The organism is Aeromicrobium duanguangcaii, from assembly GCF_024508295.1.
Lineage (GTDB): Bacteria > Actinomycetota > Actinomycetes > Propionibacteriales > Nocardioidaceae > Aeromicrobium > Aeromicrobium duanguangcaii.
Genome location: NZ_CP101990.1, coordinates 396136 through 453301, shown reverse-complemented (window position 1 = coordinate 453301; position 57166 = coordinate 396136). Strand labels below are relative to the sequence as shown.

Here is a 57166-nt window from a genome sequence, read left to right as displayed (position 1 = left end):
AGGACGCGCCCGAGCTGGTCCTCGACGGCTACACGCCGCCGACCAGTGCGACCGTCCTGCTCTCCGGGCAGCGTCCGGCATTCGCGACGATGACGACCCCGCGGGCCTCCATCGCGACCGAGATCGCGACCGCGTTCACCCAGGACCGCGTGCCGGAGGCGGCGCTGAAGCGTGACGTCGTGGCCGACCTCAACGAGGTCATCATCACGACGTGGGGCACCGGGGCCGACGGCCGCCGGATCCGCACGGTGCACACGCTCTCGGCGCGCGGCAACTACCTCGCGCTGTTCGTCGACCCGACGATCTGAGCGAGCCCTTCCCCCGGATTCTCCCGGCTGTCATGGGGCGGCTGAGCAACTAGAGTCGTCGGGGATGAGCCGACTCGACCCCCTGCCGATCAGCACCAGCACGCCCAAGGAGCGCGTCGCCTACCTGGACAACGCCCGCTACTGGGTGATGCTCCTGGTGGTCGTCGGCCACTCGCTGACCGAGCTGGTCGTGATGGACTCCGCCCGCGGCGTCTACACGTGGATCTACGCCTTCCACATGCCGTTCTTCGTCCTGATCTCGGGCTACACCGCGCGCCACTACGTCGGCGACTTCCGCCAGATCCGGCGCATCGTCTCGACGCTGATCGTTCCCTATCTGATCGTCGAGACCGGCCTGCAGCTCATCACACGGCACTACGACGGCGAGCCCGAGCACTGGATGATCCTGTCGCCGCAGTGGCTCGGCTGGTTCCTGGCCGCCCTGTTCATCTGGCGGCTGACCACGCCGATCTGGCGGGCGCTGAAGTATCCGATCACCACCGCCGTGCTGATCTCGCTGCTGTCGGGCCTCATCGAGATCCCGAACGTACTCGCGCTGCCGAAGGTCCTGGGCCTGCTGCCGTTCTACGTCATCGGCCTGCACTTCGACCGCGCGCTGTTCCTGCGCCTGGGCCGCGCCCGGATCCGGATGGCCGCCGCCGTCCTGCTGGTCGGGATGTTCGTCCTGTGCCAGCTGTACGCCCAGTCCTGGGCCGACCGCTGGCCGACGACCTGGCTGTTGTGGAAGGCCCGCTACGACGAGCTCGACGCCGGGCCGATCGAGGGCATCGCGACGCGCGCGGCCCTGCTGGTCATCGCGCTCGTGCTCACCCTGGCGGCGCTCTCGCTGGTGCCTCGGGCGCGGTCCTGGACCACGACGCTGGGCGGTCGCACCTTCTACTGCTACCTGCTGCACGGGTTCGTCATCCTCTGGCTCGACCGGCACTTCGGCCTCTGGGAGCGGATCGAGCCGTACGGCGCCACCGCCGTCCTGGGCTGCATCGTCGTGGCGATCATCGTGGCCAACGTCCTGATGACCAAGCCCGTCGCCACGGTGTTCCGCCCGGTCTTCGAGCCGCGGCTCACCTGGATGTTCCGTGATCCGCAGGAGGACTCCTACCACCGCGGCGAGCACCCGGACGTGTGGGACCGCGGCGTCAACGAGGCCCTCCCGCCGCGGATGGACGTGCCTCTCAGTCCTCGGCTGCGCTGACGGCCGCCAGCCCGTCGCCGGGCATGACGAAGGGGCCCTGCCGGATCGGCAGGGCCCCTTCGCGGTGACTCAGTGACTCAGTTGTCGAAGCTGAAGTCGTAGTCGTCCAACGCCACCGGCGCCGCGTCCGATGCTCCGAACTGGTAGTCGAAGCTGTCGTAGCCGGTGACCGCGTAGGCGTTCTGACGCGCCTCCTCGGTCGGCTCGACCCGGATGTTGCGGTACCGCTCCAGGCCGGTGCCGGCCGGGATCAGCTTGCCGATGATGATGTTCTCCTTCAGACCGCGCAGCGAGTCCGACTTGCCCTGGATCGCGGCCTCGGTGAGGACGCGGGTCGTCTCCTGGAAGGAGGCGGCCGACAGCCAGGACTCGACGGCCAGCGAGGCCTTCGTGATGCCCATCAGGACCGGACGACCGGAGGCAGGGGTGCCGCCCTCGGCCACCACGCGGCGGTTCTCCTCCTCGAAGACCGCGCGGTCCGCGAGGTCGCCGGGGATCAGTCGCGCGTCGCCCTGCTCGATGACCGTCACGCGACGGAGCATCTGGCGAACGATGATCTCGATGTGCTTGTCGTGGATCGCCACGCCCTGGCTGCGGTAGACCTCCTGGACCTCGTCGACCAGGTGCTCCTGAGCCCGGCGGACACCCAGGATGCGCAGAACCTCCTGCGGATCCGGAGTACCGTGCGTCAGCTGCTGACCGACCTCGACCGTGTCGTTGTCCTGGATCAGCAGGCGCGCACGCTTGGTGACCGGGTACTCGACCGGCTCGCCACCGTTGTCCGGCGTGACGACCAGCTTGCGGCCCTTGTCCGAGTCGTCGATCGTGACACGACCGGCGGCCTCGGTGATCGGCGCCTTGCCCTTGGGCTGACGGGCCTCGAAGAGCTCGACGACGCGCGGCAGACCGTGGGTGATGTCGTCACCGGCCACACCACCGGTGTGGAAGGTACGCATCGTCAGCTGGGTGCCGGGCTCACCGATCGACTGGGCCGCGATGGTACCGACGGCCTCGCCGATGTCGACGAGCTTGCCGGTGGCCAGCGAACGGCCGTAGCACTTGGCGCACGTGCCGGTCTTGGCATCGCAGGTCAGGACCGTGCGCACCTTGATCGACTCGACGCCCGAGGCGATGAGGTGGTGGATCTCGACGTCGCCGAGGTCCTCACCTGCACCGACCAGCACCTCGCCGGTCTCCGGGTGGACGATGTCGACCGCCGCGTTGCGGGCGTAGGCCGACGTCTCGACGTTCTCGGCGGCGACGAGCGTGCCGTCGTCGAGTCGCGTCGCGATCGTCTTGGGCAGACCACGCTCGGTGCCGCAGTCCTCCTCGCGGATGATGACGTCCTGGCTGACGTCGACCAGACGACGGGTCAGGTAACCCGAGTCGGCCGTACGCAGCGCGGTGTCGGCCAGGCCCTTACGAGCACCGTGGGTCGCGATGAAGTACTCGACGACCGACAGGCCCTCGCGGTAGTTCGCCTTGATCGGGCGCGGGATGATCTCGCCCTTCGGGTTCGCCACCAGGCCTCGCATGGCGGCGATCTGACGCAGCTGCATCATGTTGCCGCGAGCACCGGAGTTGACCATCATCCAGATCGGGTTGTCCCCGCTGGCCTTGAACAGCTCCTCCATCGTCGAGGCGACCTCGGCCGTGGCCTGGGTCCAGATCTCGATGAGCTCCTGACGACGCTCGTCCTCGGTGATGAGACCGCGGTCGAACTGCTGCTGGACCTTGGCGGCCTGACCCTCGTACTTCTCGAGGATCTCGACCTTGTCCTGCGGGCTGACGACGTCATCCATCGAGATGGTGACACCCGAGCGGGTCGCCCAGTGGAAGCCGGCGTCCTTCAGGTTGTCCAGCGCCACCGCCACGTCGACCTTGCTGTAGCGCTCGGCGAGGTCGTTGACGATGACGCCGAGCTCCTTCTTGCCGACCTGGAAGTTCACGAACGGGTAGTCCGCGGGCAGCGTCTCGTTGAAGATCGCCCGGCCGAGCGTGGTCTCGCGGATCTCGCCGTCGATGCGGATCTTGACCTTGCTCTGCAGCGTGATCTCGCCACGCTCGAACGCCATCGTCGCCTCGGAGGTCGAGCTGAAGGCACGACCCTCGCCCACGTGACCGTCACGGTCGAGCGTGAGGAAGTACAGACCGATGATCATGTCCTGGGTGGGCATGGTGACCGGTCGGCCGTCCGACGGCTTCAGGATGTTGTTCGTCGAGAGCATCAGGACGCGGGCCTCGGCCTGAGCCTCGGCCGACAGCGGCAGGTGCACGGCCATCTGGTCACCATCGAAGTCGGCGTTGAAGGCCGAGCAGACGAGCGGGTGGATCTGGATGGCCTTGCCCTCGATCAGCTGGGGCTCGAACGCCTGGATGCCCAGACGGTGCAGCGTGGGCGCGCGGTTGAGCAGCACGGGGTGCTCGGTGATGACCTCTTCGAGGACATCCCACACGACCGGACGAGCACGCTCGACCATGCGCTTGGCGCTCTTGATGTTCTGCGCGTGGTTCAGGTCGACCAGGCGCTTCATCACGAACGGCTTGAACAGCTCGAGCGCCATCTGCTTGGGCAGACCGCACTGGTGCAGCTTGAGCTGCGGGCCGACGACGATGACCGAACGGCCCGAGTAGTCGACGCGCTTGCCGAGCAGGTTCTGACGGAACCGGCCCTGCTTGCCCTTGAGCATGTCCGAGATCGACTTCAGGGGACGGTTGCCCGGACCCGTGACGGGACGACCACGGCGGCCGTTGTCGAACAGCGAGTCGACGGCCTCCTGCAGCATCCGCTTCTCGTTGTTGACGATGATCTCGGGCGCGCCGAGGTCGAGCAGTCGCTTGAGGCGGTTGTTGCGGTTGATGACGCGGCGGTACAGGTCGTTCAGGTCGGAGGTGGCGAAACGGCCACCGTCGAGCTGGACCATCGGGCGCAGCTCCGGCGGGATGACCGGGACGGCGTCCAGGACCATGCCGGCCGGGTTGTTCTCGCTGCCCATGAACGCCGAGACGACCTTGAGCCGCTTCAGGGCACGCGTCTTGCGCTGGCCCTTGCCGGTCGCGATGATCTCGCGCAGCGACTCGGCCTCGGCCACGAGGTCGAAGTCCTGCAGGCGCTTCTGGATCGCCGCAGCGCCCATGTAGCCGTCGAAGTACTTGCCGAAGCGGTACTGCATCTCGCGGAACAGCAGCTCGTCACCCTCGAGGTCCTGGACCTTGAGGTTCTTGAACCGGTCCCAGACCTCCTGGATGCGGGCGATCTCACGGTCGTGACGATCGCGCAGCTGACCCATCTCACGCTCGGCCGCATCGCGGACCTTGCGCAGCTCGGCCGCCTTGGCGTCCTCGGCCTCGAGCGCCGCGGTGTCCTCCTCGAGCTTGACGGCTCGGGAGTTGATCGCGTCGTTCTTGCGGTTCTCGATCTGGTCGATCTCCTGGCGGATCTTGGCCTCGAGGCTGTCGAGGTCACGATGACGCGCGTCCTCGTCGACCGAGGTGATCATGTAGGCCGCGAAGTAGATGACCTTCTCGAGGTCCTTCGGAGCCAGATCCAGCAGGTAGCCCAGACGGCTGGGCACACCCTTGAAGTACCAGATGTGCGTGACCGGGGCGGCGAGCTCGATGTGGCCCATCCGCTCACGGCGGACCTTCGAGCGCGTCACCTCGACGCCGCAGCGCTCACAGATGATGCCCTTGAAGCGCACGCGCTTGTACTTGCCGCAGTAGCACTCCCAGTCCCGGGTGGGACCGAAGATCTTCTCGCAGAAGAGGCCGTCACGCTCGGGCTTGAGCGTGCGGTAGTTGATCGTCTCCGGCTTCTTGACCTCACCGAACGACCAATTGCGAATGTCGTCGGCGGTCGCGAGACCGATCTTGATCTGATCGAAGAAGTTCACGTCGAGCACGGTGTCTTCTTTCCCTTTCGAAGTTCTGAGTGGGTGTCCGGTGCTCAGAGCTCGTCGACGGACGACGGCTCGCGGCGGGACAGGTCGATACCGAGCTCTTCAGCGGCGCGGAAGAACTCCTCCTCGGAGTCCTTCATCTCGACGGCACTGCCGTCGGCCGAGAGCACTTCGACGTTGAGACACAGCGACTGCATCTCCTTGACGAGAACCTTGAACGACTCGGGGATTCCCGGCTCGGGGACGTTCTCGCCCTTCACGATGGCTTCGTACACCTTGACGCGGCCGACGATGTCGTCGGACTTGATCGTCAGCAGCTCCTGCAGCGCGTAGGCGGCACCGTAGGCCTCGAGGGCCCAGACCTCCATCTCACCGAAGCGCTGGCCACCGAACTGGGCCTTACCGCCGAGCGGCTGCTGGGTGATCATCGAGTACGGGCCGGTCGAGCGCGCGTGGATCTTGTCGTCGACCAGGTGGTGCAGCTTCAGCATGTACATGTAGCCGACGCTGATCGGGCCGGGGAACTTCTCGCCGCTACGACCGTCGAAGAGCACCGCCTTGCCATCGGGCTGAACCATGCGGTTGCCGTCACGGTTCGGACGCGTGTTGGACAGCAGACCGGAGATCTCGTCCTCGCGCGCACCGTCGAACACCGGGGTGGCGATATTCGTGTTCGGCGGAGCCGAGTCGGCACCGATCTTGCGCAGGCGCTCGGCCCACTCGTCCTTGACGTCGGCCGGGACTTCCCAGCCCGCCTTGGCGATCCAGCCCAGGTGGTTCTCCAGGACCTGGCCGACGTTCATACGACCGGGCACACCGAGCGGGTTCAGGACGATGTCGACCGCCGTGCCGTCCTCGAGGAACGGCATGTCCTCGATGGGCAGGATCTTGGCGATGACGCCCTTGTTGCCGTGACGGCCGGCGAGCTTGTCGCCGTGGCTGATCTTGCGCTTCTGGGCCACGTAGACGCGGACCAGCTGGTTCACGCCGGGGCTGAGCTCGTCACCCTCGGACGCGTCGAAGACGCGCACGCCGATGACGGTGCCGGACTCGCCGTGCGGGACCTTGAGCGAGGTGTCGCGCACCTCGCGCGCCTTCTCGCCGAAGATCGCGCGCAGCAGGCGCTCCTCGGGGGTCAGCTCGGTCTCGCCCTTGGGCGTGACCTTGCCGACGAGGATGTCGCCGTTGCCGACCTCGGCGCCGATGCGGATGATGCCGCGCTCGTCGAGGTTGGCGAGGGTCTCCTCGCTGACGTTCGGGACGTCACGGGTGATCTCCTCCGGGCCCAGCTTGGTGTCGCGGGCGTCGACCTCGTGCTCCTCGATGTGGATCGAGGTCAGCAGGTCGTCCTGGACGACGCGCTGGGACAGGATGATCGCGTCCTCGTAGTTGTGGCCCTGCCACGGCATGAAGGCGACGAGCAGGTTGGTGCCCAGCGCCATCTCACCGTGATCGGTGCAGGGACCGTCGGCCAGCGGCGTGCCGACCTCGACCCGCTGCCCCTCGCGGACCAGCGGACGCTGGTTCGTGCAGGTGCCCTGGTTCGAGCGACGGAACTTCGCCAGGCGGTACGTGGTGTACGTGCCCTCGTCCTCCATGATCTCGACGGAGTCCGCCGAGACCTCCTTGACGACGCCGGCCTTCTTGGCGACGGTGACGTCACCGGCGTCGACGGCGGCGCGGTACTCCATGCCGGTGCCGACGAGCGGGGCGTCGTTGCGGATCAGCGGGACGGCCTGACGCTGCATGTTGGCGCCCATGAGCGCGCGGTTCGCGTCGTCGTGCTCGAGGAACGGGATCAGGGCCGTGGCCACCGACACCATCTGGCGCGGCGACACGTCCATGTAGTCGACCTCGGCGGCCGGGCGGAGCTCGGCCTCGCCGCCACGCTGGCGAACCAGCACGGCGTCCTCGGCGAAGGAGCCGTCCTCGTTGAGCAGGGAGTTGGCCTGCGCGACGATGTAGCGATCCTCGTCCGTGGCGGTCAGGTAGTCGATCTGGTCGCTGACCTTGCCGTCGATGACGCGGCGGTACGGCGTCTCGACGAAGCCGAACGGGTTGATCCGACCGAAGGACGCCAGCGAGCCGATCAGGCCGATGTTCGGGCCTTCCGGGGTCTCGATGGGGCACATGCGGCCGTAGTGCGACGGGTGGACGTCACGGACCTCGTAGCCGGCGCGCTCACGCGACAGACCACCCGGGCCGAGGGCCGACAGACGACGCTTGTGCGTCAGGCCCGCGAGCGGGTTGTTCTGGTCCATGAACTGCGACAGCTGGCTGGTGCCGAAGAACTCCTTCAGCGCCGCGGTGATCGGGCGGATGTTGATCAGGGTCTGCGGCGTGATGGCCTCGACGTCCTGGGTCGTCATCCGCTCGCGCACGACGCGCTCCATGCGGGCCAGGCCCGTACGCAGCTGGTTCTGGATGAGCTCGCCCACGGTGCGCATGCGGCGGTTGCCGAAGTGGTCGATGTCGTCGGCCTCGACCGGAATGGTGCCGGTCGGGGTCTCGAGCTCGGTCGCACCGTCGTGCAGCGCGACGACGTAGCGGATCGTGGCGACGACGTCGTCGAGCGTCAGGGTCTGCTGGTCGAAGGCGGCGTCGGTGCCGAGCTTCTTGTTGATCTTGTGACGACCGACCTTGGCCGTGTCGTAGCGCTTCGGGTTGAAGTAGTAGTTCTCCAACAGGGTCTGCGCGGCCTCGACCGACGGCGGCTCGCCCGGACGCAGCTTGCGGTAGATGTCGATCAGCGAGCGACGGGTGACCTCGGCGTCGACCATCTCGTTGGTGACGGCGGCGTCGCGGGCCTTCTTCTCGAGCTCCTCGCGGACGACGTCACTGCGGACCGAGTCCTTCTCCATCGTCAGACGGACGGACTCGTACTGGCCGAAGTCCTCGAGGATGCGCTCCTCGGTGAAGCCGAGCGCCTTGAGCAGCATCGTGACGGACTGCTTGCGCTTGCGGTCGAGACGGACGCCGACGATGTCGCGCTTGTCGATCTCGAACTCGAGCCAGGCACCACGCGAGGGAATGACGCGCGCCGTGAAGATGTCCTTGTCGGACGTCTTGTCGGCGGTGCGCTCGAAGTAGACGCCCGGCGAGCGGACCAGCTGGGAGACGACGACACGCTCGGTGCCGTTGATGATGAAGGTGCCCTTGTCGGTCATGAGCGGGAACTCGCCCATGAAGACGGTCTGGCTCTTGATCTCGCCGGTCTCGTTGTTCATGAACTCGGCGGTGACGAACAGGGGGGCGGCGTACGTGACGTCGCGGTCCTTGCAGTCCTCGACGGAGTACTTGGCCGGCTCGAACCGGTGATCGCGGAACGACAGGCTCATCGTCTCGGAGAAGTCCTCGATGGGACTGATCTCCTCGAAGATCTCCTCCAGGCCGGACTTGGCCGAGACATCGTTGCGGCCCGCAGCCAGATCGGCTTCGACGCGCTCGCGCCAGGCGTCGCTACCGATCAGCCAGTCGAAGCTGTCGGTCTGCAGGGAGAGGAGTTCGGGAACCTCGAGCGGTTCGGCGATTTTCGCGAAAGAGATACGCGGGTTGCTGCTGTGGTTCGGGTGTGCGGCGGTACGCGAGGCGGCCAAGAGAAGTCCTTCCGAAGGAACTCGCATGCGATGAACGTGGCGGTTCTGTACTCTTCAGTTGTCGACGCGCGGCTCTCGCCGCACGAAGTCACGCGGCTGGTGCCGCGAGCGCGCACGCTTCAGGAGCCCTGTCAAGGCGTGTCCACCACGGACAGCACAGTTCGAGGGCATGGCAAAGTGGGTGCGAACCTTAAGACTAACCCGACGACACACCGATATCAACCCCGGGTCTTGACAAGGCCGACAGGATCGGGGACGATCATTCGTTTCCCCCCTGCCATTGCGGCGATTTCCGCCTATATCAGGTACGCCGAAGGCGCCCGCCCCCGGGGGGACGAGCGCCTTCGAAACTGCGGTCAGCCGAAGATCACTTGAGGGTGATCGTGGCGCCGGCGGCCTCGAGGGCCTCCTTCGCCTTCTCGGCGGCGTCCTTGTTGACGCCCTCGAGGATGGCCTTGGGGGCGCTCTCGACGAGGTCCTTGGCCTCCTTCAGGCCCAGGCTCGTGAGGCCGCGGACCTCCTTGATGACCTGGATCTTCTTGTCGCCAGCGGCCTCGAGGACGACGTCGAACTCGTCCTTCTCCTCGGCGGCAGCGGCGTCGCCGCCACCCGCCGGGGCGCCAGCGGCGGCCACGGCCACCGGAGCGGCGGCGGTGACCTCGAAGGTCTCCTCGAACTGCTTCACGAACTCGGAGAGCTCGATCAGCGTCATTTCCTTGAAGGCATCCAGCAGTTCATCGGTGCTCAGCTTCGCCATAGTGGCGTCCTTTCGACAATGAGACCCCGAGGGGGTCCCGATGGTGATCGGGGCGGTTCAGCCCTCGGTGTTCTCGGTGTCCGACTCGGCCGCGGGGGCCTCGTCGGCAGGTGCCTGCTCGGCGGTCTCGGCGGCGGGAGCTCCCGCAGCCAGGACCGACGGATCGGCTTCGGCCTTCGCCTGCAGCGCCGCCATGGTGCGGACTGCCTGCGAGAGCGGGGCGTTGAAGAGCCCCGCGGCCTTGGCCAGGTTGGCCTTGAGGCCGCCAGCGAGCATCGCGAGGAGAACCTCGCGCGACTCGAGGTCGGCCAACGTGTTGATCTCGTCCGCGGAGAGGGTCTTCCCGTCGAGGAAGCCACCCTTCAGGACGAGAGCGGGGTTAGCCTTCGCGAAGTCACGCAGACCCTTCGCCGCGTCGACCGGATCGCCCGTGATGAAGGCGATCGCGGTGGGACCGGTGAGCAACGACTCGTCGAGCTCGATTCCGGCATCCCGCGCAGCGATCTTGGTCAGCGTGTTCTTGGCGACGGCATAGCTCGCGGCATCGCCAAGCGCGCGCCGCAAATCATGCAGCTGCTTGACGTTGAGGCCGCGGTACTCGGTGAGCACCGCGCCGTTGGACTCGCGGAAGTTGTCCGCGAGCTCGGCGACGGCTGCTGCCTTGTCCGGGCGTGCCATGGGTCTCCTTCACTGTCATGCGAAGACCACCTGGCACGAAAAAGCGTCCCGTGCGTAGGCACAGGACGCTCGATGTGAACGCAGGGACGAACCCTGATCTGAACCTACGCGGGCCGCCCTTGCGGGCGCTTCGGGTGACTCGTGGGAGACACCACCGGCGGTCTTCGGCTCGTCCAGTCTAGGCGGACGCGTGCCGTAACTCCAAATCGGTGCGCTCAGCCGCGTGCGGCGCCCAGGCCGGCCAGTCCCGCGAGGGGGTTGCTGTCGGTGATCTGCGACTTCGCCGGGGCCGTGACCTCGACCGGCTCGCCCCACTTCGTCCAGTCGACGGTGACCGGCTCGTCGCCGAAGTCCATCGTCATCTGACGCATGAGGTCGTCGGAGCCGACCAGGAGCGTGTACTCGACCTGCTTCGGCACGGAGGACTTCGAGCCCGCCGTGCCCCGGTTCTGGTGCTTCATCACCTTGGCGGTGTCGAGGACGAGCCGCAGCCTGGTGGTCTCGACTCCGTCGACGGTGCCGCCGTCGCCCTGGTTCTCGAACTCCACCAGAGCCGATCGGAAGGACTTCAACTGCTTGGCCGGATCGATCTGCCCGGTGAGCGAGCCGTACTCCCGCGTCATCGGGTCGTTCGGATCGGTGAGGTCGACCTTGACGAACTTGCCCTCGCTCAGGGCGCCGAGCTTCAGGTAGGCGACGCCGTCGACCATGCGCAGCTCCATCGCCATCTGGCCCACGTCCAAGGTCAGGCGGGTGCGCGCATCCTCGACGTCCTCGCCCAGCTGCACGTCACCGTCGAGGGCCAGCGTACGCCCGTTCGAGTCCGTCGACATCTGCAGATGCGTGCTGCCGGCCTTCGCCTGGGCCGCGCCGATCCGCTCGACGAAGTTGTCGCGCGTCAGCTCGCCGGCGGCCGGTGCCGCGGCCGGCTTCGCCTCGGCCGACGCCGACGACGTGGCGGCAGCCGCAGTGGTGTCGTCACCGCCGGAGCCCGCACAGGCGGACAGGGCCAGCAGGGCGGCGGCGGGCAGGATCGCGAGCGACTTCCTCATGGGCCGAGACTACCCGCGCCCGCCTCGCCCGCGGCCCGTTCGCGACGACGGGGACAAACGAACGACGCCGCCTCCCCGCAGGGAGACGGCGTCGTCGTGGAGCTGGTGGCTCAGGCCTCGTCGGCGCCCGCGAAGTTGCGCGTGCGCGACGGGTCGACCGGGATGCCGGGGCCGTTCGTCGTGGAGATCGTGGCCTTCTTGATGTAGCGGCCCTTCGAGCTGGCCGGCTTGAGACGCAGGATCTCCTCGATGGCCGTGCCGTAGTTCTCGGCGAGCTGCTCGGCGCTGAACGACGCCTTGCCCACCACGAAGTGCACGTTGGCGTGACGATCGACGCGGAACTCGATCTTGCCGCCCTTGATGTCGCCGACGGCCTTCGCGACGTCCGTCGTGACGGTGCCGGTCTTGGGGTTCGGCATCAGGTTGCGCGGACCGAGGACGCGGCCGAGGCGACCGACCTTGCCCATCATGTCCGGCGTGGCGACGACGGCGTCGAAGTCGAGCCAGCCCTCGTTGATCTTGTCGACGAGCTCGTCGGAGCCGACGAAGTCGGCGCCGGCCTCACGAGCGGCATCGGCGTTGGCGCCGGTGGCGAAGACCAGGACCCGGGCGGTCTTGCCGGTTCCGTGCGGCAGGTTGACGGTGCCGCGCACCATCTGGTCGGCCTTACGGGGATCGACGCCGAGACGCACGACGGCGTCGACGGTCGAGTCGTACTTCTTGGAGCCGGACTCCTTGGCCAGAGTCGTGGCCTGCAGGGGCGTGTAGAGCGCGTCGCGATCGATCTTGTCGGCGACGGCGCGGTACGCCTTGCTGTGCTGTGTCATGACTGGTTTCCTTCTTTTTCAAGACATTGCTGTCTGTTGCTACCAGATGTGGTGCGGGCCCAGCTGGCCCTCCCACGGGGGATCGGCGGTCGGGAGACCACCGGGGTGATCACTTGTCGATGGTGACGCCCATGGAGCGGGCGGTTCCCTCGACGATCTTCATGGCGCCATCGATGTCGTTGGCGTTGATGTCGGGCATCTTGGTCTGGGCGATCTCGCGCACCTGGTCCCGGGTCAGCTTGCCGACCTTGTCGGTGTTCGGCGACGACGAGCCCTTGGCCAGGCCAGCGGCCTTCTTGATCAGCTCAGCGGCCGGCGGGGTCTTCGTGATGAACGTGAACGAGCGATCTTCGTAGATCGTGATCTCGACGGGGATGACGTTGCCGGCCATGGACTCGGTCTGGGCGTTGTACGCCTTGCAGAAGTCCATGATGTTGACGCCGTGCGGGCCGAGCGCGGTACCGACGGGCGGTGCCGGGTTGGCCTTGCCGGCCTGCAGCTGCACCTTGACGACAGCCGCGACCTTCTTCTTGGGAGGCATTTCGGGTCCTTCTTACTGTGTTGTTCGTTCTGTGTCCGACGCCGCTCGTTCATGCGACGCCGGGACCTTCGATCGCGGGGCGATCAAACCTTCTGGATGTAGTCGAACGGCAGCTCGACCGAGGTCTCGCGACCGAAGATCTCGACGAGGCCCTTGACCTTCTGGCCGTCGATGTTGATCTCGGTCACGGTCGCGTGCAGCGTCGCGAACGGGCCGTCGATGACGAGCACCGAGTCGCCGGGGGCGAAATCGCTGAACTCGACGCGCGCCTGCGCGGGCTGCTGCGGCTCGGCCGTGGCGGTCGCCTCGGCAGCGGCCTCGGCCTCGACGGCCGGGGCGAGCATCTTCTCGACCTCGGACAGGCTCAGCGGCACCGGCTGGTGCGTGTTGCCCACGAAGCCGGTGACCGACGGGGTGTGGCGCACGACGCCCCACGAGTCGTCGGTCAGATCCATGCGCACGAGCACGTAGCCCGGGAGCACGGTGCGACGAACCAGCTTGCGCTGGCCGTTCTTGATCTCGGCGACCTCTTCGGTCGGCACGACGATCTCGTGGATGTAGTCCTCGGCGTTGAGCGCGACCTTGCGGTTCTCGAGGTTCTGCTGGACGCGCTTCTCCATGCCGGCGTACGTGTGGATGACGTACCAGTCGCCGGGCTGGCTCCAGAGCCGGTCGCGGAACTCCTGCAGCGGGTCGGTGGCCTGCTCGGCCTCGTCCTCGGCGGGGGTCTCGTCAGTCTCGGCCTGGTCGGTGTCGTCCTGGTCGGTGTCGGAGGCGTCCGCCTCGACGGCAGCCTCGTCCACGCTGTCGGTGTCGGCAGCGGTCTCGTCGGCCGACACCTCATCGGTGGACGTCTCGTCCACGGGGGCGCCGGTCTCGTCGAATGCGGAGGTCACGAAGTGTCAGTCCTTGGGTTAGGCGAAGATCTGGAACATGGCCTTGCCGAACCCGAAGTCCAGCGCGGCGACGAACGCCATCATGATCAACACGAAGACGAGCACGACGAAGAAGTAGTTGACGACCTGCGGGCGGGTCGGCCAGACCACCTTGCGCAGCTCGGCGACCACCTGGCGGTAGAACGTGAGCGGGGACGTGCGCTTGGCGCGCGTCCCGGCCAGTTCGTGATTCTCGCTCACGGTGCTCCTTCGTCGAACGTCGTCGGCCCGGAGGCCGACCTTGCAGGGCACGAGGGACTTGAACCCCCAACCTTCGGTTTTGGAGACCGATGCGCTACCAGTTGCGCCAGTGCCCTTCGCCCGATTCCGGGCATGACGAAACAGGGTATGTTTCGCCGGTTTCGTCAAGCATACGCGGCCCGGTCGAGAAAGTGAAACTCGGTCCCACCGGACGCCGTTCGGCCACGGCGCCGGGGCCGTGACAGCATGGCGGTGTGCGGCCATTGACGACGTTGCCCAAGGCTCATCTGCACCTGCACTTCACGGGCTCGATGCGCCACGGCACGCTCATCGAGCTGGCCGAGCGCGACGGCGTGCATCTGCCCGCCGCCCTTGTGGAGGAATGGCCCCCGCGGCTGTCCGCGGCCGACGAGAAGGGCTGGTTCCGCTTCCAGCGACTCTACGACGTGGCGCGCTCGGTGCTGCGCACGGAGGACGACGTGCGCCGCCTGGTGCGCGAGGCGGCCGAGGACGACGTCGCCGACGGCTCCGTCTGGACCGAGATCCAAGTCGACCCGTCCGGCTTCGCGGCGAAGTTCGGCGGCATCACGGCGTTCACCGACCTGGTCATCGACGCGGTCCGTGACGCCTCGGCGCGCACCGGACTGGGCATGAGCGTGATCGTCGCGGCCAACCGCACCCGCCACCCGCTGGACGCGCGGACGCTGGCCCGCCTCGCCGCCCAGTACGCCGGACGCGGCGTGCACGGGTTCGGGCTCTCCAACGACGAGCGGCGCGGCGACACCGCGTCCTTCGCGCCGGCGTTCGCCATCGCCCGGCGCGCCGGCCTCATCCTGGCGCCCCACGCGGGTGAGCTGCGTGGGCCCGCGCACGTCCGCCAGTGCCTGACCCATCTGGCGCCGAACCGGCTCGGCCACGGTGTCCGCGCCGTCGAGGACCCCCGGCTGCTCGATTCGCTGGCGGCCGCCGGGGTCGCGCTGGAGGTGTGCCCCGCGTCCAACGTCGCGCTCGGCGTCTACGGCACGATCGACGAGGTGCCGGTCCGAGACCTCATGGCCTCGGGCGTTCTGGTCGCCCTGGGCGCGGACGACCCCCTGCTGTTCGGGACCCGACTGGCGGGTCAGTACGCGCTGCTGCGGGCCGCCCAGAACTTCAGCGACGAGGAGCTGGCCGACCTCGCCCGTCGGTCGCTGCGCGCCTCCCAGGCACCGGAGGACCTGCGGGCCCGTGCACTGCAGGGTGTCGAGGCCTGGCTGGCCGACGAACATGGAACGATGACGCCATGAGCGAGAACCCCCCGTCGTACCCGGGCGATCCGTCCGGCGAGCAGCCGCACGACCCGCAGCCGAGTGCCGAGCAGCCCACGTACCCCGGCCAGCAGCAGCCCTACCCGGGCCAGCAGCAGCCCTACCCGGGTCAGCAGCAGCCGTACCCGGGCCAGCAGTACCCGGCGGCCGGGGGCCAGCAGTGGGGCACCCCCGCGCCGAAGCACCCCAAGGCCACCCTGGTCCTGATCCTGGGCATCCTCGGCGTGGTCGTGTGCGGCGTTCTCGCTCCGTTCGCGTGGGTCATCGGCAACCGCACGGTCGCCGAGATCGACGCCAACCCCGGCGTCTACGAGGGCCGCGGCGAGGCGCAGGCCGGCCGCATCCTGGGCATGATCGGCACCGCACTGCTGGTCTTAAGCGTCCTGGTGTTCGCCTTCTTCGTGACGCTCGCCATCATCGGCATCGCCGGCTCGTCGACCTCGACCACGACGGACTACTCCGGCGTCTCGCTGACCTCGCTGTTCTGAGTCGCCGACGGCGGCGTCCTAGACCAGGGCGTCGCCGACGAGCACCGGCTCGTTGACCAGCCGGATCCCGAACTCCCGCTCGACGCCGTCACGCACCTCGCGCGCCAGGTCGAGCAGCTCGGCGGTCGTGCCGCCACCGCGGTTCGTGAGCGCCAGCACGTGCTTGCCGGACAGGCCCACGGCGCCGCGGGTGTACCCCTTGCCGAACCCGGCATGGTCGATCAGCCACGCCGCGCTGGTCTTGACGGTGCCATCAGGCTGCTCGAAGCGCGGCGCCCCCTCCGGCAGCGCCGCCGCCGCGTCGGGCGTCAGGATCGGATTGGTGAAGAACGATCCCGCGCTCCACGTGTCGTGATCCTGCGGATCGAGCACCATCCCCTTGCCGCGCCGCAGCTCCAGGACGGTCTCGCGCACCTGCTGCAGCGGGGCCCGCTCGCCGACCTCGACGCCGAGGCGCCGGGCCAGCTCGCCGTAGCGGATGGGCGCGCTGAGCCCGCCTGCGAAGCGGAACTGGAACGCCACCGTCAGCACGACGAACCGGTCGGGCTCGGCCTTGAAGCGGCTGTGGCGATAGGAGAAGCCCAGGTTCGTGAACATGATCGTGCGCACGCGCTTCTCGTGGCGGTCCCACGTGCGGACGCTGACGATGGTGTCGGCGACCTCCTGGCCGTAGGCGCCGACGTTCTGGATCGGCGTGGCGCCGACCGATCCGGGGATGCCCGAGAGCGCCTCGACGCCCTCCCAGTCGTGCTCGACGACCTGGGCCACGAACTGGTCCCAGTCCTCGCCGGCGGCGACGGTGACCATCGCCCCGCTGCACGCGTCTGCCGAGACGTCGATGCCCCGGGTGCGGACGAGGACGACGGTGCCGTCGAACCCGGCGTCGGAGACGACCAGGTTGCTGCCGCCGCCCACCAGCAGGACGGGCTCGCCGGCCTCGTCGGCGGTGCGGACGGCGTCGATCAGCTCGGCCTCGGTGGTCGCCTCGACGACGGTCTGCGCGGGGCCGCCGAGCCGCAGGGTCGTGACCTCGGACAAGTCCATACGGTCGACGCTAGCAGTCACCGCGGCACCCCTTTCCGAACGCCGAAGACCCCCGCGCCGGCAGGCACGGGGGTCGTCGCAGGAGAAACGTCAGCGCGTCTCGCGGTGCGCCTGGTGGGCGTTGCAGCGCGCGCAGTACTTCTTGACCTCGAGACGATCGGGGTCGTTGCGACGGTTCTTCTTCGTGATGTAGTTGCGTTCCTTGCACTCGGTGCAAGCCAAGGTGATCTTGGGACGAACGTCGGAGCTCTTGCTGGCCACGGTGTGCCTCTTCTGGTCGTGCCCTTGCGAACTGGGCGTCGTTTCTTGCCTTTGTCGGTAGCTGGGGCGGGACTCGAACCCGCGACCCCACGATTATGAGTCGTGTGCTCTAACCACCTGAGCTACCCAGCCGTGGAGCGACGAGTCACCCCGCCTCTCAGAGCCCCTTTACGGAATCGAACCGTAGACCTTTTCCTTACCATGGAAACGCTCTGCCGACTGAGCTAAAGGGGCAAGCCGACAAGTAAAGATACCGGGTCGAGTGCCAGGTTCCCAAATCGGGGTACCCCCCTCTTTGACCGCCCTTGGAATCGCAGCGTTTATCGGGCCACCCGGGCGAGCCGTGACGGCCACGAGGGGCCGCCGTAGATGAACCCGGTGTACCCCTGGACGAGGTCCGCGCCGGCTTCGATCCGGGTCCTCACATCGGCCACGTCGGTGACTCCCCCGACCCCGATCAGGGTCAGGCCGTCGCCGGCGCGCGAGCGGATCGCGCGCAGCACCTCGAGCGCGCGGTCGGCCAGCACCGGGCCGGACAGCCCGCCCGCACCGGCGGCCTCGACGACCGATCGCGGAGTCCGCAGGTCGTCGGGCCGCGCGATCGTGGTGTTCGTCGCACTGATTCCGTCCAGGCCCAGCGCGAGCACCAGGTCCGTCACCCGGTCGACGTCCTCGTCGGCCAGGTCGGGCGCGATCTTGACCACGAGGGGCACCCGGCCGCCGTGGTTGCCGTCGGCGACGGCCTTGACCGCGGCGAGGATCGGCTCGAGGGACTCGACCGCCTGCAGGTCCCGCAGTCCGGGCGTGTTGGGGCTGGAGACGTTGACGACGAGGTAGTCGGCGTAGGGCGCCAGCAGACGCGCGCTCTCGACGTAGTCCTGGGCGGCGTGCTCGGCCGGCACGACCTTGGTCTTGCCGATGTTGACGCCGATCACCGCGCGCCGGCCCGCGTCCGTGCCCCGTAGCCGGTGCAGCCGCGACGCGACCTCCGCGGCGCCGTCGTTGTTGAAGCCCATCCGGTTGACGATCGCGTGGTCGTCGACGAGGCGGAAGAGCCGCGGCTTCTCGTTGCCGGGCTGCGGCTTGGCCGTGACGGTGCCGATCTCGACGTGCCCGAACCCGAGCGCCAGCAGGCCGAGGACGCCGCGAGCGTTCTTGTCGAACCCCGCCGCCAGGCCGAAGCGGTGCGGGAACTCGATCCCCATGACGGTGACCGGGCTGGGCTCCACGCGGTAGGCCAGCCGCGAGACGGGGCGTCCGGCCCGGATCGCGGCGAAGGCCCGTTCGTGGATCCGCTCGGGATCCATGCGGGCGAAGACGGAGTCGAACAGTGCGTCGTAGGCCACGGCGTCAGCCTAGGACACCGCCTCCGTCACGCCCTCGGCGCGCGAGATGTGTAGCGCTGCGTACCTTCTGGGGACCCAAAGTGTGCGGAACGCTACAGATCTCGCTGACCGGAGGTCAGTCGCGAACCCAGGCGGCGACCCACCAGAGGACGCCGTAGGGGGCGTCCGCGTAGGGCACCGAGACGCTCCACGGGCCCTCGAGGCCGGCGCCGAGGTCCGCGAGCACTCCGATGCCGCTGGCCCACAGCTCGGCCCCCAGATCGGCGTCCAGCGCCGCGAGACGACGCCCGTCGCCGGACCGGATCGCGAGGTCGACGACGTCGTCGAAGTCGAACGCCCGCTCGTCGAGGTGCCCGGGGGCCTTCTCGCTGCGCTTGGCGCTGCCGTTGGCCATCGCGAGCACGACGTCGGCGTCGGGATCGATCCGCCCGGTGAAGCCGGCCGCATCCAGCAGTGCCCTGGCCACGGGCTCGGAGAAGGGGTCCTGACCGACGATCGCCACCGCCTCGGCGTCGGCCGTCATCGCGCGGACCACACCGGTCGCGGACGCCCGCAGCTCGGCCACCGGATCGTGCAGGCTCGCGTACCGCGGCAGGAGGGCCGGGACCGGCGGCACGATCACGAGCCGGCGGATCACGCCAGCCCTCGGATCGCGCGAGCCGGCGGGCGGCGGCCGGCGATCGTCCAGGCCATGTCGACCACCTGGCGCGTCTCGGGGACCTGGTGCACCCGGTAGACGCGCGCACCGGCCGTCGCGGCGATGGCCGTGGCGGCGAGCGTGCCCAGCAGCCGCTCCCCCACCGGGAGGTCGAGCGTCTCGCCCACGAAGTCCTTGTTCGACAGGGACACGAGCACCGGCCAGCCGGTCGCGACCATCTCGTCGAGGCGGCGGGTGATCTCGAGGGAGTGGAACGTGTTCTTGCCGAAGTCGTGCGCCGGGTCGATCAGCAGGCTCTCGGGGTCCACGCCCAGCGACACGGCGCGCTCAGCCTGGGCCACCGTGGACGCGATCGCGTCGGCGACGACGTCCTCGTACTCGATCCGGTGCGGGCGCGTCCGGGGCGTCACGCCGCCGGTGTGGGTGCAGACCATGGCGACATCGAACTCGGCCGCGACCTCGGCCAGCCGTGGATCGGCGCCACCCCAGGCGTCGTTGAGCAGGTCCGCGCCGGCCTCGCACACCGCCCGGGCGACCTCGGACCGCCACGTGTCGACGCTGATGACGACGTCGGGGAACGCCTCGCGGACGCGCTCGACGAAGCCCACGACGCGGCGCTTCTCCTCCTGCGCGTCGATCTCCTCGCCGGGGGCGGCCTTGATGCCGCCGATGTCGACGATCTCAGCCCCCTCGTCGACGACCTGGCGCACCCGGTCGAAGGCCGAGTCCTCGGCCCACGTGGCGCCGCGGTCGAAGAACGAGTCGGGCGTGCGGTTGACGATCGCCATCATCAGCGTGCGGTCGTCGTCGAAGGAGTGCCGTCCCAGGCGCAGCGTCATCGCGCCACCTGCACGGCCGGTGGGCGCTCGGTGACGTCGATGTCACGGACGACCGGCGTGTAACCCGCCGCGGCCGCCCGGAACTGGCGCAGGGTGACGTCGTCGGGCACGGCCTGCCGGGTGCGCTTGAAGACGGTCGCCATGAGCTGGACCGCCATGGGACCGAGGTCGTGCAGCGACTGGTGCGAGTGCGCCCGGCGACCGAGGTCGACCTGCGCGATGGCGTCCATGCCGAGGGTGTCGGCGACGTCGATCAGCGCGGCCAGCTCGACGCCGTAGCCGACCGGGACGTGCAGCGTCTCGTACACCGACCGGCGCACGGCCCACTCGCCCGCGAGCGGCTGGACGACCTCCGAGAGCTCGGGTCGCGCGAGCGCCAGCAGGGGGCGCGCGACGAGCTCGGTGGCCCGTCCCCCGCCGTTCGGGTCGTCCGTCGAGCCGGAGCGGAACGGCCGCTCGTAGAAGCCCTTGACCAGCGCCACCGTCGGGTCGGTGAGCAGGGGTCCGAACAGGGAGGGGACGAAGTGCGTGTCCCACTCCGTGAGGTCGGCGTCGACGAACGCGATGAGGTCGCCCGTGGTGACGAACAGCGCCTTCCACATCGCCTCGCCCTTGCCGATCCGTGTGCCCAGCTCGGGGCGGACGGCAGCCAGGGAATGCACCGTGGCGCCGGCGTCGGTGGCGATCCGCGCGGTGTCGTCCGTGGACGCGCCGTCGATCACCACGAGCTCGTCGACCAGGTCGCAGCGCCGGACGAAGTCCTCGTGGATGCGCCCCACGACGTCGCCGACCGTGTCGGCCTCGTCCCGGGCCGGGATCACGACACTGAGGCGTTGGCCGGAGGCTCGCTTGGCCTCGAGCAGCTCCTCGACGGTCCACCGGCGGCCCGCGTGGGTCCTACGGTCGAACCAGGTCTGTGCCACCGGATCACCGTACCCGCGGGTCAACGCGTCTCGTCGTCGACGACCTCGCCGCCGAGCAGTCGCTCGACGAGGAAGCACGCCTGCGAGGGCGACGGAGCAGGACCCTCGGGCTCGGCAGGGGGCTCGACGTCGTCGTGTCCCATCGCGGCGATCGCCTCACGGTGGACGCGGGCGAACGCGGCGGCCCAGTCGTGCGGCAGCGCGACCGGGGGCCGGCGCGCCTCCTCCAGCAGGTCGAGCTCGTACGCGTCCGGGACGAGCTCGTAGAGCGAGAGCAACGACCGGTCCGCGCCGGGTCGGCGATCGGCGTCCGCTGAGTCCATGCCCCGACGATAGGGGCTGCGGCCGACCGAGACCATCGGCAGAACCCGAGGTCCCGAGGAACGAACGAGCCCCCGACCGATTCGGTCGGGGGCTCGGGTCACGTGGCAGGTAGAGGATTCGAACCTCTGTAGGCAATGCCGGCTGATTTACAGTCAGCTCCCTTTGGCCGCTCGGGCAACCTGCCGCAACAGTCGGCAAGATTACCCCAGCGCTCGGCGGACCCGGAAATCAGGGCGGCTAGGGTGGGGGTCATGGCCGATTCCTCCTTCGACATCGTCAGCAAGATCGACCGCCAAGAGGCCGACAACGCCCTCAACCAGGCGGCCAAGGAGATCGCGACGCGCTACGACTTCAAGAACACCGGCGCGTCCATCGAGTGGAAGGGCGAGTGGGGCATCGAGATCACCGCCAACGCCGAGGAGCGCGCGCTGGCCATCCTCGACGTCTTCCAGACCAAGCTCATCAAGCGCGGCATCAGCCTCAAGGCCTTCGAGGCCGACGATCCGCGCCAGTCGGGCAAGGACGTCAAGATCAACGGCACCTTCGGCGAGGGCATCAGCACCGAGCAGGCCAAGAAGGTCAGCAAGCTGATCCGCGACGAGGGCCCCAAGGGCGTCAAGGTGCAGATCCAGGGCGACGAGCTGCGCGTCACGAGCAAGTCGCGCGACGACCTGCAGGAGGTCATCTCGCTGGTGAAGGGCGCCGACCTCGACTTCGCGGTGCAGTTCACCAACTACCGCTGAGGACGGCGCACGGCGGCGACGACCAGCACTGCCGCCGCGATCATGAAGCACGCGCCGGTCGCGAGGGCCCACGACGCGCTCGTGGCCTCGCCCAGCGCGCCGAGGCTCACTCCCCCGGCGGCGCCCGCGCCCAGGAACGCCATCGACGCCACTGACAGCGCGGTGCCACGCTGGGCGTCGTCGACCCGGCGGTGGACGAGCGAGTTGTACATCGCGCCGGACGACGTGTGCACGAGGTAGCAGAGCCAGTAGCCGGCGACGAGAATCCCGACGCCCGTGGCCGCTGCCATGGCGACCAACCCCAGGCCCTCCACCACGAACAGGGTCGGCGTCAGGACGGCGGGTCCGACGGAGTTCAGCAGCCGGGTCGTGATCGCCGCGCCCAGGGCCGCCAGGCCCCACGCGGCGGACGAGACGATGCCGAGCCGGGACGCCGCCGACGATGAGTCTGCCGAGAACTCCGTGAGCCGCACGGGCATGAACAGCTCGAGGGCGGCGACGCCGAGGCCCACGAGCACCATCGAGGCGGACAACAGCCGCAGGCGCCGCCCGAAGGCCACCCGCACGCCGGCGACCAGGGACGCACGCCACGCCTCTCCCGACGGCCGTGCACTGCGCGAGACGGCGTCCATGAGGCGCCACGCACACGCGATCTGGACGACGACGATCCCGATCGCGACGAGGTAGGGCATCGCGAGCGTGGCCTCGGCGGACCACGGCGAGACCCGCAGCAGCCCGGCACAGATGAGGGCGCCGGTGGCCAGCGAGGCACTGATCACTCCCCCGGCCGCGGCGAGGCCGCGAGGCACCTCGTCCGCAGCGCCCCGGGCGTGCTCGGCGTCGACGAACCAGGCCTCCAGCGGGCCGCTGTCCAGCGCGCGGAACAAGCCGAGGACCGCCCACGCCAGCGCGAACGCCAGGACCGACTGCGCCGTGAACGCCACGCAGTACCCCACGATCGCCACGACGCCCGAGGCCACGAAGACCGGACGGCGTCCCCACGCGTCCGTGAGCGCACCGCTGGGGACCTCGCACAGCAGCACCACCACCCCTTGGGCCGCCATCGCCAGACCCACCTCGGCGATCGTCAGTCCGCGCTCGAGGGGGAGCAGCAGCGAGACCGGCAGCAGGAGACCGGTGGCCAGCCAGCGCAGCGCGAGAAGCAGCAGGAAGCGAGTCCGCAGCGCCATGGCGAGACTCTAGGGCGACCCCGCGGGTTCACGCATCCCGCATCGGGTGTTGAGTTACCTCGTGGCGAGCACGAACACCGATTCCCGGGCAGGACTTCTCTACGGCGTCGCGGCCTATCTGTGCTGGGGTTTCTTCCCGCTGTACTGGCCCCTGCTCGAGCCCGCGTCGGCCTACGAGGTCCTGGCCCACCGCATCGTGTGGACTCTCGTCTTCTGCGTCGGCCTGCTGACGATCACCCACAAGTGGGTCGTGTTCCGTTCGATCATCGTCCAGCGTCGTCTCATGGTGCCGCTGGCGCTCGCCTCGGTCGTCATCACGCTGAACTGGGGCGGCTTCATCTGGGGCGTCACGAACGGCCACGTGATCGAGACGAGTCTGGGCTACTTCATCAACCCGCTCATGACCGTCCTGCTGGGCGTGTTCGTGCTCGGCGAGCGCCTGCGCCGGCTGCAGTGGGTCGCCGTCGGCCTGGGCATCGTCGCGGTCGTCGTCCTGACCGTCGACTACGGCCGGCCGCCGTGGGTCGCGCTGCTGGTGTCGACGAGCTTCGCGACCTACGGGTTCCTCAAGAAGCGGGCCAACCTCGGCACGATCGAGGCGCTGTCGGTCGAGACCACGATCCTGACGCCGTTCGCGGTGGCGTTCCTGATCTTCCTGCAGGTGCGCGGCACCCTGGTGTTCGGCCACGACGGCACGCTCAACGCGGTCCTGCTGATCGGCACGGGCATCGTCACGGCCATCCCGCTGCTGATGTTCGGTGCCGCGGCGACGCGCCTGTCGCTGACGACGATCGGCATCCTGCAGTACCTCGGACCGATCCTGCAGTTCATCTTCGGCCTGACCATCTTCGGCGAGCAGATGGGCACCGCCCGCTGGATCGGGTTCGTGATCGTGTGGTCGGCCCTGGTGATCTTCACCTACGACGCCCTGCACACGCATCGGCGCAACCGCCGGCTCGCCGACGAGTGCGCCGCAGAGTCCACCGCGATCTGACGGCGTCGTGCCTCAGCCGAGGCGGTCGGTGGCGCGGGTGCAGATCTCGTCGAGCGCGTCGCGGGCTGCGCCCACGGGCAGCTTGGCGAGCAGGGCGCGAGCGGCGTCGGCCTCGGCCCGGACGTAGGCACGCGCCTCGTCCATCGCCGGGTGCTCACGCAGGGCCCGGATGACCCACTGCACGTCGTCCTCGTCGGCGATCGGGCCGGCCAGCAGCTCGCGGAGCCGCTCGTCGCCGTTCACGGGCGAGGCCTGGACCAGCAGGGTCGGCAGCGTCGGCACGCCCTCACGCAGGTCCGTGCCGGGCACCTTGCCCGAGTCGCCGGCGTCGCTGGCGACGTCGATGATGTCGTCGGCCAGCTGGAAGGCGATGCCGATGCGCTCACCGAACTCGAGCAGCGTCTCCTCGACGTCGGGACCGGCGCCGGACATCATCGCGCCGAACCGCGCCGCCGTGGCGATCAGGGAGCCGGTCTTGTCGGCCACGACCGACAGGTAGTGCTGGAGGCGGTCGTCCTCCGGGCCGGGGCCCAGCGTCTCGCGCAGTTGTCCGTGCACGAGCCGGGCGAAGGTCTCGGCCTGGATCCGCACGGCCTCGGGGCCGAGGTCGGCCACGAGCGAGGACGCCCGGGCGAAGAGGAAGTCACCGACGAGGATCGCGACGGAGTTGTCCCAGCGCGCGTTCGCACTGGGCGCACCGCGGCGCATGGACGCCTCGTCCATGACGTCGTCGTGGTAGAGCGTCGCCAAGTGGGTCAGCTCGACGACGACGGCGGCCGGCACGATCTGCGGCGCGGCGGGATCGCCGAACTCGGCGCAGAGCAGCGCCAGCAGCGGACGGAACCGCTTGCCACCGGCCTGGAGCAGGTGCGAGGACGCCTCGGCGACCAACGGCTCAGGACTGTGGACCGAGCGCGCCAGCAGGTCCTCGACCCGGGTCACCCCGTCCGACACCCGCTGTTCCAACGCGCCATCCGCGAACGACCCCACGCTGGCCACGTGCCACTTCCTTCCGACGACCGCTGACGACATGCCCCGCTAGCGCACGAAGGCGCCGGCGTTCTGGACCAGGTCCAGGACGGGACCCGGTACCACGCCCAGCACGACCGTCGCGATCACGGCCAAGGCAATGACCACGGTAGTCGGCACGCCCGCGACCGCCACGGTCGGGCCATCGCCGACCGGGTCGGTGAAGAACATGAGGACGATGAACCGGACGTAGAAGTACGCGGCGATCGCGCTGGACACCACGCCGAACACGACCAGCACCCACGCCCCGCCGCCCCAGGCGGCGCTGAAGACGGCCCACTTGCCGATGAATCCGGCCGTCAGCGGGATGCCCGCGAACGAGAGCATGAACAGGGCGAACGAGCCGGCCAGGAACGGCGACTCCTTGCCCAGTCCGGCCCACTTCGACAGGTGCGTCGTCTCGCCGGCGGAGTCACGGATGACCGTGACGATCGCGAAGGCGCCGATCGTGGCGATGCCGTAGACCAGCAGGTAGAACAGCACCGAGGAGATCGAGGTGATCGCGAGCCCCTCCTGGTCGCCCAGGTAGGCACCCGACAGGCCGACGGTGATGAAGCCGGCGTGCGCGATCGAGGAGTAGGCGAGCATCCGCTTCACGTCGGTCTGGCTGATCGCGACGATCGAGCCGATCAGCATCGTGATGACGGCGATGACCCACAGCACGGGACGCCAGTCCCACGAGGCCCCACCGAAGCCGACGAACAGCACGCGCATCATGGCGATGAACGCGGCGGCCTTCGTGGCGGCCGCCATGAAGGCGGTGACCGGCGTCGGCGCACCCTGGTAGACGTCGGGCGTCCAGCTGTGGAACGGCACGGCGCCGACCTTGAACAGCAGGCCCACCAGCAGCAGGCCGATGGCGCCCAGCAGGATCGCCGTCTCGTCGCCCCGGGCCGACACCGCGGTGTCGATCTCGGTGAGGTTGAGGCTGCCGGCGTAGCCGTACGCCAGCGCGGCACCGTAGAGGAAGAACGCCGACGCGAAGGAGCCCAGCAGGAAGTACTTCATCGCGGCTTCCTGGCTGAGCAGGCGACGACGGCGCGCCACCCCACACAGCACGTACAGCGGCAGCGAGAGCACCTCGAGGGCGACGAACATCGTGATGAGGTCGTTCGAGACGGCGAACAGCATCATGCCCGAGAGCGAGAAGACCGCGAGCGGGAAGACCTCGGTGTGCTCGAGTCGCGCCTGCGTGGCCTCGGCCTCACCGGGCGATCCGGGGGCGTCGGCCGCGCGGCCGACGAAGTCGCTCAGTCCGCGCTCGTGGCTGCGCTCCGCGAAGAGCAGGAACGACATCGCCGCGAACACCAGGAGCATCGACCAGGTCAGGACGCCGGGACCGTCGACCGACACGGCGCCCTCGGCGCCGGTGCCGCCCAGGGCGGGCCAGCGGGCCTCGGGGACCTCGTCGAGGCCCAGGTAGACCCACACGCTCAGGCCGAGCGCGACGAGCGTGCCGCCGACGGCGACGACCGACTGGGTGAGGAAGCGGGCGCGGCGCGGGACCGTGATCTCGACGATCAGGCCGAGCATCGCGACCGCGAACACCGCGATCAGGGGCGACAGCTGGCGATAGTCCAGGTCGGCTGCCGCAATGTCGGGGCCGGCGGCCGCGAGGGCGCCGGGCAGGGCGGACGAAAGTGCGCCGATCATTCGTGGGCTCCTTCCGTCTGCTGGGTGAGGTCGAGGGGCGCGCGCTGCGGCGGGTCACCGACCCCGACCGTGGTGACCACCGGCTCGACCGCCGGATCGATGACGTCCAGCAGGGGCTGCGGGACGAAGCCCAGGCCGATGATGAGCACGATCGCCGGGGCCATGGCCCCGACCTCGCGCCGCGAGAGGTCGTGGAAGCCGGCCGTGGCCTCGTTCAGCGGGCCGGTCATCGTGCGCTGGTACATCACCAGGATGTAGACCGCCGCCAGCACCATGCCGAGCGTGGCCACGGCAGCGAGCGGGATCGACCGGGTGAACGTGCCCGCGAGCACGAGGAACTCCGACACGAACGGCGCCAGGCCCGGCAGCGAGAGGCTGGACAGGCCGCCGACGAGCAGGACGCCCGACAGCACCGGCGCGACCTTCTGCACGCCGCCGAAGTCGCTGATCCGCGCCGAGCCACGGCGTGCGATGAGCATGCCGGCGACGAGGAACAGCACGGCGGTCGAGAGTCCGTGGTTGAACATGTAGAGCACCGAGCCGGTCATCGAGACCTGGGTGAAGGCGAAGATGCCCAGGATGATGAAGCCGAAGTGCGAGACCGAGGTCATGGCGATGAGGCGGCGCAGGTCGTCCTGACCCCAGGCCAGCAGCGCGCCGTAGACGATGCTGATGACCGCGAGGACGAGCACGACCGGGCTGGCCCACTCCGAGGCGCCGGGGAACAGCTCCAGGCACCAGCGGATCATGCCGAACGTGCCGATCTTGTCGACGATGCTGACCATGAGCACCGAGGTGCCGGGCGTCGCCGAGGCGGCGGCGTCGGGCAGCCATGTGTGCAGCGGCCACAGCGGCGCCTTGATCGCGAAGGCGATGAAGAAGCCCAGGAACAGCAGCCGCTCGGTGGTCTGCGACATCTCGAGGTTCATCAGGTCGGCGTGCAGGAAGCTCGGGCCGCCCTGCTGCGTCGAGAGGACGTACAGGCCCACGACCGAGGCGAGCATGATCAGGCCGCCCGCGAGGTTGTAGATCAAGAACTTCACCGCGGCATAGCTGCGGTGGCCCGATCCGTGCGCGCCGATGAGGAAGTACAGCGGGATGAGCGTCGCCTCGAACAGGACGTAGAAGACGAAGACGTCGGTGGCGGCGAAGACGCCGATCGCGAGCGCCTCGAGGACGAGCATCCACGCGAAGTACGTGTTGGTGCGCCGCGGGTCGGCCTCCTTGTCGCGCCAGGACGCGAGCAGCACGATCGGCGTGAGCACCGTCGTCAGGAAGATCATCGTCAGGCCGATGCCGTTGACGCCGAGGGCCCAGTGGACGCCGAAGGCGCCGATCCAGTCGACCTCCTCGGTCAGCTGGTAGCCGCCGCTGTCGATGTCGAAGCGGCTCAGCAGAGCCAGCGACATGATCAGGGTGAGGATGGAGACACCGAAGGCGACGTACCTCGCGGTGGCCCCGTCGGTCGTCCGCGGGAGCAGGGCGACCACGAGGGCGCCCAACAAGGGGACGGCGATGAGCAGGGACAGCATCATGCGAGCGTCACCGCCAGCAGGCCCAGCAGGACCACGAGAGCACCTCCGAGCACCATCAGTGCATAGGAACGGACATAGCCGGTCTGCGGCTTGCGCAGCTCACGGGAGATACCGCCGATGCCGTCGGCGGAGCCGGTCACGACTCCGTCGAGGACCTTGGCGTCGACCCACACCAGAGCGCGGGTCAAGTGGGTGACGGGCCGCACGACGAGCGTGTCGTTGACGGCGTTGCCGTACAGCTCGGCGCGGCCGGCGCGGGTGAACACCGAGACCTCGGAGTCGGGCGGCGTCTCGCCGGCGATCTCGCGGTCACGGCCGTAGGTGAGCCAGGCGAGCACGACGCCGGCGGCCACCACGACGAGCACGATCAGCGTGATCGCGATGACCGGCAGCGGCAGGTCGTGGTGCTCGGCGTGGCCGGTGGCCGGCTCGAGCCAGTCCTCGATCCAGCCGCCCAGCGCCATGAGGCCGGCCAGCAGCGAGAGCGCCGCCAGCACGATGAGCGGCACCGTCATGACCGACGGCGACTCGTGCGGGTGCACCTCCTGGCGCCAGCGACGCTCACCGAAGAAGGTCATCAGCATGAGGCGCGTCATGTAGAACGCCGTGACACCGGCGCCCAGCAGCGCGGCCAGGCCGACCCAGATGTTGTGGCCCAGGGCGGCCTCGATGATCTTGTCCTTGGAGAAGAAGCCCGAGGTGCCCGGGAAGCCCAGGATGGCGAGGTAGCCGATGCCGAACGTGTAGAAGGTGACCGGCATGGCCTTGCGCAGGCCGCCGTAGTGGCGCATGTTCACGTCGTCGTTCATCCCGTGCATGACGGAGCCGGCGCCGAGGAACATGTTGGCCTTGAAGAAGCCGTGCGTCAGCAGGTGGAAGATCGCGAAGGCGTAGCCGGCCGGGCCGAGGCCCGCGGCGAGCATCATGTAGCCGATCTGGCTCATCGTCGAGCCGGCGAGGGCCTTCTTGATGTCGTCCTTCGTGCAGCCGATCCAGGCGCCCATCAGCAGCGTGATGACGCCGACGGCGATCACGACGTTGCGTGCCGTGGGCGTGGCGTCGTAGATGTCGTGCGACCGCACGACCAGGTAGACGCCGGCGGTGACCATCGTGGCCGCGTGGATGAGCGCCGAGACCGGCGTGGGGCCCTCCATCGCGTCGAGCAGCCAGGCCTGCAGCGGGAACTGCGCGGACTTGCCGCACGCACCCAGCAGCAACAGCAGGCCGAGCGCCGTGGCGACGTTGCCCGAGACGGAGCCGATCTGGTCGTTGACCGCGGCGATCGAGGTGGTGCCGAACCAGGCGAACATCGTCATGATCGCCAGCGCGAGGCCGAGATCGCCCACGCGGTTCATCACGAAGGCCTTCTTGGCGGCCGCGGCGGCCGACGGCTTGTGCTGCCAGAACCCGATCAGCAGGTAGGACGCCAGACCGACGCCCTCCCAGCCCAGGAAGAGCACGAGGTAGTCCGCCGCGAGCACGAGCGTGAGCATCGCCGCGATGAACAGGTTCAGGTAGGCGAAGAAGCGGCGACGGCGCTCGTCGTGCGCCATGTACCCGATCGAGTAGATGTGGATGAGCGTGCCGACGCCCGTGATGAGCAGGACGAACAGGCTCGAGAGCGTGTCGAAGGTGAAGGAGAAGTCGACGTGGAACGCGCCGGCGTCGATCCAGGTGCCGAGCGTCGTGGTGACCGAGCGGTCACCCTCGTCGCGTGCGGCGAGCTGGGCGAAGAGCACGACACCCAGCACGAACGACGCGGCAGAGCACGCCGTCGCGATGAGGTGACCGAATCGGTCGGACTCCTTGCCCCAGGTCAACAGGAGCGCGGCTCCCGCCAGGGGGATGGCGATGAGCAGCCAGGAAAGGTCCAGCAACGCGAGCTCCTTAGGCCTTGAGCAGGTTCGCGTCGTCGACCGAGGTCGTCCGTCGCGTGCGGTAGATGGACACGATGATGGCCAGGCCGATGGTGACCTCGGCGGCGGCGACGACCATGACGAAGAACGCCGCCACCTGGCCGTCGAGGTTGCCGTGCTGGCGCGCGAACGTCACGAACGCGAGGTTCGTGGCGTTCAGCATGAGCTCGACGCACATGAACACGATGATCGCGTTGCGGCGTACCAGGACGCCGACCGCACCGATCGAGAACAGCAGCATCGAGAGGGTCAGGTACTCGTTCACTTCGACTCCCCCTCCTCATCGGTCTCGGCGGGCTCGCGGACGTCGGGCTTCTCGGTGGTGACCGGACGCTCGTCGGGGTCGACGTCGGCCGCGGAGATCTCTCCGACGACACGGTTGACGTCCTCGGCGTCGTGCAGCTCGAACTGGTGGCGCGAGACCAGCGTGCCGGGGATCGACTCCGGCAGTGGGGTGCCGTCGGGCAGCAGCGCCGGGGTGTCGACGGCGTTGTGACGCGCGAAGACACCGGGCGTCGGCGCGTTGCCGGGGTGCTTGCCCGACTCGGCGTAGTCGCGCATGCGGCGGGCCGCCAGGTCGGCCTGCGTCGGCGGTGCGACGAGGCGCTCGCGGTGGGCCAGCACCATGGCGCCGAGCACCGCCACGATCATCAGCGCGGCGGTGAACTCGAAGGCCAGCACGTAGTCGGTGAAGAGCAGCGAGGCCAACCCGTGCAGGTTGCCGTTCGCGTTCGCCTCACCCAGGCCCACGACGGCCGAGGACACCGACTGCGCGATGCCCAGCGACAGCAGGAGGGCGAACAGGATGCCCACGATGGCGGCCATGGCGCGCTGGCCCTTGATCGTCTCGACGATGGAGTCGGCGGTCTCGACGCCGACCAGCATGAGCACGAAGAGGAACAGCATCATGATCGCGCCGGTGTAGACGATGATCTGCACCGCGAACAGGAACGGGGCGCCCTGCGCCGCGTAGAGCATCGCGAGGCTGATCATGACGATCGCCAGGCACAGCGCCGCGTGCACGGCCTTGCGGGCGAGGATGAGTCCCATCGCCGCCAGCACCATGACCGGGGCGAGGATCCAGAACGCGGTCACCGGGACTGCTCCGGCCCGCTGGTCGTCTCGACGATCGGCAGCGACTTGCCCCGGTAGTAGTCGTGGTGGTCGTCGCTGATCAGCATCTCGTGCGGCGGCTCGACCATGCCGGGCAGCAGCGGCGCGAGCAGATCGTTCTTCTCGTAGATGAGCGCGGCGCGGTTGTCGTCGGCCAGCTCGTACTCGTTGGTCATCGTGAGCGCCCGCGTGGGGCACGCCTCGATGCACAGGCCGCAGAGAATGCAGCGCAGGTAGTTGATCTGGTAGACGCGTCCGTAGCGCTCGCCGGGGCTGAACCGCTCGTCCTCGGTGTTGCTGGCGCCCTCGACGTAGATCGCGTCGGCGGGGCAGGCCCAGGCGCACAGCTCGCAGCCGACGCACTTCTCGAGGCCGTCGGGCCAGCGGTTCAGCTGGTGACGACCGTGGAAGCGCTTCGCCGTGGGCACCTTCTCGAACGGATACTTCTCCGTCACGGGCTTCTTGAACATCGTCCGGAACGTGACGCCGAAGCCGGCGATCGGGTCCCAGAGGGTTTCCTTGAGCGTACTCATGTCACTCTCCCCCATCCGTGGGTTGCGAGGTGGTCGGTGCGGTGGCCATGGCGTCGCGCTGGTGCGGCAGCGGCGGGACCGGGAAGCCTCCGGCGAAGGCGTCGAACTCCTGTGGCTCGACCGCCTCGGGCTCGTCGTCCTCGTCGCGGGTCGGCAGGAAGAACGTGACGACCAGCAACAGGCCGGCGACACCCGCGGCGATCAGCATCGCGTTCTGGTCGAGCATGTCCTCGACCTGCAGCTTGCGGATGAACGCCAGCGCGACGATCCAGCCGAGCGCGATCGGGATCAGCCACTTCCAGCCGAAGTGCATGAACTGGTCGTAGCGCATGCGAGGCAGCGAGCCGCGCAGCCAGACGAACATGAAGATGAACGCGAGCGTCTTGCCGAAGAACCACAGGACGGGCCAGTAGCCCTCGTTCGCGCCCTCCCAGATCTGGGCGATGCCGAAGGGGGCGCGCCAGCCGCCGAGGAACATCGTCGTGGCCAGCGCCGAGACGGTGACCATGTTGATGTACTCGGCCAGGAAGAACATCGCGAACTTGAACGAGGAGTACTCGGTGTGGAAGCCGCCGACCAGCTCGCCCTCGGCCTCGGGGAGATCGAAGGGGGCGCGGTTGGTCTCGCCGACCATCGCGATGACGTAGATGATGAACGACGGCAGCAGCGGGATGAAGAACCAGATGTCCTCCTGCGCCGCGACGATCTCCGAGGTCGACATCGACCCGGCGTAGATGAAGACCGCGACCAGGGACAGGCCCATCGCGACCTCGTAGCTGATGACCTGGGCGCTGGAGCGCAGACCGCCGAGCAGCGCGTAGATCGAGCCGGAGGACCAGCCGGCCAGCACGATGCCGTACACGCCGACCGAGGTGACGGCCAGGACGTACAGGACCGCGACGGGCAGGTCGGTCAGCTGCAGCGGAGTCTCGTGGCCGAAGAAGTTCACGACCGGGCCGAACGGGATGACCGCCCAGGCCAGGAACGACGGGACGACCGCGATGATCGGCGCGACGTAGTAGACGACCTTGTCCGCGGCCTTGGGGAAGATCTCTTCCTTGAGGCCGAGCTTCACGCCGTCGGCGAGGCTCTGCAACAGACCGAAGGGGCCGTTGACGTTCGGGCCGATGCGGTGCTGCATCCGGGCCACGACGCGCCGTTCGAACCAGATGTTGAACAGCGTGTAGAGCACCAGGAAGACGAAGATCAACAGTGCCTTGAGGGCGACGACCCACCAGGGGTCGTTACCGAAGAGCTGGTCCAGAGTCATGCCGCGCCTCCCGCCAGGCTGACCCGGCCGCCGTGTCCGACGCCGAGGGCGGCGCCGAGGTGGACGCCGGAGTTCGTGGGCGCCCAGACGACGCCGTCGGGCAGGTCCGCGACCTCGGCGGTGAAGTGCGCCGATCCGGACGGGCCGGTCAGGGTGGCCTCCGTGCCGGGCTCGACGCCGTGGACCGCGAGGGTCGCCGCGTTGGCGCGCAGCACCGGGACGCGGGCCGTGAGCTTGTAGGTCTCGGCCCCGTCCTGGAGGCGTCCGTCGTCGATCATCAGCTTCCAGGTGTCGAGGACGAGCGTCGTCGAGACCAGCTTCGGGGCGCCGGGCTTGCTGCCGCGGAACGGCGCCCGCTTGCCGTCCCAAGGACCGAGCTCGTGCCATTCGGCCGCGGCGTCCTGCGGGGTGCGCAGGCCGATCGGCCGGCCGAGCTCCTCGGCGATCCCGGCGAGCACCCGCACGTCCGGCAGGGCGCGCGACTCGAAGAGGACCTGGTGGAATGGCCGCTGGCGGCCCTCCCAGTTGATGAACGTGCCGGCCTTCTCGACCGGGGGCGCGACGGGCAGGACCACGTCGGCCAGCGCGGTGACCGCGGACTCGCGGACCTCGAGGCTGACCAGGAAGTCCACCGAGCGCAGGGCGTCGCGGGCCAGTGCCGGGTCGGGCAGGTCGTCCACGTCGACCCCGGCCACCACGAGGGCGCCGAGCTCGCCGCTGGCGGCCGCGGCGATGATCGCCTCGGTGTCCAGGCCGGCCTCGGCGGGCAGGCTGGGGACGCCCCAGTCGGCCGCGACGTCGGCGCGTGCCTCGGCCGAGGCCAGGGGGCGACCGCCGGGCAGCAGGTTGGGCAGGCAGCCCGCGTCGAGCGCGCTGCGGTCGCCGGCGCGGCGCGGGACCCAGGCCCAGCGGGCGCCGGTCTCGGTCGCGCGGGCCGCGACGGCCGAGAGGGCACCGGGCACGGTGGCCAGACGCTCGCCGGCCAGGATCACGCTGCCGGCCGGCAGGTCGAGCGTCGCCAGGGCCGCCGCCTCGCCACCGGGGACCGTCGGCACGAGCGTGCCGTTCATCTTGCTCAGGCCGCGGGTGGTGTGGCTGGAGATCGAGACGACCTTGAGGCCCTTGCGGCTGGCCTTGCGCAGGCGCAGGAACAGCGTGCCGGCCTCGTCCTCGGGCTCGAGCCCCACGAGCACGACCGTGTCGGCGCGCTCGAGGTCGGCGAAGCTGACGCCGACGGGCGTGCCGGCGACCTTGGCCGCGAGGAACTCGGTCTCCTCCTTGGAGGTGGCGCGAGCACGGAAGTCGATGTTGTTCGTGCCGAGCGAGACGCGGGCGAACTTGGCGTACGCGTAGGCGTCCTCGACCGTGAGCCGGCCACCGGTCAGCACGGCCTTGCCGGCCGCCGCCGCGAGTCCGCGCGCCGCCACGGCGAGCGCGCCGGGCCACGAGGTGGGCTCGAGCTCGCCGGTCTGCGGGTTGCGCACGAGCGGCGTGGTGAGCCGGTCGGCCTGACGCGACCAGGTGAACGCGAAGCGGTCCTTGTCGGTGATCCACTCCTCGTTGACCTCGGGATCGTCACCGGCGAGGCGGCGCATGACCTTGCCCCGGCGGTGGTCGACGCGGATCGCCGAGCCGCAGGCGTCGTGCTCGGAGACCGAGGGGACGCTGATCAGGTCGAACGGGCGCGAGCGGAACCGGTAGTCGGCGCTGGTCAGCGCGCCGACCGGGCAGATCTGGATCGTGTTGCCGCTGAAATAGGAGCCGAACGGCACGTCCGGCGCGATGCCGATCTGCTGCTGCGCGCCACGCTCGAGCAGGGCGATGAACGGGTCGCCGGCGATCTCGGTCTGGAAGCGCGTGCAGCGCTGACACAGGACGCAGCGCTCGCGGTCGAGCAGGACCTGGCTGGACAGCGCGAGCGGCTTGGGGAACAGGCGCTTCGTCTCGATGAAGCGCGACTCGGTGTGGCCGTGCGAGAGCGACTGGTTCTGCAGGGGGCACTCGCCGCCCTTGTCGCACACCGGGCAGTCGAGCGGGTGGTTGGCCAGCAGGAACTCCAGCATCCCCTCCTGCGCCTTCTCGGCGACCGGCGAGGTGACCTGGGTGCGCACGACCATGCCCGGCGCCGCCTCGATCGTGCACGAGGCCTGCGGCTTGGGCATGGCGCGGCCGTTGCCGGCGTCCGGGATCTCGACGAGGCACTGGCGGCAGGCGCCGACGGGCGCGAGCAGCGGGTGGTCGCAGAACCGCGGGATCTCGGTGCCGATCAGCTCGGCGGCGCGGATGACGAGGGTGCCCTTGGGGACACTGACCTCGACGTCGTCGATCGTCAGCGTGATGAGCTCGACCGGCGTCGTGTCGGCGCCGTTGGACTCGGTGAGCGTCATCGGACGCCCTCCTTCGCGAACAGGGTGGAGGCCGCGGGCGGGAACAGGTCGCGGCTGGGCGTGGTCATCCCGGCCTCGAACTCCTCGCGGAAGTACTCGATGGCCGACGTGATGGGGCTGGTGGCGCCGTCGCCGAGGGCGCAGAAGGCGCGGCCCAGGATGTTGTCGCACAGGTCGAGCAGCAGCTCGATGTCGCCGGGCTGGCCCTGGCCCTCGTCGATGCGCCGCAGGGTCTGGACGAGCCACCACGTGCCCTCACGGCACGGGGTGCACTTGCCGCAGGACTCGTGCTTGTAGAACTCGGTCCAGCGCAGCACGCACCGCACGACCGACGTGGTCTGGTCGAAGATCTGCAGGGCGCGGGTGCCCAGCATCGAGCCGGCGGCGCCCACTCCCTCGAAGTCCAGCGGCACGTCGAGGTGCTCGGCGGTCAGGATCGGCGTGGACGAGCCGCCGGGGGTCCAGAACTTCAGCTCCGAGCCGGGGCGCATGCCGCCGCCGAGCTCGAGCAGCTCGCGCAGCGTGATGCCCAGCGGGGCCTCGTACTGGCCCGGGCGGGCAACGTGGCCCGAGAGGCTGAAGATGCCGTGGCCCTTGGACTTCTCGGTGCCCATCGAGGCGAACCAGTCGGCGCCGCCGGCGATGATGCCGGGCACCGAGGCGACCGACTCGACGTTGTTGACGACGGTCGGCGAGGCGTACAGACCCGCGACGGCCGGGAACGGCGGGCGCAGGCGCGGCTGGCCGCGGCGTCCCTCGAGCGAGTCGAGCAGCGCCGTCTCCTCACCGCAGATGTAGGCGCCGGCACCGGCGTGGACGATCAGGTCGAGGTCGTAGCCCGTGCCGTGGATGTCGCGGCCCAGATGGCCGGCGGCGTAGGCCTCGCGGACGGCCGCGCGCAGGCGGCGGATGACGTGCAGGACCTCGCCGCGCACGTAGATGAACGCGGTGTTGGCCCGGATCGCGCGCGAGGCGATGATGACGCCCTCGACCAGCACGTGCGGGTTGGCCATCATGAGCGGGATGTCCTTGCAGGTGCCCGGCTCGGACTCGTCGGCGTTGACCACGAGGTACTTGGGGTTGGGGTTGTCCTGCGGGATGAAGCCCCACTTCATGCCCGTCGGGAAGCCGGCGCCGCCACGGCCGCGCAGGCCGGCGTCCTTGACCTGCTCGATGATGGCGTCGGGCTCCATCGTCAGCGCCTTCTCCAGTCCGCGGTAGCCGCCGCGAGCCGTGTAGGCGTCGAGCGTCCAGGCGCGGTCGTCCGCCCAGTTCGCGGTCAGGACCGGAGTCAGTACGTCAGTCATGGTTGGCCTCGCTCTCGTCCGGGTCCTCGCCGCCACGGACGTCGGCCGCCGACTGCTCGACCACGTTCTCGCTCTCGGCACGCCGTGTGTCGGCCTCGTCCACGGCCTGAGCCGTGGACTCGCGCGTCGCCTCGCCGCCCGAGGCGTCCAGCGGCGGAGCCGACCAGCCGCGCTCGGCGGCGATCTCGAGTCCGGCCAGCGACGCAGGACCGGCGGCCGGTCCCTCGTCGACGAGGCCGTCCTCGAAGCCGCCGATGACACGCTCGGCCTCGCGCCACGAGGTGATCGTGGCGCCCCGGGTGGACTGGACGGGCTCACCGGCGCGGAGCCGGTCGACGACCTCGACGGCCGACTCGGGGGTCTGGTTGTCGAAGAACTCCCAGTTGACCATCATCACGGGCGCGAAGTCGCAGGCCGCGTTGCACTCGACCTTCTCGAGGGTGATCTGGCCGTCCTCGCTGGTCTCGTCGTTGCCGACGTCCAGGTGGCCGCAGAGCCGCTCGAAGATCTCGTCGCCGCCCATGACGGCGCACAGGGTGTTGGTGCAGACGCCGACGTGGTGCTTGCCCATCGGGCGGCGCTTGTACATCGTGTAGAAGGTCGCCACGGCGCTGACCTCGGCCTCGGTCAGACCCAGGATCTCGCCGCACACGGCGATGCCCTCGGCCGTGACGCGGCCCTGCTCGGACTGCACCAGGTGCAGCATCGGCAGCAGCGCACTGCGCGCCTGCGGGTATCGGCCCGCCAGCTCGTGCAGGTCGGCGATCGTCCGGTCCGACAGCCCCTCGGAAATCTGGTCTGTCATGAACAACCACTCCCGTCACCACTGGCCTCGACCATTGTTCTTGAGCCCCGACCACGAAGGGCGGTCACGTTGATCAACGACATCAGCGATCCACCCCTCCCATGACGGGGTCGATGGACGCCACCGCGACGATGACGTCCGAGAGCATGCCGCCCTCGCTCATCGCGGAGACGCCCTGCAGGTTCACGAACGAGGGATCGCGGAAGTGCGCCCGGAACGGGCGAGTACCGCCGTCGGACACCGCGTGGCACGCGATCTCGCCCTTGGGCGACTCCACCGCGAAGTACGCCTGGCCGGCCGGGACCCGGAAGCCCTCGGTGACCAGCTTGAAGTGGTGGATCAGCGCCTCCATCGACTCGCCCATGATGTGGGCGATGTGCTCGGGCGAGTTGCCCTGGCCGTCGGCGCCCACGGACAGCTGGGCCGGCCATGCGATCTTGCGATCGGCGATCATGACGGGCTGGCCCTCGGTGGCGTCGAGTCGCTCGATGCACTGCTCGACGATCTTGAGCGACTCCCACATCTCCAGCTGGCGGATCATGAACCGGCCGTAGGCATCGGGCTCGTCGCGCGTGATGACGTCGAAGTCGTAGGTGTCGTAGCCCCAGTACGGCTGCGTGCGACGCAGGTCCCAGTCCATGCCCGTGGAGCGCAGGATCGGGCCCGTGATGCCCAGCGCCAGGACGGCGGACAGGTCGAGGTGGCCGACGTTCTTGAGCCGGCCCTTGAAGATCGGGTTGGCGTTGCACAGCGCCGCGTACTCGGGCAGGCGCTTCTTCAGCAGCGCCACCAGGTCGCGCAGCTGGGTGGTCGTGTTCTCGGGCAGGTCCTGCGCGACTCCGCCGGGACGGAAGAACGCGTGGTTCATGCGCAGGCCGGTGATCGCCTCGAACGCCTTGAGGATCTCCTCGCGGTCGCGGAAGCCGCACGTCATGACCGTGAGGGCGCCGATCTCCATGCCGCCGGTCGCGATCGCGATGAGGTGGCTGGAGATGCGGTTGAGCTCGAGCAGCAGCACGCGGATGATCTGCGCGCGCTCGGTGATCTGGTCCTCGATGCCGAGCAGGCGCTCGACCGCTCCGACGTACGCGGCCTCGTTCGAGAACGGGGCGACGTAGTCCATGCGGGTGCAGAAGGTCACGCCCTGGGTCCAGGTGCGGAACTCCATGTTCTTCTCGATGCCGGTGTGCAGGTAGCCGATGCCCGCGCGGGCGTCCTGGACCTGCTCACCGTCGATCTCGAGGATGAGGCGCAGCACGCCGTGCGTCGAGGGGTGCTGCGGACCCATGTTGATCACGAGCCGGTCGCCCTCGAGCCCGTCGGCGTTGATCGTGTCCCAGTCGCCGCCGGTGACGTTGAAGACCTGCCCGGAGGAGGACTCGGAGGTGTCGGCGTACGGATCGGTGGTCACCATCAGGAGTAGCTCCTTCGGCTGTCGGGCGCGGGAATGAAGCCGCCCTTGAACTCGACGTCGATGCCGCCGAGCGGGTAGTCCTTGCGCTGCGGGTGACCCGGCCAGTCGTCGGGCATGAGGATGCGGGTCAGGTGCGGGTGGTCGTCGAAGACGATCCCGAACATGTCCCACGTCTCGCGCTCGTGCCAGTCGGCGGTCGGGTAGGTCCCCACGACGCTGGGGACCCGCGGATCTTCTTCGGGGCACGTGACCTCGAGGCGGACGCGGCGGTTGTGGGTCATCGAGAGCAGGTGGTAGACCGCGTGCAGCTCGCGCCCCGTGTCGCCGGGATAGTGCACGCCGCTGACGCCGCTGAGCAGCTCGAAGCGCAGCCCCGCGTCGTCACGCAGGTGCCGGGCGGCCTGCGCCAGCAGCTCGCGACGGATGAAGAACGTGATCTCGCCACGGTCGACGACGACCTTCTCGATCGCGTCGGCCAGGCCCTCGCCGCCGGCGAGCCGCTCGGCCACCTCGTCGAACCAGCCGCCGTAGGGCGGGGTCGACGCGCCGGGCATGATCACCGGGCGCCGCAGTCCGCCGAAGCCGGTGGTGTCGCCGGTGCCGTGGACGCCGAAGGCGCCCTGACGAACCTCGACGACCTCGAGCTCGACGGCGTCGGTCTTCTTCAGCTCCGCGCTGGTCTCGAAGGAGCCGTCCTGGGTCTCGTCGCTCATCGCAGCAGTCCCGTCTGTGCGGAGGTGGGCAGGGCGGCCAGTGCGGCGGCCTCCTGCTCACGGATCTCGGCGTTGCGGTCCGCGCCCAGCTGGGTGTGCTGGATCGAGTCGCGCAGCTTGAAGATCGCGTCGATCAGCATCTCGGGCCGCGGCGGGCAGCCGGGCAGGTACATGTCGACCGGAACGACGTGATCGACGCCCTGGACGATCGCGTAGTTGTTGAACATGCCGCCGGAGCTGGCGCACACGCCCATGGCCAGGACCCACTTCGGGCCGGGCATCTGGTCGTAGATCTGGCGCAGGACGGGAGCCATCTTCTGGCTCACGCGCCCGGCGACGATCATCAGGTCGGCCTGGCGCGGGGAGGGCCGGAAGACCTCCATGCCGAAGCGACCGGAGTCGTAGCGCGGGGCGCCGAACGTCATCATCTCGATGGCGCAGCAGGCCAGGCCGAAGGTGGCCGGCCAGAACGACGCCTTGCGAAAGTAGCCGGCCAAACCCTCGACGGTGGAGAGCAGGACGCCACTGGGGAGTTTTTCCTCGAGGCCCATCAGGTCCAGTCCATTCCGCCGCGACGCCACTCATAGACGTACGCGATCGTGATGTTGAGCAGGAACAGCATGACGGCGAAGAACGCGAACCAGCTGAGCTCGTCGAACGCGACGGCGAACGGCAGCAGGAACACGACCTCGATGTCGAAGACGATGAACATCATCGCCGTGAAGAAGTACTTGATCGAGACCTTGCCGCCGCCGTCGGGCAGCGGGCTCGGCTCGATGCCCGACTCGTAACGGTCGAGCTTCGCGCGGTTGTACCGAGATGGCCCGGTGAATGGCGCGATTCCGACGCTGAACAGCGCGAACGCCAGGGCGAGGCCGCCCAGCACCAAGATCGGGATGTATGCGTTCACGGCACCTCCAGTCACCCGCCGACGAACCTTGTGAAGATCTTCACAGGCTCTGGGTTCACCACTCTAGTAACCGTCACGCCCGGACGTGTGAGTTAGGTAACACTAACCGGGAAACGGCCTCAGATCGGGCGCTCGGCGCGATGCACCGCGACGATTCCGCCCGTGAGGTTCTGCCACGTGACGGGCCCCCAGCCGGCCTCGGTCATCCGGATCGCCAGGCCGCGCTGATCGGGCCACGAGCGGATCGACTCGGCGAGGTAGACGTAGGACTCGGGGTTGGACGAGACCGTCCGCGCGATCGCCGGCAGCGCCCGCATCAGGTAGTTGGAGTAGATCGTCTCGAACGGCTTCCACGTGGGTGTGGAGAACTCGCACACCACGATCCGGCCGCCGGGGCGCGTCACGCGCAGCAGCTCGCGCAGGCCCTGCAGCGGGTCGTGGATGTTGCGCAGGCCGAAGGAGATCGTGACGGCGTCGAACACGCCGTCGGCGAAGGGCAGTTGCATCCCGTCGCCGGCCGTGAAGTTCAGGCCGGGGTACTGCTGCTTGCCGACCTCGAGCATGCCGATCGAGAAGTCGCACGGCACGACGTGGGCGCCCGCCTCGGCGAACGGCGCGCTGGACGTGCCGGTGCCGGCCGCCAGGTCGAGGATCCGCTCGCCCCGGCGCGGAGCGACGGTCTCGACGACCTTCGTGCGCCAGCGGCGGTCCTGTCCCAGGGAGAGGACGTCGTTCGTCAGGTCGTAGCGTGCCGCGACGGTGTCGAACATGCGCGCGACGTCACGGGGATCCTTGTCCAGCCCGGCTCTCATCTGGCCACCTTCTCACGTCGTGCGGACAGCAGGCGCCCGGGCCGTTCCCCGGTCCCGTACCGGCCTCATCGGGCCGCGAGTAGGCTGGCGCGAGTGAGCACGCTGGCGACTGATGGACGGCCTGAGCCGCTCGTCGCCAGGTCACGCGAGATCGCCGACCCGGGCGACCTGCTCGGCCTGCTGCCCCCCTCCCCCGATGCCCTGGCCTGGGTCCACGGCGGCGACGGCATCGTCGGCTGGGGTCGCGCCGCGACCTTCACGCCCGAGGGCCGGGGCCGCTTCGACGCGGCCGACGACTGGTGGGCCGACGTCGTCGAGTCCTCCGTGGTCCGCGACGAGATCGAGCTGCCCGGCAGCGGTCTGATCGCCTTCGGCAGCTTCACCTTCGCCGACCGGCCCGGCTCGACGCTGACCGTCCCCGAGATCGTCGTGGGCCGCCGCGACGGCCGGTGCTGGGTCACCACGATCGGCCACTGCCTGGGTCCGGTTCCCGAGCTCTCCGAGAGCGCACCGGCCTCTCCGGTCGGCACGGCCTTCGCCGACGACCCCGGGCGCCGAGAGTCCTGGACCGCGACGGTCGAGAAGGCCGTCCAGCGCATCCAGGGCGGCGGTCTCGACAAGGTCGTGCTGGCGCGATCGGTCGAGGCGACCTTCGACGAGCCCTTGGACGTGCGCTCGCCACTGGCCCGGCTGGCCCGGACCTACCCCAGCTGCTGGACGTTCCACGTCGACGGCTTCTTCGGCTCGACGCCCGAGATGCTCGTGCGCCTGCAGGGCGGCCTGGTCACCTCGCGCGTCCTCGCGGGCACGATCCGGCGGACCGGCGACGACGCCCGCGACCTGGGCCTGGCCGCCTCGCTCGCGCGGTCGAGCAAGGACCTCGAGGAGCACGAGTACGCCGTGCGCTCGGTCGCCGACGCCCTCGCTCCGCACTGCACGGGCATGAACGTCCCCGAGTCGCCCTTCGTCCTGCACCTGCCGAACGTGATGCACCTGGCCACCGACGTCACCGGCGTCTTGCGCGACGACGCGGGCGTCCTGGCCCTCGTGGCCTCGCTACACCCCTCGGCCGCCGTGGGCGGCACGCCGACGGCCGACGCCGTGCGCGTGATCTCCGAGATCGAGGGCCTGGACCGCGGCCGGTACGCCGGGCCGGTCGGCTGGATCGGCGCCTCCGGCGACGGCGAGTGGGGCATCGGCCTGCGCTCGGCGCAGGTGGCGGCCGACGGTCGCAGCGCCCGGCTGTTCGCCGGCTGCGGCATCGTCGCCGACTCCGCGCCCGCCGACGAGCTGGCCGAGGCCGACGCCAAGCTGATCCCCGTCCGCGACGCCCTGGCCTGAGCCGGCGGGGCGTCCGAGGCAGCCGCTACGGTCGCCGCATGGTGCGATTCGACACGGCAGAGCGGCGACGACGCCTCGGAGTGCGGCACGCGCTCGCCGCGCCCGTGCGCACCCCGGAGGACGTGACGCGCGCCGTCGCGGCGCTGCACAGCACCGATCCCGCCTCGATGATGCTCTCGGTCCTGGCGCGGATGCAGGAGCCGTCGATCGCCGAGGTCGAGCGGGCCCTCTACGACGACCGCACCCTCGTCCGCCTGCTCGTCATGCGGCGCACGGTGTTCGCCGTGCCGTCGGAGGATGCCGCGGCCTACCTCGCGGCCACGCGCCGGTCCGTCGCCGAGTCCGAGTACCGCAAGCTCGTCGCTCTGCTGGCCGCGTCCGGCACGTCGGACCCGGACGCGTGGCTCGCGCGGGCGCACGACGCGGCCCTGGCGGCCTTCGACCGGCTCGGCGTGTTCACCAGCGCCGACCTGGCCGCCAGTGATCCGCTGCTGGCGGAGCGGGTCGAGATCTCCGCGGGGACGAAGTACGCGACGCGGCAGTCGATCGCCAGCCGCCTGCTGACGGTGATGTCGGCGCAGGGCCACGTGGTGCGGGCGCGGCCCGCCGGGACGTGGGCCTCGACGCAGTTCCGCTGGGCGTCGATGCGGCAGTGGCTGCCCGAGCTGACCGAGCTGACCGACGCCGACCAGGCCCGGGCCCTCGTCGCCCGGCGCTGGCTGGCGCGCTTCGGCCCGGCCCGGCCCGAGGACCTGCAGTGGTGGACGGGCTGGACGAAGGGCCACACCACCGCGGCCCTGGGCAGACTCGAGACGGCCGAGGTCGAGCTGGAGGGCGGCACCGGTCTCGTGCTGGCCGACGACCTCGAACCCACGCCCGAGCCGGACCCGTGGGTCGCGCTGCTGCCGGCGCTCGACCCCACGACGATGGGCTGGAAGCACCGCGACTGGTACCTGGGACCGCACGCCGAGCAGGTCTTCGACATCAACGGCAACGCGGGACCCACCGTCTGGAAGGACGGCGAGATCGTCGGCGGATGGGCCATCCTCGACGACGGATCGGTCGCGGTCCGGCTGTTGGCCGATGTCGGGGCCGAGGCGAGCGCCGCGATCGAGGCGCGCGCCCAGGACCTCCAGGACCGGCTGGCCGGCACCGTCATCCGAGCGCGGGCGCGGGGCTGGACCCCGGTCGAGCGCGAGTTACGCGGCTGAGCCACGCACCTGCGACAGGGGCGTCAGCTGCGCGTACCGCGGCGAGAGCCCGTCGCCGCTGGAGCGGCCCGTCACGCGGCGCTTGATCCACGGGCCGAGGTACTCGACCGCCCACTGCACGTTGGCCTTGATCCGCTCGGGCCACGTGAGCGGCGCGGGGTCGGCCAGCACCAGCGGCACCAGGTCGTGCTGGACGCCCAGGGCGTCGAGCACGGCGATGGCCATGCGCTGGTGGCCCGCTGCCGACATGTGCATCCGGTCGGTGTCCCACAGGCGGGCGTCGCGGTAGTCGGTCAGGTGCCAGTAGTCGACCAGCGTGGCTCCGTGGCGCGCCGCGATCTGGCGCACCGCCTCGCAGTACCGCTCGAACCGGTGCCGCACCAGGGCGTAGATGCGAGTGTCGCCCGGGTCGGCCGCGGTGAACATGACGACATGGGCGCCGGAGGCCACGAGCCGCTCCACGGCACGGTCGTACTCGGCCAGGATCGCCTCGAGATCGACCTTCGGCCGCATGATGTCGTTGGCGCCGGCGTAGATGGTCACCAGGTCCGGCGCCAGCGCGATGGCGGGCTCGATCTGCTCGGTCACGATCGGCATGAGCTTGCGCCCGCGGATCGCCAGGTTGGCGTACAGCAGGCCGCCGCCCTGGGCGCGATCGAGCGCCGCCGCGAAGCGGTCGGCCCAGCCGCGGACGCCGTTCGGCAGGGCCGGATCGGGATCGCCGACGCCCTCGGTGAACGAATCGCCCAAGGCCACATAGCGCGAGAAAGTCACCATCTGAGATTACGGGGCCGTCTCATGCCGGAGGTCGCGGGCTCACCAGCGTCATGGGAGCGACGCTCCCACCGACATTGGAGAACGACATGAACCCCATCGGAACAACCTCGGCCCGAGCCCTGACGCTCGGGACGGCCGGTGCTCTCGTCGCCGGCCTCATCGCGACGACTGCGGCTCCCGCCAACGCGGACAACGTGGACGTACCGCCCACCAAGACCGTCAGCGGAGAGCTGAACGGCCCCATCGGCATGGCGGACGACGCGGCGGGGAACATCTACCTCGCCTCGCAGAACAGCAATGCGGTCGTCGTCCACCGGAAGAACGCCCAGGGTGCCTCGGCACCGATTCGCCGCATCCGGGGCGCTTCGACGCAGCTGAGCCTTCCGCAGGACGTCGCCCTGGACTCCAACGGCTTCATCTACGTGGCGAACTCCGGCGGCGCCGTCCTCGTGTTCCCACCGAACGCCAACGGCAACGTGGCGCCCACCAAGGTCTTCGGCACCGGACCGGGCAGCGCCCTGTCGCTCGACATCGCGGGCGGGGAGATCTACGTGCGCAAGCCCAACGGGTACAACGTGTACGCGCCTTCGGCCACGGGATCCCCGGCGACACCCGAGCGTGCCGTGACGGGCCTGGCCTTCAGCTACCCCCTGGCCGTTCACGGCTCCAAGGTGTGGGTCACGAGCGGGACGCAACTGCGGGCGTACTCGACCAGTGCCGACGGAGCCGACACCCCGATCCAGGTCGTCGCCAACCCGGGCGGTGTCAACACGTACGGGCTCGACACGGACAGCGCAGGCCGGGTCTACGTCCCCGAGTTCTCCGGGCGGCTGCGGGTGTATGCACCCAACGCTGACGGGGCTGACGGACCGCTGAAGGTCCTGGGCGGTCCGGCCAGCGGCCTGCAGAACGTGACCGGTGTCGAGACGCTCAGTGGCGGCGCCGTCGCCATCGCGGGCTACACCAACAACCGGTACTCGGTCTTCTCCGACCTGTTCAGGAAGCCGGCCACCAAGCCGGGCAAGGTGCGCGCCCTCAAGGTCGGCGGCAAGGCCACGGCCAAGTACCGCAAGATCAGCTGGAAGGCGCCGGCCTCGAACGGCGGCGCCAAGATCACCTCGTACCGGATCGTCGTGCGCAAGGGCGGCAAGGTGCTCGTCCAGCGCACGGTCGGCGGCTCGAAGCGCTCGATCGTCGTGAAGCGGTCCCAGCTGCGCAAGGGCATCGACACGGTCCAGATCCGTGCGAAGAACAGCAAGGGCCACGGCCCCGTGGCGAAGCGGAACTTCCGCGTGCGGAAGTGACCACCCGCCACACGACGACGCCCCGAGTCCATCCGGACTCGGGGCGTCGTCGTGCTCGGTCAGCGCTTCTTGGGCAGCGTCCCCGACCCGCCGTGCAGGAGGGTGAGAATCTGCGTGAACCGGCTCTCGGTCTTCTCGTCGCGGGCCATCGACTGCAGCATGATGACCGGCTTCATCCGCTGGCGCGTGATGGCCTTCGGGTACGTGAACTCACGCAGGCCGTCGGGCCCGTGGATCCGGCCGAAGCCCGAGTCCCCGACGCCGCCGAACGGCAGCCCCGGCACGGCGGCGAACGCGATCACCGAGTTCACCGAGGTCATCCCCGAGCGGATGCGCCCGGCGATGTCCATCGCACGCTTCTTGCCGAACACCGCGCCGGCCAGGCCGTACTTCGTGGCGTTGGTCAGCTCGACGGCCTCGTCCATGTCCTTGACCGGGTTGACCACGAGCGTCGGGCCGAAGGTCTCCTCGGTGACCGCGAGGGAGTCCTCGGGGACGTGGGTCAGGATCGTCGGCTGCACGAAGCGCTCACCGACCGCGTCCGCGCCACCCAGGACGGGCCGGCCGCCGCGGGCGATCGCGTCCTCGATGTGGCTGCGGATGACGTCGAGCTGCTTGGGCATCGTCGAGGGACCGTAGACGCCGCCGTCGTCGTACCCGGGGCGCAGACCCTCGGCCTGGCGCAGCAGCTCGGCCATGAAGGGGTCGAAGACGCGCTCGTGGACGTAGACGCGCTCGGTGCCGATGCAGGTCTGGCCCGCGTTCGACATGCCGCCCCACAGCGCGGCCTCGGCGGCCGACTTCAGGTCGGCGTCCTCGTCGATGATCATCGAGTCCTTGCCGCCGGCCTCGATGACCACCGGGGTCAGGTTCTCGGCGCACGCGGCCATGACCTTCTTGCCCGTCGCCGACGAGCCGGTGAAGGCGATCTTGTCGATGTCGGCGGTGCACAGCGCGCTGCCGGTCTCACCCAGGCCGGTGACGAGGTTCAGGACGGGCCGGCCGTGGACGACCTCGGTGAACGTGTCGACCAGGAACCGGCCCACGCCCGGGGTGTACTCGCTGGGCTTGAACACGACCGTGTTGCCGGCCGCAAGGGCGTAGGCGATCGATCCGATCGGCGTGAAGATCGGGTAGTTCCACGGTCCGATGACGCCGACGACGCCCAGCGGTCGGTACTCGACCGTCGCGGCCTGGTTGGTCATCAGCAGGCCCGAGGCGACCTTCTGGCGGCCGAGCACCTTGGGCGCGTGCTTGGCGGCCCACGCGATGTGGTCGATCGCCAGGCCGGCCTCCAGCAGCGCGTCGCCGTGCGGCTTGCCGCCCTCGCGGTGGACCTGGTCGGCCAGCTGGTGCAGGCGGCGGGTCAGCACGCTGCGCCACTGCAGCAGGTACTCCTTGCGACCCTCGAAGCCCAGACCCTGCCACCACTCGGTCGCCTCGCGGGCGGCGGCGACGGCGGCGTCGACCTGCTCGCGGCCGTCGATGGGATGGGTGCCGACGAGGTCGCCGGTCGCGGGGTTGAACGAGTCGAAGGTGGGCTGGGGCGCGTCGGACGAGCCGACGTCGGGCTCGATGGTGGCAGTCATGTCAGGCTCCTCGGATGAGATCGGCAGCCTTCTCGCCGATCATGATGGTGGGTGCGTTGGTGTTGCCACGCGTGACCCGCGGCATCACCGACGCGTCGGCGACCCGAAGGCCCTCGACGCCGTGCACCCGCAGCTGCGGATCCACGACGCTGCCCTCGACGGTACCCATGGCACACGTGGAGGTGGGGTGATAGAGCGTCTGGCCCACGCGCGAGACGACGTCGATGATCTGGTCGTCGGTCGGATGGCGCATCGCCGGCTCCCACGGCTCGTCCAGGAATCGGGTCATCGGGCCCTGCCAGACCAGGTCGAGCATCCGGCGGTAGCCGCCGAGCATCGCGTCGAGGTCGGCCGGGTCGTCGAAGTAGGCCGGATCGATCTCCGGGTGCCACGTCGGGTCGGCCGAGCGCAGGCGGATGCTGCCGCGACTCTGCACGTTGACCAGCGTCGGCGCGATCGTGACCGTGCGCCGGACCGGCTCGTGCATGCCGTTGTCGTAGAAGCCCGTGGGCGCCACGTGGATCTGGATGTCGGGCAGCGTCAGGTCGTCGCGCGAGGTGTAGAACGCCCCGCCCTCGCCGACGTTCGAGACGAGCGGCCCGGTGCGGGTCGCCTTCCAGCGCAGCAGGTTGCCGACCGAGATCGCCTCGGCGAGGTCCGTCGTGTTGCGGGTGTGGATCAGCGTCCCGGCCACGGGGTGGTCCTGCAGGTTCTGGCCCACTCCGGGTGAGTCCACCACGACGTCGATGCCGTGCTCGCGCAGGTGCGCCCCCGGGCCGATGCCCGAGAGCATCAGCAGCTGCGGGCTGTTGATCGCGCCGGCCGACACGATGACCTCGGCCTCGGCGCGCACGATGTGCTCCAGCCCGTCGGCGGTGCTGCGGTACGCCACGCCGGTGGCGCGGTTCCCCTCGAGCAGGATGCGCGACACCAGCGCGCCGGTGCGGACCGTCAGGTTGGGCCGGGCCATCGCCGGGCGGATGTAGGCGTCGGCGACCGACCAGCGCGCCCCCCGACGGTTCGTCACCTGGTAGACGCCGGCGCCCTCCTGCTCGGCGCCGTTGAAGTCGTCGTTGCGCTTCATGCCGCCGGCGACGGCCGACTCGACGAACGCCTCGGTGAGCTCGTGGGTGAAGCGGCGGTCCTCGACCACGAGCGGCCCCTGCGTGCCGTGGAACGGGCCCGCCAGCTGCTGGTTCGCCTCGGACTTGATGAAGTAGGGCAGCACGTCGGAGTGGCCCCAGCCGGTGGCTCCGTACGCGTCGCGCCACTCGTCGTAGTCGGCGGCGTTGCCCCGGATGTAGATCATCGCGTTCATCGACGTGCAGCCGCCGAGGCCCTTCATGCGGGGCCAGTGCGCCCGCCGACCGGCGAGGTGCTTCTGCGGGCTGGTCTCGTAGTTCCAGTCCCAGCGCGTCTTGAACAGCGTGCTGAATCCCGCGGGGACCTTGATCATCTCGTCGTCGTCGGCGGGACCCGCTTCGAGCAGCAGGACGCGGCGGTCGCGGTCCTCGGTCAGTCGCGCGGCGAGGACGCCGCCGCCGCTGCCCGAGCCGATGATGATGTAGTCGAACGCCTCGTCGGCCATGCCCACTCCTGCTCCAGCGCAACTCGGTGTGACGCTGGCCACAAACCTAGACGGCAGCGAGACCCGAGACAACCGATTGCAGCGCACGCCGGCCGGCGCGGGTGACCTGGACCTCGAGCACCTCGATGCCGACGGGGGTCCGGCTCAGGTAGCCCTCCAGCTGTTTCGCCTCGACCAGTCGGTGCTTGATCCCGTGCGCGGCGCACAGGGCGTCGATCTTGGTGCGGGTCGGGGTGCCGAAGACCCGCTCGAAGGCCGACGAGTACTCGGGCGACCCCTGCTCCAGGGTGTGGAAGATGCCGCCGCCGTCGTCGTTGAGGACGACGATCGTCAGGTCGGGGCGCGGCTCGATCGGGCCCATCAGCAGGCCGTTGGCGCCGTGCAGGAAGGTCAGGTCGCCCATGAGGGCGATGGCCCGCCCGTAGCTGGCCAACGCCGCGCCGATGGCCGTCGAGACGGTGCCGTCGATGCCCGCCAGGCCTCGGTTCGCCAGGACGCGCGGCCCGGGGACGCGCACCGGCGCCACCAGGTCGACGTCGCGGATGGGGTTGGAGGACCCGAGCACGAGCAGTCCCGGCGTGGCCGCCGACCAGACGGCCTTGGCCACGACGAACTGCTCGGCGTGCAGCAGGGCGTTCTCGATGCGGTCGCCGGCCTGGATCCAGCTGCGCAGCCAAGCCTCGTCGCCGCCGCCGCGTACCGAGATCCGATCGGCGAACGTGACGTTGCCGCCGGGCACGCCCGGGAAGGTCGAGGGGTCGCCGACGTGCACGGTGGGCAGGTTCGTCCGGGTGAGCAGGTTGGTGACGGGCCGCGAGAGCGTGGGGTGCCCCGTGCTGACGATCCGCTCGATCCGCTCGATCAGGCGCCCGCCCAGGACGATCCGCCCGCAGGCGATCGCCGTGGGAGCGCTGCGCAGGCCCGACGAGGGCTCGGCCAGGATCGGCCAGCCGGCCTGCTTGGCCACCGCGGCGAGTGCCGGATCGGCGCCGTCGCCGGCGATCAGCACCGTGCGCGGCCCGGTCTCGAGGACCTGCGTCCGCCCCGACACGGGCGTGCTCATCGACCACGAGTTCTGCGGGAACTGCCACGACACCGACTCGACCAGCGGCTCGTCGAGCTCGACGTTGAGGTGGACCGGCCCGCCCTCGCGCACGGCTCCGGCCAGGGCGGTGATGCGGTCGGTGAAGGTGATCCCGGGGAACATACCGGGCTGGACCGTCGTCTGGTTGGCGCCGGTTCCCCGCAGGCGCGCGGGCCGGTCGGCGGTGACCGCCAGCAGCGGGACTCCCGCGTGCAGCGCCTCGAGCAGGGCGGGGTGCAGGTTGGCCACCGCGGTCCCGGAGGTGGTGATGACCGGCGTCAGCCGTCCCGACGCCTTGGCCAGACCCAGCGCCAGGTATCCGGCCTCGCGCTCGTCGACGCGGACGTGCAGCCGGATGAGGCCCTGCTCGTCGGCGGCGTGCAGGGCGAGGGCGAGGGGCCCTGAGCGCGACCCCGGTGACAGCACCGCCTCGGTGACCTCCTGCGCGAGCAGGGCGGCGACCAGGCGCCGCGCGACGTCGACGGCTCTGTCATCACTCACAGCGGCTCCTTCACAGCATCTCCCTGACGTGGGCCAGTCGTGCCTGCCAACGCTCGTCGGTCTCGGGCGGGGCCGCGACCAGAGCGAACGCCTCCTCGTCGAGCACCGGACGCGTCGGGTACAGGTGCCCGTCCACCGGCTTGAGCGGGTGGGTGACGACATCGCTCGTGAGCAGGTGGGCGGTGCCGATGCCGCACGCGTACGGCAGCTCGGGCAGCGCGGCGGCCAGCGCGACGCTGGCGGCCAGTCCGATCGAGGTCTCGACCGCGCTCGAGACGCTGACGGGCATCCCGATCTGCTCGGCGATGCGCAGGCACGCGCGCACCCCGCCCAGCGGCTGCACCTTCAGCACGGCGACGTCGGCGGCGTCGAGGTCGCGCACCCGGAACGGATCGGCGGCGCGGCGAATCGACTCGTCGGCCGCGATCGGCACGGCGACCTTGCGCCGCACCTGCGCCAGCTCCTCGACGGTCGCGCAGGGCTGCTCGACGTACTCGAGTCCCCCGGCGATGTAGTCGAGCTTCTTGATCGCCTTGACGGCGTCCTTGACGCTCCATCCGCCGTTCGCGTCGATGCGGATCAGCGCGTGCGGCAGGGCGTCGCGGATCGCGGCGACCCGCTCGATGTCGTCCTCGAGGGTCTCGCCCTTCTCGGCGACCTTGAGCTTGATCGTGTTGCAGCCGCTCTCGACGGCCCGGCGGGCCGCGTCGGCGCCGTCCCCGACGGCCGGGACGATGCCGTTGACCGGCACGCTCGCGCGCACCGGCTCGGGCCACGGTTTGGTGGCGGCCTCCATGGCCGCCTGCAGCCACGGCAGCGACGCGACGTGGTCGTACTCGGGGAAGGGACTGAACTCGGCCCAGCCTGCCGGCCCCTCGGCCAGCATCCCCTGTCGGTTCTCAAGACCTCGGAAACGCGTACGCATCCGGATCGAATAGGTGCGGAACTCCACCCACGAGAGTATCCACGGTGCGGGCTCCACGTTCCAGCGCGCCCACGGATTCGCCGACGCGCGGACCGTGTTCCCCGTGTCTACGGTGGTCACATGTCTGACATCGCCATCGTCGGCGGCCACGGTCACGTGGCCCGTCTGCTCATCCCCCTGCTCACCGAACGCGGCGACCTGCCGGTCGCCCTGGTCCGCGATCCCGACCATGAGGCGGACCTGCCCGGAGCGGCCATCCGGCTGCTCGACATCGAGGCCTCGACGGTCGACGACTTCGCGACGGCGTTCACCGACTGCGATGCCGTCGTCTTCGCCGCGGGCGGCGGCCCCGACGGCAAGATCGAGCGCAAGAAGTCGGTCGACCTGGAGGGCTCGCTGAAGTCGATCGAGGCCGCCGAGCGCCTCGGCATCAAGCGGTTCATCCAGGTCTCGGCCATGGGCGTGGACTCCGATCCCGGCGAGGACGCCGGCGAGGTCTGGGAGGCCTACGTCCACGCGAAGCGCGACGCCGACACGGCCCTGCGCGCCAGCTCGCTGGACTGGACCATCATCCGGCCCGGCGCGCTGACCGACGACGACGGCACCGGCCGCGTCACCGTCGCCGAGACCACCGATCGCGCCGAGATCCCCCGCGCCGACGTCGCCGCCCTCATCGCGGCCGCGCTCGTCGACGACCACACCATCGGCAAGCAGTTCGAGGCCATCAGCGGCGACACCCCGATCGCCGAGGCGCTCGCGAACCTCTGAGCACGCGGCAGTCTCTCCGGTCAGCCGGGGAAGCCGCCCCCCGCCAGCGCCCGCCGATCCGGCTTGCCGTTCGGCAGCAGCGGCAGCGCGTCGAGCCGGTGGACGGCGCGCGGGGTCCAGGTGCGAGGGTGGCCGAGGCGCTCCAGCGCGGCGGCGGCGCGCTCGCGGTCGAGGTCTCCGACCACGAACGCCACGACGCGCTCGCCCCACTCCTCGTCGGGCTGGGCCACCACGACGACGTCCAGCACCGCGGGCTCGTCGCGCAGCGCGGACTCCACGGCGGCGAGCGGCACGTTGACCCCGCCGCTGACGGCCACCTGGTCGGCACGACCGAGCACGCTCAATCGCCCGTTCTCGTCGATGCGACCGAGGTCGTTGGTGACGAGCCACTCCCCCACGCCCTCGGCGAGCACCGGCCCGGCGATGGCGACGCGGCCGTCGTCCTCGATCCGCAGCCGCACCCCGTCGAGGGGCACCCCGTCGTAGACGCAGCCGCCGCAGGTCTCGGTCATGCCGTAGGTCCGGACGATGCGCACGCCCGCCTCGGCGGCGAGCTCCAGCACGGCGCGCGGGGCGGCCGCGCCACCGAGCAGCACCGCGTCGAGGCAGGACAGCGCCTCGGCGCGGCCCGACTCGACCAGCCGGAACAGTTGCGTCGGCACCAGGGAGGCGTAGCGACGCTCGCCCGTCATGGCGTCGACGGCGGCCTCCATGTCGAGGTGGTCCTCCAGGTACACCGGCTCCGTGCCCGCGAGGATCGAGCGCACCAGCACCTGCAGTCCGCCGACGCCGGTCGGCGGCAGCGCCGAGAGCCACTGGCCGGGCCCTCCGAGGCGATCCAGTGCGGCGTGCGCGGAGGCCAGGACGGCGGCGTGCGACAGCCGGATGGGCTTCGGCTCGCCCGTGCTGCCGGAGGTGTTCACGACCAGCGGATCGCCCCCGTACTCGACCCACGGGTGGAGCAGGCGCGCGACCTCGCGCGCCGAACCGGTGACGGGAGCGAGGGAGGCGGGCACCCGACCACTGTAGATCCGTGCCCGCCGGGCCCTCCTAGACTCACGGGGTGAGTACCCCGACCGGACTGAACCTGTGGATCGAGGGTGCCCGGCTGCGCACCCTGCCCGCCGCCGTCGCCCCCGTCGCCGTCGGCACGGGCGCCGCCGCCTTCGACGACGGTGCGATCTGGTGGAAGGCCCTGCTCGCGCTGGGCGTCTCGCTGGCCCTGCAGATCGGCGTCAACTACGCCAACGACTACTCCGACGGCATCAAGGGCACCGACGAGAACCGCGTCGGCCCGCTGCGCCTGGTCGGGTCGGGGCTCGTGGCCCCGGCCAAGGTCAAGGCCGCCGCCCTCGGATTCCTCGCGCTCGGCGGCGCGCTCGGGCTGGTCCTCGCGGCGACGTCCGGTTGGTGGCTCATCGCGGTCGGCGTCCTGGCGATCCTCGCGGCCTGGGGCTACACCGGCGGCAAGAACCCCTACGGCTACCGCGCCCTCGGCGAGGTCAGCGTGTTCCTGTTCTTCGGCATCGTCGCCGTGCTGGGCACGACCTACGTCCAGCTCGGCTCGGTCAACGCCGTCAGCGTCGCGGGAGCCCTGGGCGTCGGCGCCCTGGCCTGCGCGATCCTCGTCGCCAACAACCTGCGCGACATCCCCACCGACACCGAGACCGGCAAGCGCACCCTCGCGGTCGTCATGGGCGACGCCCGCACCCGGCTGTTCTACGTCGCCCTGATGCTCCTGGCGTTCGTCGTGGTGGTCGCATGGGTCGTGACCGAGACGCCGTGGGCGCTGCTGGCCCTCGTCGGGCTGCCCCCGGCCCTGCGCGCGACCGCCGTGGTGCGCGGCGGCGGCAGCGGACCGGCGCTCATCCCCGTCCTGAAGGACACCGGCATCGCCGAGCTGCTCTACGCGATCGGACTGACGGTGGCGCTGGTCATCGGCCCGTGGTGGTGAAGGTTCCCGTCCGGGTCAGCTCGGCCAGCTGCTGCAGGTGGGGCGTGGGGTCGAGCCCGTGCTCGGCCACCCAGCGGTCGTCGAAGTAGGTGTGCGTGTAGCGGTCGCCGCCGTCGCACAGCAGCGTGACGATCGACCCCTCGCGACCCTCCTCGACCATCCGCGCGGCCAGGCCCAGGGCGGCCCACATGTTGGTGCCCGTCGACCCGCCGACCGGCCGTCCGATCAGGTCGGAGGTCCAGCGCATCGCGGCGATCGACGCCGCGTCGGGGACGCGGACCATGTCGTCGACGACGCCGCCGACGAACGACGGCTCGACGCGCGGCCGACCGATGCCCTCGATGCGCGGGCCCACGTCGGTGGTGACGTCCGAGCGGTCCTGGTCCCAGCCGTCGAAGAAGGCGGAGTTCTCGGGGTCGGCGACCAGCAGCCGCGTGGCGAAGCGGCGGTACCGCACGAACCGGCCGATCGTGGCGGACGTGCCGCCGGTGCCCGCGCTGACGACGATCCACGACGGGATCGGGTGCGGCTCGGCGGCCATCTGGGCGAAGATTGACTCCGCGATGTTGTTGTTGCCGCGCCAGTCGGTGGCGCGCTCGGCGTACGTGAACTGGTCCATGTAGTGCCCGCCGCACTCGTCGGCCAGACGCTGCGCCTCGGCGTACATCTCGCTCGGGCCGTCGACGAAGTGACAGCGACCGCCGTACCACTGGATCAGGGCGATCTTCTCGGCGCTCGTGCTCCGGGGCATGACCGCCACGAAGGGCAGGCCCAGCAGCCGCGCGAAGTAGGCCTCGGAGACCGCGGTCGAGCCGCTGGAGGCCTCGACGATCGTGGACCCCTGGTGGATCCAGCCGTTGCACAGCGCGTAGAGGAACAGCGACCGCGCGAGCCGGTGCTTCAGGCTGCCCGTCGGGTGGACGGACTCGTCCTTGAGGTAGATCTGCACCCCGGGGAACGGCAGGTCGAGCGCGTGCAGATGGGTGTCGGCGCTGCGGTTGGCGTCGGCCTCGACGCGGCGCACCGCCTCGTCGAGCCAGGCGCGTTCGTCAGTCGACGTCTTCGGCACGACGGGACTCCTCGATCCGGTCGTTCAGGGACCGAGCCCGCTCCTGCAGCTTGATTGCGACGCGGTCGCGCATGCCCCGCAACGCGAGGATCGAGATGATCGACGACACGATCAGCGCGAGCAGCAGGACCCACAGGTCCAGCACCGTGCCGCCCTCGAACACCAGTCGCGACAGTCCCCACAGGACCGCCCAGGTGGCGAGGAAGACCCCGAGTCGAGCCAGCGTGTACGTCCAGAAGGCCTTCATGACCCGAATTCTAGTGGCTGGCCCCGAGTCCCCCGGCGCCGGTGAGGACCTCCGCCGTCGGCCCGCGCGGCTGGATCGGGGTCGGTACGCTCACCCCATGGGCAAGGTCTTCCTGGTACTCGCGGCGGTGGTCCTGACGGTCTACTGCCTCTACGACCTGGTGGCCACGCCCCGTGACCGCGTCCAGCACATGCCGAAGTGGGGCTGGGCGCTGTTGATCGTGCTGGCGCCCTACGCCGGCGCGCTGCTGTGGATCATCTTTGGCGTCGCCAAGGGCCGCTCGACCGGCGGACCGCGCCGTCCCGGGCCGCCGCGTCCGCTCGGACCCGACGACGACCCGGACTACCTGCGCGGGCTCTGACCCCTCAGGTCTCCCAGCGGAAGAGCCGCGAGGCGATCAGCGAGAAGACGGCGGCGAAGCCCAGCAGGATCAGCAGCGGCTGCCAGACGGCCTCGACGCCGTGTCCGCGCACCATCACGTCGAGCATCCCGTCGTTCAGGTGACGCAGCGGGAGCAGCCGGCTGATCGCCTGCAGCCACTCCGGTGCGCCGTCGAGGGTGAAGAAGGATCCGGACAGGAACGCCATCGGCAGCACGATGAAGTTCGCCAGCCCGACCGCGCCCTCCTCGGTCTTGCTGATGGCTCCGGCGAGCAGGCCGATAGCCAGGAACGCGAGCGTGCCCGCCAGCACCAGCGGGATGACCAGCGGCCAGGCGCCGTCCAACTTCAGCCCGAAGGCGAAGACCGCCAGCGAGATGAAGATCGCCGTCTGGCCCAGGGCCACGACCAGGCTGACCCCGACGCGCGCCAGGACGACGGACGACGTGCGCACCGGCGCCAGCCGCAACCGGCGCAGCAGCCCGGTGCGACGCCAGTTCACCAGGTTGGTGGCGGCGCCGAAGGTCGCGCTCATCGCGATGGCCCAGCCGAGCAGGCTCGGCGTGACGTACTGGATCGCCTCGAGCGACTCGTCCTCCACCTGCTGGGTCTCGAGCGAGTAGCCCGGACGGGCGCCGCTGCGGGCCAGGTTGGCCGAGTCGACGATGCCCTGGAAGGTGGCCTGGACCCGCGCGGCCGCGACCTGGTCGGCCTGCGAGTAGCGCACGACCAGCCGGTCGCCGTCCTCGCTGACCAGTGCGGCGAGGTCGCCGTCACGGACCTCCTGCAGCGCCGCCTTCTCGTCGTCGACCTTCTGGATGTCGAGGCTGCGCTCCAGGGTCTTTCGCGCCTCCGCGGGCATCCGGTCCAACGCGGCGACGTCGCCCACCTGCCCGACCGCCAGCTGG

At 69.9% G+C, this 57166-nt stretch carries 54 protein-coding genes and 4 tRNA genes (2 of these 58 running past the window's edge); 12 read left to right on the top strand and 46 right to left on the bottom strand.

What is annotated here, in order from left to right; genetic code table 11:
- A protein-coding gene (locus NP095_RS02260) for a hypothetical protein (RefSeq protein WP_232417653.1) crosses the window boundary here: on the top strand, window positions 1-308 show its final stretch. It extends 793 nt beyond the left edge of the window; the window shows 308 of its 1101 coding nt (coding positions 794-1101); its start codon lies off the left edge, out of view; it ends in the stop codon at window positions 306-308.
- A gap of 64 nt (window positions 309-372) precedes the next feature.
- On the top strand, window positions 373-1521 hold the full coding sequence (locus NP095_RS02255) for an acyltransferase family protein (protein ID WP_232417654.1): 1149 nt from the start codon (window positions 373-375) through the stop codon (window positions 1519-1521).
- Between the two features lie 77 nt (window positions 1522-1598).
- Here NP095_RS02255 and NP095_RS02250 read toward each other — a convergent pair whose 3' ends face one another.
- From NP095_RS02250 to NP095_RS02205, 10 genes are all read right to left on the bottom strand, one after another.
- On the bottom strand, window positions 1599-5423 hold the full coding sequence (locus tag NP095_RS02250; protein WP_306173275.1) for a DNA-directed RNA polymerase subunit beta': 3825 nt from the start codon (window positions 5421-5423) through the stop codon (window positions 1599-1601).
- A 44-nt stretch (window positions 5424-5467) separates the two neighbouring features.
- Window positions 5468-9016: a DNA-directed RNA polymerase subunit beta gene (rpoB, locus tag NP095_RS02245; protein ID WP_232417656.1), complete on the bottom strand. Its 3549-nt coding sequence runs from the start codon at window positions 9014-9016 to the stop codon at window positions 5468-5470.
- A gap of 367 nt (window positions 9017-9383) precedes the next feature.
- Window positions 9384-9773 carry a 50S ribosomal protein L7/L12 gene (gene rplL, locus NP095_RS02240; protein ID WP_154595862.1) on the bottom strand — a complete coding sequence of 130 codons (390 nt, stop codon included), beginning with the start codon at window positions 9771-9773 and terminating at the stop codon, window positions 9384-9386.
- A 57-nt stretch (window positions 9774-9830) separates the two neighbouring features.
- Window positions 9831-10451: a 50S ribosomal protein L10 gene (gene rplJ, locus NP095_RS02235; protein WP_232417657.1), complete on the bottom strand. Its 621-nt coding sequence runs from the start codon at window positions 10449-10451 to the stop codon at window positions 9831-9833.
- 215 nt (window positions 10452-10666) lie between these two features.
- Window positions 10667-11503, bottom strand: a complete 837-nt coding sequence (locus NP095_RS02230; protein WP_232417658.1) for a LolA-like protein — start codon at window positions 11501-11503, stop codon at window positions 10667-10669.
- Window positions 11504-11613: 110 nt separating this feature from the next.
- A complete protein-coding gene (gene rplA / locus NP095_RS02225) occupies window positions 11614-12330 on the bottom strand; it encodes a 50S ribosomal protein L1 (protein ID WP_232417659.1) in 717 nt (238 codons plus the stop codon).
- 109 nt (window positions 12331-12439) lie between these two features.
- Window positions 12440-12871 (bottom strand): 50S ribosomal protein L11, encoded by a 432-nt coding sequence (rplK, locus tag NP095_RS02220; RefSeq protein WP_232417660.1) that lies wholly within the window; start codon window positions 12869-12871, stop codon window positions 12440-12442.
- Window positions 12872-12954: 83 nt separating this feature from the next.
- Window positions 12955-13767 carry a transcription termination/antitermination protein NusG gene (nusG, locus tag NP095_RS02215; RefSeq protein ID WP_232417661.1) on the bottom strand — a complete coding sequence of 271 codons (813 nt, stop codon included), beginning with the start codon at window positions 13765-13767 and terminating at the stop codon, window positions 12955-12957.
- A gap of 18 nt (window positions 13768-13785) precedes the next feature.
- Entirely contained in the window at window positions 13786-14007 is a 222-nt protein-coding gene (gene secE, locus NP095_RS02210; RefSeq protein ID WP_232417662.1) for a preprotein translocase subunit SecE, read from the bottom strand.
- 43 nt (window positions 14008-14050) lie between these two features.
- A tRNA-Trp gene (locus NP095_RS02205) sits at window positions 14051-14123 on the bottom strand.
- Window positions 14124-14261: 138 nt separating this feature from the next.
- Between NP095_RS02205 and NP095_RS02200 the strand changes: the two genes are divergently transcribed.
- Window positions 14262-15293, top strand: a complete 1032-nt coding sequence (locus tag NP095_RS02200; protein WP_232417663.1) for an adenosine deaminase — start codon at window positions 14262-14264, stop codon at window positions 15291-15293.
- The gene (locus NP095_RS02195) at window positions 15290-15802 is read left to right on the top strand and encodes a DUF4190 domain-containing protein (RefSeq protein ID WP_232417664.1); all 513 of its coding nucleotides are present in this window, start codon (window positions 15290-15292) and stop codon (window positions 15800-15802) included. The genes NP095_RS02200 and NP095_RS02195 overlap by 4 nt, the downstream gene beginning before the upstream one ends.
- Before the next feature lie 18 nt (window positions 15803-15820).
- Here NP095_RS02195 and NP095_RS02190 read toward each other — a convergent pair whose 3' ends face one another.
- The 10 genes from NP095_RS02190 to NP095_RS02145 form a co-directional block, all read right to left on the bottom strand.
- Entirely contained in the window at window positions 15821-16867 is a 1047-nt protein-coding gene (locus NP095_RS02190; protein ID WP_256766109.1) for a UDP-N-acetylmuramate dehydrogenase, read from the bottom strand.
- Window positions 16868-16936: 69 nt separating this feature from the next.
- A complete protein-coding gene (rpmG, locus tag NP095_RS02185; RefSeq protein WP_078699153.1) occupies window positions 16937-17107 on the bottom strand; it encodes a 50S ribosomal protein L33 in 171 nt (56 codons plus the stop codon).
- 58 nt (window positions 17108-17165) lie between these two features.
- Window positions 17166-17239 (bottom strand) — tRNA-Met (locus NP095_RS02180).
- Window positions 17240-17268: 29 nt separating this feature from the next.
- A tRNA-Thr gene (locus NP095_RS02175) sits at window positions 17269-17341 on the bottom strand.
- Between the two features lie 86 nt (window positions 17342-17427).
- Complete coding sequence (locus NP095_RS02170; protein ID WP_232417666.1) at window positions 17428-18453, bottom strand: quinone-dependent dihydroorotate dehydrogenase; 1026 nt, start codon at window positions 18451-18453, stop codon at window positions 17428-17430.
- 115 nt (window positions 18454-18568) lie between these two features.
- Entirely contained in the window at window positions 18569-19090 is a 522-nt protein-coding gene (locus NP095_RS02165) for a class III extradiol ring-cleavage dioxygenase family protein (RefSeq protein ID WP_232417667.1), read from the bottom strand.
- Window positions 19087-19950 carry a dihydropteroate synthase gene (gene folP, locus NP095_RS02160; RefSeq protein ID WP_232417668.1) on the bottom strand — a complete coding sequence of 288 codons (864 nt, stop codon included), beginning with the start codon at window positions 19948-19950 and terminating at the stop codon, window positions 19087-19089. The genes NP095_RS02165 and folP overlap by 4 nt, the downstream gene beginning before the upstream one ends.
- Window positions 19947-20873 carry a glucosyl-3-phosphoglycerate synthase gene (locus NP095_RS02155; RefSeq protein WP_232417669.1) on the bottom strand — a complete coding sequence of 309 codons (927 nt, stop codon included), beginning with the start codon at window positions 20871-20873 and terminating at the stop codon, window positions 19947-19949. The genes folP and NP095_RS02155 overlap by 4 nt, the downstream gene beginning before the upstream one ends.
- Before the next feature lie 20 nt (window positions 20874-20893).
- Window positions 20894-21196, bottom strand: coding sequence for a hypothetical protein (locus tag NP095_RS02150; RefSeq protein WP_232417670.1), 303 nt, complete (start codon window positions 21194-21196; stop codon window positions 20894-20896).
- Window positions 21197-21299: 103 nt separating this feature from the next.
- Window positions 21300-21381 (bottom strand) — tRNA-Tyr (locus tag NP095_RS02145).
- Window positions 21382-21448: 67 nt separating this feature from the next.
- Between NP095_RS02145 and NP095_RS02140 the strand changes: the two genes are divergently transcribed.
- Window positions 21449-21940, top strand: a complete 492-nt coding sequence (locus NP095_RS02140; RefSeq protein WP_187411716.1) for a YajQ family cyclic di-GMP-binding protein — start codon at window positions 21449-21451, stop codon at window positions 21938-21940.
- On the opposite strand, the gene NP095_RS02135 is transcribed toward NP095_RS02140, so the two are convergent.
- Window positions 21931-23130: an MFS transporter gene (locus NP095_RS02135; RefSeq protein WP_232417671.1), complete on the bottom strand. Its 1200-nt coding sequence runs from the start codon at window positions 23128-23130 to the stop codon at window positions 21931-21933. The two genes, NP095_RS02140 and NP095_RS02135, sit on opposite strands and share 10 nt — an antisense overlap.
- 61 nt (window positions 23131-23191) lie before the next feature.
- Between NP095_RS02135 and rarD the strand changes: the two genes are divergently transcribed.
- A complete protein-coding gene (rarD, locus tag NP095_RS02130; RefSeq protein ID WP_232417672.1) occupies window positions 23192-24124 on the top strand; it encodes an EamA family transporter RarD in 933 nt (310 codons plus the stop codon).
- Between the two features lie 12 nt (window positions 24125-24136).
- Here rarD and NP095_RS02125 read toward each other — a convergent pair whose 3' ends face one another.
- From NP095_RS02125 to NP095_RS02050, 16 genes are all read right to left on the bottom strand, one after another.
- Complete coding sequence (locus NP095_RS02125; protein ID WP_232417673.1) at window positions 24137-25123, bottom strand: polyprenyl synthetase family protein; 987 nt, start codon at window positions 25121-25123, stop codon at window positions 24137-24139.
- 39 nt (window positions 25124-25162) lie between these two features.
- Window positions 25163-26806, bottom strand: a complete 1644-nt coding sequence (gene nuoN, locus NP095_RS02120; protein ID WP_232417674.1) for an NADH-quinone oxidoreductase subunit NuoN — start codon at window positions 26804-26806, stop codon at window positions 25163-25165.
- Complete coding sequence (locus NP095_RS02115) at window positions 26803-28341, bottom strand: NADH-quinone oxidoreductase subunit M (RefSeq protein ID WP_232417675.1); 1539 nt, start codon at window positions 28339-28341, stop codon at window positions 26803-26805. The genes nuoN and NP095_RS02115 overlap by 4 nt, the downstream gene beginning before the upstream one ends.
- Window positions 28338-30218: an NADH-quinone oxidoreductase subunit L gene (nuoL, locus tag NP095_RS02110; protein WP_232417676.1), complete on the bottom strand. Its 1881-nt coding sequence runs from the start codon at window positions 30216-30218 to the stop codon at window positions 28338-28340. Before nuoL ends, NP095_RS02115 begins: the two co-directional genes overlap by 4 nt.
- 10 nt (window positions 30219-30228) lie before the next feature.
- On the bottom strand, window positions 30229-30522 hold the full coding sequence (nuoK, locus tag NP095_RS02105; protein WP_256766108.1) for an NADH-quinone oxidoreductase subunit NuoK: 294 nt from the start codon (window positions 30520-30522) through the stop codon (window positions 30229-30231).
- Window positions 30519-31352 (bottom strand): NADH-quinone oxidoreductase subunit J, encoded by an 834-nt coding sequence (locus NP095_RS02100; RefSeq protein WP_232417677.1) that lies wholly within the window; start codon window positions 31350-31352, stop codon window positions 30519-30521. The genes nuoK and NP095_RS02100 overlap by 4 nt, the downstream gene beginning before the upstream one ends.
- Window positions 31349-31903 (bottom strand): NADH-quinone oxidoreductase subunit NuoI, encoded by a 555-nt coding sequence (nuoI, locus tag NP095_RS02095; RefSeq protein ID WP_232417678.1) that lies wholly within the window; start codon window positions 31901-31903, stop codon window positions 31349-31351. Before nuoI ends, NP095_RS02100 begins: the two co-directional genes overlap by 4 nt.
- Before the next feature lies 1 nt (window position 31904).
- Complete coding sequence (nuoH, locus tag NP095_RS02090) at window positions 31905-33173, bottom strand: NADH-quinone oxidoreductase subunit NuoH (protein WP_232417679.1); 1269 nt, start codon at window positions 33171-33173, stop codon at window positions 31905-31907.
- Window positions 33170-35560, bottom strand: a complete 2391-nt coding sequence (locus NP095_RS02085) for an NADH-quinone oxidoreductase subunit G (protein ID WP_232417680.1) — start codon at window positions 35558-35560, stop codon at window positions 33170-33172. The genes nuoH and NP095_RS02085 overlap by 4 nt, the downstream gene beginning before the upstream one ends.
- Complete coding sequence (gene nuoF / locus NP095_RS02080) at window positions 35557-36867, bottom strand: NADH-quinone oxidoreductase subunit NuoF (RefSeq protein WP_232417681.1); 1311 nt, start codon at window positions 36865-36867, stop codon at window positions 35557-35559. The genes NP095_RS02085 and nuoF overlap by 4 nt, the downstream gene beginning before the upstream one ends.
- The gene (gene nuoE, locus NP095_RS02075) at window positions 36860-37672 is read right to left on the bottom strand and encodes an NADH-quinone oxidoreductase subunit NuoE (protein ID WP_232417682.1); all 813 of its coding nucleotides are present in this window, start codon (window positions 37670-37672) and stop codon (window positions 36860-36862) included. The genes nuoF and nuoE overlap by 8 nt, the downstream gene beginning before the upstream one ends.
- Before the next feature lie 82 nt (window positions 37673-37754).
- Window positions 37755-39086 (bottom strand): NADH-quinone oxidoreductase subunit D, encoded by a 1332-nt coding sequence (locus tag NP095_RS02070; protein ID WP_232417683.1) that lies wholly within the window; start codon window positions 39084-39086, stop codon window positions 37755-37757.
- Window positions 39086-39799 carry an NADH-quinone oxidoreductase subunit C gene (locus tag NP095_RS02065; RefSeq protein WP_232417684.1) on the bottom strand — a complete coding sequence of 238 codons (714 nt, stop codon included), beginning with the start codon at window positions 39797-39799 and terminating at the stop codon, window positions 39086-39088. Before NP095_RS02065 ends, NP095_RS02070 begins: the two co-directional genes overlap by 1 nt.
- The gene (locus NP095_RS02060; RefSeq protein ID WP_232417685.1) at window positions 39796-40350 is read right to left on the bottom strand and encodes a NuoB/complex I 20 kDa subunit family protein; all 555 of its coding nucleotides are present in this window, start codon (window positions 40348-40350) and stop codon (window positions 39796-39798) included. Before NP095_RS02060 ends, NP095_RS02065 begins: the two co-directional genes overlap by 4 nt.
- Window positions 40350-40709: an NADH-quinone oxidoreductase subunit A gene (locus NP095_RS02055; RefSeq protein ID WP_232417686.1), complete on the bottom strand. Its 360-nt coding sequence runs from the start codon at window positions 40707-40709 to the stop codon at window positions 40350-40352. The genes NP095_RS02060 and NP095_RS02055 overlap by 1 nt, the downstream gene beginning before the upstream one ends.
- A 119-nt stretch (window positions 40710-40828) precedes the next feature.
- Window positions 40829-41521, bottom strand: a complete 693-nt coding sequence (locus tag NP095_RS02050; RefSeq protein ID WP_232417687.1) for a demethylmenaquinone methyltransferase — start codon at window positions 41519-41521, stop codon at window positions 40829-40831.
- Window positions 41522-41614: 93 nt separating this feature from the next.
- On the opposite strand from NP095_RS02050, the gene NP095_RS02045 reads away from it, so the two are divergent.
- Both NP095_RS02045 and NP095_RS02040 read left to right on the top strand, forming a co-directional pair.
- A complete protein-coding gene (locus tag NP095_RS02045) occupies window positions 41615-42862 on the top strand; it encodes an isochorismate synthase (protein WP_232417688.1) in 1248 nt (415 codons plus the stop codon).
- 38 nt (window positions 42863-42900) lie between these two features.
- Window positions 42901-44073, top strand: coding sequence for a winged helix DNA-binding domain-containing protein (locus NP095_RS02040; RefSeq protein WP_232417689.1), 1173 nt, complete (start codon window positions 42901-42903; stop codon window positions 44071-44073).
- Here NP095_RS02040 and NP095_RS02035 read toward each other — a convergent pair.
- Window positions 44062-44850 carry an SGNH/GDSL hydrolase family protein gene (locus tag NP095_RS02035; protein ID WP_256766107.1) on the bottom strand — a complete coding sequence of 263 codons (789 nt, stop codon included), beginning with the start codon at window positions 44848-44850 and terminating at the stop codon, window positions 44062-44064. The two genes, NP095_RS02040 and NP095_RS02035, sit on opposite strands and share 12 nt — an antisense overlap.
- Before the next feature lie 86 nt (window positions 44851-44936).
- On the opposite strand from NP095_RS02035, the gene NP095_RS02030 reads away from it, so the two are divergent.
- Window positions 44937-46154, top strand: coding sequence for a hypothetical protein (locus NP095_RS02030; RefSeq protein ID WP_232417691.1), 1218 nt, complete (start codon window positions 44937-44939; stop codon window positions 46152-46154).
- Window positions 46155-46213: 59 nt separating this feature from the next.
- On the opposite strand, the gene NP095_RS02025 is transcribed toward NP095_RS02030, so the two are convergent.
- From NP095_RS02025 to NP095_RS02010, 4 genes are read right to left on the bottom strand one after another with little or no spacing between them, the layout of a single operon-like run.
- Window positions 46214-47743: an aldehyde dehydrogenase family protein gene (locus NP095_RS02025; RefSeq protein ID WP_232417692.1), complete on the bottom strand. Its 1530-nt coding sequence runs from the start codon at window positions 47741-47743 to the stop codon at window positions 46214-46216.
- 1 nt (window position 47744) lies between these two features.
- The gene (locus NP095_RS02020) at window positions 47745-49331 is read right to left on the bottom strand and encodes a GMC family oxidoreductase (RefSeq protein WP_232417693.1); all 1587 of its coding nucleotides are present in this window, start codon (window positions 49329-49331) and stop codon (window positions 47745-47747) included.
- A gap of 46 nt (window positions 49332-49377) precedes the next feature.
- Entirely contained in the window at window positions 49378-50916 is a 1539-nt protein-coding gene (gene menD, locus NP095_RS02015; RefSeq protein WP_232417694.1) for a 2-succinyl-5-enolpyruvyl-6-hydroxy-3-cyclohexene-1-carboxylic-acid synthase, read from the bottom strand.
- Between the two features lie 10 nt (window positions 50917-50926).
- Window positions 50927-51868 carry an o-succinylbenzoate synthase gene (locus NP095_RS02010; protein WP_256766106.1) on the bottom strand — a complete coding sequence of 314 codons (942 nt, stop codon included), beginning with the start codon at window positions 51866-51868 and terminating at the stop codon, window positions 50927-50929.
- 93 nt (window positions 51869-51961) lie between these two features.
- On the opposite strand from NP095_RS02010, the gene NP095_RS02005 reads away from it, so the two are divergent.
- Complete coding sequence (locus NP095_RS02005) at window positions 51962-52609, top strand: SDR family oxidoreductase (RefSeq protein WP_232417696.1); 648 nt, start codon at window positions 51962-51964, stop codon at window positions 52607-52609.
- A gap of 20 nt (window positions 52610-52629) precedes the next feature.
- Here NP095_RS02005 and NP095_RS02000 read toward each other — a convergent pair whose 3' ends face one another.
- Entirely contained in the window at window positions 52630-53625 is a 996-nt protein-coding gene (locus NP095_RS02000; RefSeq protein ID WP_232417697.1) for an AMP-binding protein, read from the bottom strand.
- 47 nt (window positions 53626-53672) lie between these two features.
- Here NP095_RS02000 and NP095_RS01995 point away from each other — a divergent pair, with 47 nt between their 5' ends.
- Window positions 53673-54563 (top strand): 1,4-dihydroxy-2-naphthoate polyprenyltransferase, encoded by an 891-nt coding sequence (locus NP095_RS01995; protein WP_232417698.1) that lies wholly within the window; start codon window positions 53673-53675, stop codon window positions 54561-54563.
- Here the strand turns inward: NP095_RS01995 and cds1 are convergent.
- Both cds1 and NP095_RS01985 read right to left on the bottom strand, forming a co-directional pair.
- Entirely contained in the window at window positions 54544-55632 is a 1089-nt protein-coding gene (cds1, locus tag NP095_RS01990; RefSeq protein ID WP_232417699.1) for an L-cysteine desulfhydrase Cds1, read from the bottom strand. The two genes, NP095_RS01995 and cds1, sit on opposite strands and share 20 nt — an antisense overlap.
- Complete coding sequence (locus NP095_RS01985) at window positions 55613-55879, bottom strand: DUF4229 domain-containing protein (RefSeq protein ID WP_232417700.1); 267 nt, start codon at window positions 55877-55879, stop codon at window positions 55613-55615. Before NP095_RS01985 ends, cds1 begins: the two co-directional genes overlap by 20 nt.
- Window positions 55880-55976: 97 nt before the next feature.
- Here NP095_RS01985 and NP095_RS01980 point away from each other — a divergent pair, with 97 nt between their 5' ends.
- Window positions 55977-56240: a PLD nuclease N-terminal domain-containing protein gene (locus tag NP095_RS01980; RefSeq protein WP_232417701.1), complete on the top strand. Its 264-nt coding sequence runs from the start codon at window positions 55977-55979 to the stop codon at window positions 56238-56240.
- Between the two features lie 4 nt (window positions 56241-56244).
- Here NP095_RS01980 and NP095_RS01975 read toward each other — a convergent pair whose 3' ends face one another.
- Window positions 56245-57166, bottom strand: partial view of an ABC transporter permease gene (locus NP095_RS01975; RefSeq protein WP_232417702.1) — the 3' portion only. 137 nt of this gene lie beyond the right edge of the window; 922 of the gene's 1059 nt are visible here — the last part of the coding sequence; its start codon lies off the right edge, out of view; its stop codon occupies window positions 56245-56247.

Bases quoted from the DNA above. Each gene is read 5' to 3' on its own strand.
- nuoI (WP_232417678.1), bottom strand. From the start codon at position 31,903: ATGAGTACGCTCAAGGAAACCCTCTGGGACCCGATCGCCGGCTTCGGC.
- nuoH (WP_232417679.1), bottom strand. From the start codon at position 33,173: ATGACTCTGGACCAGCTCTTCGGTAACGACCCCTGGTGGGTCGTCGCC.
- NP095_RS02070 (WP_232417683.1), bottom strand. From the start codon at position 39,086: ATGGTGACCACCGATCCGTACGCCGACACCTCCGAGTCCTCCTCCGGG.
- nuoN (WP_232417674.1), bottom strand. From the start codon at position 26,806: ATGATCGGCGCACTTTCGTCCGCCCTGCCCGGCGCCCTCGCGGCCGCC.
- NP095_RS01985 (WP_232417700.1), bottom strand. From the start codon at position 55,879: ATGAAGGCCTTCTGGACGTACACGCTGGCTCGACTCGGGGTCTTCCTC.
- NP095_RS02135 (WP_232417671.1), bottom strand. From the start codon at position 23,130: ATGGCGCTGCGGACTCGCTTCCTGCTGCTTCTCGCGCTGCGCTGGCTG.
- NP095_RS02230 (WP_232417658.1), bottom strand. From the start codon at position 11,503: ATGAGGAAGTCGCTCGCGATCCTGCCCGCCGCCGCCCTGCTGGCCCTG.
- NP095_RS02115 (WP_232417675.1), bottom strand. From the start codon at position 28,341: ATGATGCTGTCCCTGCTCATCGCCGTCCCCTTGTTGGGCGCCCTCGTG.
- rplL (WP_154595862.1), bottom strand. From the start codon at position 9,773: ATGGCGAAGCTGAGCACCGATGAACTGCTGGATGCCTTCAAGGAAATG.
- NP095_RS02025 (WP_232417692.1), bottom strand. From the start codon at position 47,743: ATGACTGCCACCATCGAGCCCGACGTCGGCTCGTCCGACGCGCCCCAG.
- NP095_RS02085 (WP_232417680.1), bottom strand. From the start codon at position 35,560: ATGACGCTCACCGAGTCCAACGGCGCCGACACGACGCCGGTCGAGCTC.
- NP095_RS02050 (WP_232417687.1), bottom strand. From the start codon at position 41,521: ATGAGAGCCGGGCTGGACAAGGATCCCCGTGACGTCGCGCGCATGTTC.
- NP095_RS02065 (WP_232417684.1), bottom strand. From the start codon at position 39,799: ATGAGCGACGAGACCCAGGACGGCTCCTTCGAGACCAGCGCGGAGCTG.
- NP095_RS02150 (WP_232417670.1), bottom strand. From the start codon at position 21,196: ATGGACTCAGCGGACGCCGATCGCCGACCCGGCGCGGACCGGTCGTTG.
- nuoE (WP_232417682.1), bottom strand. From the start codon at position 37,672: ATGACAGACCAGATTTCCGAGGGGCTGTCGGACCGGACGATCGCCGAC.
- nuoF (WP_232417681.1), bottom strand. From the start codon at position 36,867: ATGACTGACGTACTGACTCCGGTCCTGACCGCGAACTGGGCGGACGAC.
- NP095_RS02140 (WP_187411716.1), top strand. From the start codon at position 21,449: ATGGCCGATTCCTCCTTCGACATCGTCAGCAAGATCGACCGCCAAGAG.
- rplA (WP_232417659.1), bottom strand. From the start codon at position 12,330: ATGACACAGCACAGCAAGGCGTACCGCGCCGTCGCCGACAAGATCGAT.
- NP095_RS02255 (WP_232417654.1), top strand. From the start codon at position 373: ATGAGCCGACTCGACCCCCTGCCGATCAGCACCAGCACGCCCAAGGAG.
- rplJ (WP_232417657.1), bottom strand. From the start codon at position 10,451: ATGGCACGCCCGGACAAGGCAGCAGCCGTCGCCGAGCTCGCGGACAAC.
- NP095_RS02040 (WP_232417689.1), top strand. From the start codon at position 42,901: ATGGTGCGATTCGACACGGCAGAGCGGCGACGACGCCTCGGAGTGCGG.
- rplK (WP_232417660.1), bottom strand. From the start codon at position 12,871: ATGCCTCCCAAGAAGAAGGTCGCGGCTGTCGTCAAGGTGCAGCTGCAG.
- NP095_RS02060 (WP_232417685.1), bottom strand. From the start codon at position 40,350: ATGGGCCTCGAGGAAAAACTCCCCAGTGGCGTCCTGCTCTCCACCGTC.
- NP095_RS02005 (WP_232417696.1), top strand. From the start codon at position 51,962: ATGTCTGACATCGCCATCGTCGGCGGCCACGGTCACGTGGCCCGTCTG.
- NP095_RS02020 (WP_232417693.1), bottom strand. From the start codon at position 49,331: ATGGCCGACGAGGCGTTCGACTACATCATCATCGGCTCGGGCAGCGGC.
- NP095_RS02035 (WP_256766107.1), bottom strand. From the start codon at position 44,850: ATGGTGACTTTCTCGCGCTATGTGGCCTTGGGCGATTCGTTCACCGAG.
- NP095_RS02195 (WP_232417664.1), top strand. From the start codon at position 15,290: ATGAGCGAGAACCCCCCGTCGTACCCGGGCGATCCGTCCGGCGAGCAG.
- NP095_RS02030 (WP_232417691.1), top strand. From the start codon at position 44,937: ATGAACCCCATCGGAACAACCTCGGCCCGAGCCCTGACGCTCGGGACG.
- NP095_RS01980 (WP_232417701.1), top strand. From the start codon at position 55,977: ATGGGCAAGGTCTTCCTGGTACTCGCGGCGGTGGTCCTGACGGTCTAC.
- folP (WP_232417668.1), bottom strand. From the start codon at position 19,950: ATGACGCTGCGCCTGGGACGGCACTCCTTCGACGACGACCGCACGCTG.